The sequence below is a fragment of the Pantoea sp. SM3 genome, from assembly GCF_000963995.1.
Taxonomy (GTDB): Bacteria; Pseudomonadota; Gammaproteobacteria; order Enterobacterales; family Enterobacteriaceae; genus Pantoea; species Pantoea rwandensis_B.
Map to the genome: position 1 here is coordinate 1 of NZ_JZRD01000053.1, position 57,671 is coordinate 57,671.

Annotated in this window: 49 protein-coding genes (1 of these 49 running past the window's edge); 21 read left to right on the forward strand and 28 right to left on the reverse strand. The window is 55.0% G+C overall.

The window, feature by feature from the left end:
• Window positions 1-164: 164 nt before the first annotated feature.
• The 4 genes from hofC to nadC form a co-directional block, all read right to left on the reverse strand.
• The gene (gene hofC / locus VI01_RS23100; RefSeq protein ID WP_045816799.1) at window positions 165-1,364 is read right to left on the reverse strand and encodes a protein transport protein HofC; all 1,200 of its coding nucleotides are present in this window, start codon (window positions 1,362-1,364) and stop codon (window positions 165-167) included.
• On the reverse strand, window positions 1,357-2,745 hold the full coding sequence (gene gspE, locus VI01_RS23105; protein ID WP_038649051.1) for a type II secretion system protein GspE: 1,389 nt from the start codon (window positions 2,743-2,745) through the stop codon (window positions 1,357-1,359). The genes hofC and gspE overlap by 8 nt, the downstream gene beginning before the upstream one ends.
• Entirely contained in the window at window positions 2,745-3,188 is a 444-nt protein-coding gene (gene ppdD, locus VI01_RS23110; protein WP_045816800.1) for a prepilin peptidase-dependent pilin, read from the reverse strand. Before ppdD ends, gspE begins: the two co-directional genes overlap by 1 nt.
• Before the next feature lie 178 nt (window positions 3,189-3,366).
• A complete protein-coding gene (nadC, locus tag VI01_RS23115) occupies window positions 3,367-4,263 on the reverse strand; it encodes a carboxylating nicotinate-nucleotide diphosphorylase (protein WP_045816801.1) in 897 nt (298 codons plus the stop codon).
• Between the two features lie 181 nt (window positions 4,264-4,444).
• Here nadC and ampD point away from each other — a divergent pair, with 181 nt between their 5' ends.
• Window positions 4,445-4,996, forward strand: a complete 552-nt coding sequence (gene ampD / locus VI01_RS23120) for a 1,6-anhydro-N-acetylmuramyl-L-alanine amidase AmpD (RefSeq protein WP_045816802.1) — start codon at window positions 4,445-4,447, stop codon at window positions 4,994-4,996.
• Between the two features lie 16 nt (window positions 4,997-5,012).
• Window positions 5,013-5,867 carry a beta-lactamase regulator AmpE gene (gene ampE, locus VI01_RS23125; RefSeq protein ID WP_034829634.1) on the forward strand — a complete coding sequence of 285 codons (855 nt, stop codon included), beginning with the start codon at window positions 5,013-5,015 and terminating at the stop codon, window positions 5,865-5,867.
• Here ampE and VI01_RS23130 read toward each other — a convergent pair.
• The 3 genes from VI01_RS23130 to aroP all read right to left on the reverse strand — a co-directional run bounded on the left by VI01_RS23130 (window position 5,849) and on the right by aroP (window position 9,723).
• Window positions 5,849-6,802: a family 43 glycosylhydrolase gene (locus VI01_RS23130; RefSeq protein ID WP_045816803.1), complete on the reverse strand. Its 954-nt coding sequence runs from the start codon at window positions 6,800-6,802 to the stop codon at window positions 5,849-5,851. The genes ampE and VI01_RS23130 overlap by 19 nt on opposite strands.
• Window positions 6,799-8,205, reverse strand: a complete 1,407-nt coding sequence (locus tag VI01_RS23135; RefSeq protein WP_045816804.1) for a glycoside-pentoside-hexuronide (GPH):cation symporter — start codon at window positions 8,203-8,205, stop codon at window positions 6,799-6,801. Before VI01_RS23135 ends, VI01_RS23130 begins: the two co-directional genes overlap by 4 nt.
• Before the next feature lie 162 nt (window positions 8,206-8,367).
• Window positions 8,368-9,723, reverse strand: a complete 1,356-nt coding sequence (gene aroP / locus VI01_RS23140; protein ID WP_038649040.1) for an aromatic amino acid transporter AroP — start codon at window positions 9,721-9,723, stop codon at window positions 8,368-8,370.
• A 513-nt stretch (window positions 9,724-10,236) separates the two neighbouring features.
• Between aroP and pdhR the strand changes: the two genes are divergently transcribed.
• The 4 genes from pdhR to lpdA all read left to right on the forward strand — a co-directional run bounded on the left by pdhR (window position 10,237) and on the right by lpdA (window position 17,297).
• Window positions 10,237-11,001: a pyruvate dehydrogenase complex transcriptional repressor PdhR gene (gene pdhR, locus VI01_RS23145; protein ID WP_034829622.1), complete on the forward strand. Its 765-nt coding sequence runs from the start codon at window positions 10,237-10,239 to the stop codon at window positions 10,999-11,001.
• Window positions 11,002-11,129: 128 nt separating this feature from the next.
• The gene (aceE, locus tag VI01_RS23150; protein ID WP_034829620.1) at window positions 11,130-13,796 is read left to right on the forward strand and encodes a pyruvate dehydrogenase (acetyl-transferring), homodimeric type; all 2,667 of its coding nucleotides are present in this window, start codon (window positions 11,130-11,132) and stop codon (window positions 13,794-13,796) included.
• A gap of 14 nt (window positions 13,797-13,810) precedes the next feature.
• A complete protein-coding gene (aceF, locus tag VI01_RS23155; protein ID WP_045816805.1) occupies window positions 13,811-15,697 on the forward strand; it encodes a pyruvate dehydrogenase complex dihydrolipoyllysine-residue acetyltransferase in 1,887 nt (628 codons plus the stop codon).
• A gap of 175 nt (window positions 15,698-15,872) precedes the next feature.
• On the forward strand, window positions 15,873-17,297 hold the full coding sequence (gene lpdA, locus VI01_RS23160; RefSeq protein WP_038650261.1) for a dihydrolipoyl dehydrogenase: 1,425 nt from the start codon (window positions 15,873-15,875) through the stop codon (window positions 17,295-17,297).
• Between the two features lie 145 nt (window positions 17,298-17,442).
• Here lpdA and VI01_RS25980 read toward each other — a convergent pair whose 3' ends face one another.
• A complete protein-coding gene (locus tag VI01_RS25980) occupies window positions 17,443-17,589 on the reverse strand; it encodes a Hok/Gef family protein (RefSeq protein WP_156149394.1) in 147 nt (48 codons plus the stop codon).
• 281 nt (window positions 17,590-17,870) lie between these two features.
• Complete coding sequence (locus VI01_RS23165; RefSeq protein ID WP_045816806.1) at window positions 17,871-18,770, reverse strand: LysR family transcriptional regulator; 900 nt, start codon at window positions 18,768-18,770, stop codon at window positions 17,871-17,873.
• 98 nt (window positions 18,771-18,868) lie between these two features.
• On the opposite strand from VI01_RS23165, the gene VI01_RS23170 reads away from it, so the two are divergent.
• The 3 genes from VI01_RS23170 to yacL all read left to right on the forward strand — a co-directional run bounded on the left by VI01_RS23170 (window position 18,869) and on the right by yacL (window position 23,237).
• A complete protein-coding gene (locus tag VI01_RS23170) occupies window positions 18,869-19,864 on the forward strand; it encodes an aldo/keto reductase (protein WP_038649032.1) in 996 nt (331 codons plus the stop codon).
• A 237-nt stretch (window positions 19,865-20,101) separates the two neighbouring features.
• Window positions 20,102-22,699 (forward strand): bifunctional aconitate hydratase 2/2-methylisocitrate dehydratase, encoded by a 2,598-nt coding sequence (gene acnB, locus VI01_RS23175; protein ID WP_075564132.1) that lies wholly within the window; start codon window positions 20,102-20,104, stop codon window positions 22,697-22,699.
• A gap of 175 nt (window positions 22,700-22,874) precedes the next feature.
• Window positions 22,875-23,237 carry a protein YacL gene (gene yacL, locus VI01_RS23180; RefSeq protein WP_045816808.1) on the forward strand — a complete coding sequence of 121 codons (363 nt, stop codon included), beginning with the start codon at window positions 22,875-22,877 and terminating at the stop codon, window positions 23,235-23,237.
• Window positions 23,238-23,526: 289 nt separating this feature from the next.
• Here yacL and VI01_RS23185 read toward each other — a convergent pair whose 3' ends face one another.
• The 6 genes from VI01_RS23185 to VI01_RS23210 form a co-directional block, all read right to left on the reverse strand.
• Entirely contained in the window at window positions 23,527-24,570 is a 1,044-nt protein-coding gene (locus VI01_RS23185) for a cyclase family protein (RefSeq protein WP_045816809.1), read from the reverse strand.
• Window positions 24,567-25,904 carry an MFS transporter gene (locus tag VI01_RS23190; RefSeq protein ID WP_045816810.1) on the reverse strand — a complete coding sequence of 446 codons (1,338 nt, stop codon included), beginning with the start codon at window positions 25,902-25,904 and terminating at the stop codon, window positions 24,567-24,569. Before VI01_RS23190 ends, VI01_RS23185 begins: the two co-directional genes overlap by 4 nt.
• Window positions 25,905-25,974: 70 nt before the next feature.
• Window positions 25,975-27,294, reverse strand: a complete 1,320-nt coding sequence (locus VI01_RS23195; RefSeq protein ID WP_045816811.1) for an MFS transporter — start codon at window positions 27,292-27,294, stop codon at window positions 25,975-25,977.
• A gap of 151 nt (window positions 27,295-27,445) precedes the next feature.
• The gene (locus VI01_RS23200; RefSeq protein WP_038649018.1) at window positions 27,446-28,399 is read right to left on the reverse strand and encodes a phosphoglycerate dehydrogenase; all 954 of its coding nucleotides are present in this window, start codon (window positions 28,397-28,399) and stop codon (window positions 27,446-27,448) included.
• 54 nt (window positions 28,400-28,453) lie between these two features.
• Window positions 28,454-29,338, reverse strand: a complete 885-nt coding sequence (locus tag VI01_RS23205) for a dihydrodipicolinate synthase family protein (protein WP_045816812.1) — start codon at window positions 29,336-29,338, stop codon at window positions 28,454-28,456.
• A 17-nt stretch (window positions 29,339-29,355) separates the two neighbouring features.
• Window positions 29,356-30,504 (reverse strand): iron-containing alcohol dehydrogenase, encoded by a 1,149-nt coding sequence (locus VI01_RS23210; protein WP_038649013.1) that lies wholly within the window; start codon window positions 30,502-30,504, stop codon window positions 29,356-29,358.
• Between the two features lie 189 nt (window positions 30,505-30,693).
• On the opposite strand from VI01_RS23210, the gene VI01_RS23215 reads away from it, so the two are divergent.
• Genes VI01_RS23215 through VI01_RS23225 form a run of 3 tightly spaced genes read left to right on the forward strand, consistent with a single transcriptional unit; the run spans window position 30,694 to window position 33,706 of the window.
• Complete coding sequence (locus VI01_RS23215) at window positions 30,694-31,965, forward strand: four-carbon acid sugar kinase family protein (RefSeq protein ID WP_045816813.1); 1,272 nt, start codon at window positions 30,694-30,696, stop codon at window positions 31,963-31,965.
• A complete protein-coding gene (locus VI01_RS23220; RefSeq protein WP_045816814.1) occupies window positions 31,958-32,938 on the forward strand; it encodes a D-threonate 4-phosphate dehydrogenase in 981 nt (326 codons plus the stop codon). Before VI01_RS23215 ends, VI01_RS23220 begins: the two co-directional genes overlap by 8 nt.
• A 6-nt stretch (window positions 32,939-32,944) precedes the next feature.
• Window positions 32,945-33,706 (forward strand): DeoR/GlpR family DNA-binding transcription regulator, encoded by a 762-nt coding sequence (locus VI01_RS23225; protein ID WP_038649008.1) that lies wholly within the window; start codon window positions 32,945-32,947, stop codon window positions 33,704-33,706.
• Between the two features lie 112 nt (window positions 33,707-33,818).
• Here VI01_RS23225 and speD read toward each other — a convergent pair whose 3' ends face one another.
• The 3 genes from speD to VI01_RS23240 form a co-directional block, all read right to left on the reverse strand.
• Window positions 33,819-34,628, reverse strand: coding sequence for an adenosylmethionine decarboxylase (gene speD, locus VI01_RS23230; protein WP_045816815.1), 810 nt, complete (start codon window positions 34,626-34,628; stop codon window positions 33,819-33,821).
• Between the two features lie 5 nt (window positions 34,629-34,633).
• Window positions 34,634-35,497, reverse strand: a complete 864-nt coding sequence (gene speE, locus VI01_RS23235; protein ID WP_045816816.1) for a polyamine aminopropyltransferase — start codon at window positions 35,495-35,497, stop codon at window positions 34,634-34,636.
• Window positions 35,498-35,605: 108 nt separating this feature from the next.
• A complete protein-coding gene (locus tag VI01_RS23240; protein WP_007888732.1) occupies window positions 35,606-35,953 on the reverse strand; it encodes a YacC family pilotin-like protein in 348 nt (115 codons plus the stop codon).
• 177 nt (window positions 35,954-36,130) lie between these two features.
• On the opposite strand from VI01_RS23240, the gene cueO reads away from it, so the two are divergent.
• Window positions 36,131-37,753, forward strand: coding sequence for a multicopper oxidase CueO (gene cueO / locus VI01_RS23245; protein ID WP_045816817.1), 1,623 nt, complete (start codon window positions 36,131-36,133; stop codon window positions 37,751-37,753).
• 185 nt (window positions 37,754-37,938) lie between these two features.
• Here cueO and VI01_RS23250 read toward each other — a convergent pair whose 3' ends face one another.
• On the reverse strand, window positions 37,939-39,228 hold the full coding sequence (locus tag VI01_RS23250) for a cystathionine gamma-synthase family protein (RefSeq protein WP_045816818.1): 1,290 nt from the start codon (window positions 39,226-39,228) through the stop codon (window positions 37,939-37,941).
• A 166-nt stretch (window positions 39,229-39,394) separates the two neighbouring features.
• Here VI01_RS23250 and hpt point away from each other — a divergent pair, with 166 nt between their 5' ends.
• The 3 genes from hpt (at window position 39,395) to VI01_RS23265 (ending at window position 41,867) form a co-directional block, all read left to right on the forward strand.
• Entirely contained in the window at window positions 39,395-39,931 is a 537-nt protein-coding gene (gene hpt, locus VI01_RS23255) for a hypoxanthine phosphoribosyltransferase (protein ID WP_034829567.1), read from the forward strand.
• Window positions 39,932-40,176: 245 nt separating this feature from the next.
• The gene (locus tag VI01_RS23260) at window positions 40,177-41,100 is read left to right on the forward strand and encodes an ABC transporter ATP-binding protein (protein ID WP_034829565.1); all 924 of its coding nucleotides are present in this window, start codon (window positions 40,177-40,179) and stop codon (window positions 41,098-41,100) included.
• Window positions 41,097-41,867, forward strand: coding sequence for an ABC transporter permease (locus VI01_RS23265; RefSeq protein WP_034829563.1), 771 nt, complete (start codon window positions 41,097-41,099; stop codon window positions 41,865-41,867). The genes VI01_RS23260 and VI01_RS23265 overlap by 4 nt, the downstream gene beginning before the upstream one ends.
• A 38-nt stretch (window positions 41,868-41,905) precedes the next feature.
• Here the strand turns inward: VI01_RS23265 and panD are convergent, their stop codons facing one another.
• The 9 genes from panD to thpR all read right to left on the reverse strand — a co-directional run bounded on the left by panD (window position 41,906) and on the right by thpR (window position 48,983).
• The gene (gene panD, locus VI01_RS23270) at window positions 41,906-42,286 is read right to left on the reverse strand and encodes an aspartate 1-decarboxylase (RefSeq protein ID WP_038648996.1); all 381 of its coding nucleotides are present in this window, start codon (window positions 42,284-42,286) and stop codon (window positions 41,906-41,908) included.
• Window positions 42,287-42,325: 39 nt separating this feature from the next.
• Window positions 42,326-43,180 carry a pantoate--beta-alanine ligase gene (gene panC, locus VI01_RS23275; protein WP_038648994.1) on the reverse strand — a complete coding sequence of 285 codons (855 nt, stop codon included), beginning with the start codon at window positions 43,178-43,180 and terminating at the stop codon, window positions 42,326-42,328.
• Window positions 43,181-43,195: 15 nt separating this feature from the next.
• Entirely contained in the window at window positions 43,196-43,990 is a 795-nt protein-coding gene (gene panB / locus VI01_RS23280; RefSeq protein WP_045816819.1) for a 3-methyl-2-oxobutanoate hydroxymethyltransferase, read from the reverse strand.
• An 82-nt stretch (window positions 43,991-44,072) separates the two neighbouring features.
• Entirely contained in the window at window positions 44,073-44,558 is a 486-nt protein-coding gene (folK, locus tag VI01_RS23285; protein WP_038648988.1) for a 2-amino-4-hydroxy-6-hydroxymethyldihydropteridine diphosphokinase, read from the reverse strand.
• A complete protein-coding gene (pcnB, locus tag VI01_RS23290) occupies window positions 44,555-45,970 on the reverse strand; it encodes a polynucleotide adenylyltransferase PcnB (protein WP_205625007.1) in 1,416 nt (471 codons plus the stop codon). Before pcnB ends, folK begins: the two co-directional genes overlap by 4 nt.
• Before the next feature lie 37 nt (window positions 45,971-46,007).
• Complete coding sequence (gluQRS, locus tag VI01_RS23295) at window positions 46,008-46,943, reverse strand: tRNA glutamyl-Q(34) synthetase GluQRS (RefSeq protein ID WP_045816820.1); 936 nt, start codon at window positions 46,941-46,943, stop codon at window positions 46,008-46,010.
• A 70-nt stretch (window positions 46,944-47,013) separates the two neighbouring features.
• A complete protein-coding gene (dksA, locus tag VI01_RS23300; RefSeq protein ID WP_034829547.1) occupies window positions 47,014-47,469 on the reverse strand; it encodes an RNA polymerase-binding protein DksA in 456 nt (151 codons plus the stop codon).
• A gap of 257 nt (window positions 47,470-47,726) precedes the next feature.
• Window positions 47,727-48,443 carry a DNA/RNA nuclease SfsA gene (gene sfsA, locus VI01_RS23305; RefSeq protein WP_045816821.1) on the reverse strand — a complete coding sequence of 239 codons (717 nt, stop codon included), beginning with the start codon at window positions 48,441-48,443 and terminating at the stop codon, window positions 47,727-47,729.
• The gene (thpR, locus tag VI01_RS23310; RefSeq protein WP_045816822.1) at window positions 48,444-48,983 is read right to left on the reverse strand and encodes an RNA 2',3'-cyclic phosphodiesterase; all 540 of its coding nucleotides are present in this window, start codon (window positions 48,981-48,983) and stop codon (window positions 48,444-48,446) included. It lies immediately after the preceding gene.
• Between the two features lie 25 nt (window positions 48,984-49,008).
• On the opposite strand from thpR, the gene hrpB reads away from it, so the two are divergent.
• From hrpB to fhuD, 5 genes are all read left to right on the forward strand, one after another.
• Complete coding sequence (gene hrpB / locus VI01_RS23315; RefSeq protein WP_045816823.1) at window positions 49,009-51,480, forward strand: ATP-dependent helicase HrpB; 2,472 nt, start codon at window positions 49,009-49,011, stop codon at window positions 51,478-51,480.
• Window positions 51,481-51,578: 98 nt separating this feature from the next.
• A complete protein-coding gene (gene mrcB, locus VI01_RS23320) occupies window positions 51,579-54,107 on the forward strand; it encodes a bifunctional glycosyl transferase/transpeptidase (RefSeq protein ID WP_045816824.1) in 2,529 nt (842 codons plus the stop codon).
• Window positions 54,108-54,321: 214 nt separating this feature from the next.
• Window positions 54,322-56,535 carry a ferrichrome porin FhuA gene (gene fhuA / locus VI01_RS23325; protein WP_045816825.1) on the forward strand — a complete coding sequence of 738 codons (2,214 nt, stop codon included), beginning with the start codon at window positions 54,322-54,324 and terminating at the stop codon, window positions 56,533-56,535.
• A gap of 92 nt (window positions 56,536-56,627) precedes the next feature.
• Window positions 56,628-57,422, forward strand: coding sequence for a Fe3+-hydroxamate ABC transporter ATP-binding protein FhuC (gene fhuC / locus VI01_RS23330; protein ID WP_038648971.1), 795 nt, complete (start codon window positions 56,628-56,630; stop codon window positions 57,420-57,422).
• Window positions 57,423-57,431: 9 nt separating this feature from the next.
• On the forward strand, window positions 57,432-57,671 hold the 5' portion of the coding sequence (gene fhuD / locus VI01_RS23335; RefSeq protein WP_045816826.1) for a Fe(3+)-hydroxamate ABC transporter substrate-binding protein FhuD. Its footprint extends 639 nt past the window's final position; the window shows 240 of its 879 coding nt (coding positions 1-240); its start codon is at window positions 57,432-57,434; the stop codon falls past the right edge of the window.

Genomic DNA, 57,671 nt, shown 5'->3' on the forward strand with positions numbered 1-57,671 from the left:
GCTGATGGCTGATGGCTGATGGCTAAAGGCTAAAGGCTGATGGCTAAAGGCTGATGGCTAAAGGCTGATGGTCAATTATCGATGGTTGAAGGTTGAAGGTTGAAGGTTGAAGGTTGAAGGTTGAAGGTTGAAAGTTGAAGACAGGTGCGCACCGCGCGCATCTGTCAACGAATCGCATCGCCTAAGCCAAATACCGGCAGATACATGGCAATCACTAACGTCCCGACAATTCCACCGATCACAATCATCATCAAGGGCTCGAGCGAAGCCGCCAGTGCATCAGCCCTCATCAGCGTTTGTGCTTCATGCCACTCCGCTAATCGAGCCAGCATGACATCCAGCGCCCCCGCTTCCTCACCGACCCGGATCAGTTGTGCACAGAGTGCGGTGAAAAGCAGATGATGCTGCATAGCCTGATGCAATGGTGAGCCGCCAGCGATATGCCGCTGTAACGCGATAATCGCTTCACGCCACAGTGGCGATCCCAGCGTGACCTCAACGGCTTGCAGGCTTTGTAATAAAGTGAGTCCGGCCTGCTGCGTTAATTGCAGGACGGCGTAAATCTGGCTGAGCTGACCACCGCGCCAGAGTGTTGAAAGTAACGGCAGACGCAATAGCCAGCGATGAACACGTATTTGCCAGTGCACGGAACCACGGTAAAGCCACCTTGCGCCGAACAATATGCACATTATCGTTAGCGCCAGGGGGATCGCCGCCTGTTGTAAAAACGCTGACAGACTCATCACGGCGGCGGTGAAGGCGGGAAGGGGGGCATCAAAACTGGCATATACGGAGACAAATTCGGGCAGCACAAACAGCAACATACCCGCACTCACCGCCAGCGCTACCAGCAAGATAAACAGTGGATAGCGCAGAGCTTTAACCACTTTCTGTCTCAAATGCTGTTGCTTGCTTTGCTGTACCGCCAACTGGCGACAGCATTCATCGAGCTGACCGGTGAGTTCACCCACTTCCATTAATGCCGGAAAAAGCGCAGGGAAGATCTGCGGCCAGGCGCGAAGTGCAGATGAAAATGCCTCTCCGGCCATGACCCGACGTTGCAATTCATTAAGCAGTTCGCGCCAGCCAGCATGCGGGTGCCCCTCAGCCAGCAAGGTCAAACTCTCCGCCAGCGGCAATCCTGCCTTGAGCAAGGTAGCCAACTGACGAACAAGGTCAATTTTGTGCTGCCACTTCCAGTCACGCGTGCGCCAGCATTTTCCACGCTGCCAGCTAACCGGCAGCATACCGCGATCTGAGAGTTGCTGCAGGAGAACTTCCTGACTGGCAACTAATGCGGTTCCTTGCCGTAACGCACCCTGGGTGTCCAGCGCCTGCCAGCGATAATGGTAGAGATTAGCCATCCTCCAATCCCACAACCCGCTGAACTTCCTCAAAGGAGGTGTCACCGCGACTCACAGCCTCCAACCCGGCGGCGAGCAGGGTTTTCATCCCGCCTTCACTGGCCAGTGAGATAATGTGCTCCAGCGGCATATCGGCTGAAATCGCGTTCTGTAATTTGTTACTCATCGGCAGCACCTCAAATAACGCCAGACGCCCGTAATAGCCCGAGAAGCAGTGGTCACAGCCTGGGGCACGCCAGGTTTGTAAGGTGCCAGGCCAAATGTCGTGTGGCAGGTGTGCCAGGGCCTGTGCAGGCTGGCGGCAGTGCTCGCAGAGCCGTCGTACCAGACGCTGCGCGATGACTAACTGTAAGGCCGGGCCGAGCAAATAACCGGGAATATCCATCTGTCGCAGACGAGTGAGTGTTTCCGCCGTCGAATTGGTGTGCAATGTTGATAGCACCAGGTGCCCGGTCTGCGCTGCTTTAACGGCAATGCTGGCCGTTTCGGCATCGCGGATTTCACCCACCATAATCACATCCGGATCCTGTCGCAGCAGAGCCCGCAGTACACGGTTAAAATCGAGCCCGCTACGCGGTTGGATTTGCGTCTGGTTAATGCCCTCTAAAGGAATTTCAACGGGATCCTCTACACTGCAGACATTTTTATCCGGCACATTCAGAGCGCTTAATCCGCTGTAGAGAGTGAAGGTTTTACCGCTGCCGGTAGGCCCGGTGACCAGAATCAGTCCCTGAGGTTTAGCCAGCGCGTGCTTCAGTAACCGGAGTTGGGCAACCGGCATGCCGAGTTTATCCAGTGTGATCGCGCTGTTTTCACTTTGCAGCAGTCTCACCACGGCTTTCTCACCGTGACTAATGGGTAAAGTAGAGAGGCGAAATGCGGCCTGTTGATCGTCAAGGTTCAGTGTGAATTGCCCATCTTGTGGCAAGCGACGCTCGGCGATATCCAGCCCGCCGAGGATTTTCAGTCTGGCAAGCACCGCAGCCGTTGGTGCATCTGGCAAATGTGACAGCTTGTGCAAAACACCATCAATACGAAATCGGACGCGTAACCCGTGCTGCTGAGGTTCAAAATGCACGTCAGAAGCACGGCGTTGGATCGCCTGACGCAAAATCTGCTCAACGGCATTAATCGCTGTTTCGGTGGCGGCCGGTTCGTGTATCGTCGCCGAGTCATCAGGGTTGTGCAGGAGTTGCTCCAGTCGTGCCGCAGGCCAGCACTCGACTTCGACTTTGCACTGGCTGGCGAATTGCAGGGCTTCCAGCAGCAGCGGATCGGGCGTCTCGGCTACTGCGACGCGCAGTGATGTCGCGTCATGCTGAAGCATCACAGCCTGATAACGTGCACATAATATCTGTAGTGGGGTGTTGGGCTGTGGCATCAGCGCGTGTCCTTATCGGTGAAGCGGAACTGTTCAAGGCAGCTGTCACGCAGGCTGGTATTGGTACTGGTGCAACTGCGTTGCCAGTCCAGAGTGCCTTCCGTGGTGTTCCATATTGGTGTCATTTCCACATTTAACCCGGTAAGACTCTCCTGACCCGTTAAGGTGATTGCGCCATTCACGACGCTGAGCGAGGCCACATAGCGCGAACCTTTGGCAGCAGGAATCCCGCTCGTACCCGCCTGGCACTGAGTGGGGCCGCCACGTTCAATTGCGCAGAGTTCCACGGCGGTTTTATAAGGCACCATGGTTTGCAGCATGTCGGTCAGCGCGGCGCGTTGTAGATAATTTTGGTAGCTGGGCAGGCCAATAGCACTAAGAATGGCCACAATGCCAATCACTATCATCAATTCGATGAGGGTAAAACCTTGTTGTCTATCCATTATTCAGCTCCTGGTTGTGGAGCGGCTAAGGTAGAAAACGGCGTCAGAAAGCGATAGTGAGACTGTTTAACGCTGGAAGGCAGGAGGTAATGAATCGCAGCGTTTGCAGAAGAAGTAACAGTAAACGGGAAGATAACTCACAAACCGCCGCGCAGATGCGGCGGTAAGAGGAGGGAAATTAGTGTTCTCGAAAACGCATGGAGAGATCCATGGCGCGCACATGCTTGGTCAAAGCGCCCACCGAAACGAAGTCGACGCCCGTTTTAGCTATCTGCGGCAGTGTTGCCTCCGTGACGTTACCGGAAACTTCCAGCAGGGCACGTTTGTCGGTGAGAAGGACGGCATCATGCATCATCTCGAAGCTAAAGTTATCCAGCATGATAATGTCGGCACCGGCATCAATCGCATCCTGCAGTTCTTGCAGGCTCTCTACCTCAACTTCAACCGGTACATCGGGATCCAGCCACAGCGCTTTCTCAACGGCTTTGCGAACCGAACCGCTGGCGATAATATGGTTTTCTTTGATCAGGAAGGCATCGGAAAGACCTAGCCGATGGTTACTGCCGCCGCCGCACAATACGGCATATTTCAGCGCTGTACGCAGCCCTGGCAAGGTTTTGCGTGTATCCAGCAATTGCGTTTCGCTGCCATCAAGCAACTCGACATAATGACTGACTTCTGTGGCTACGCCGGAAAGCGTTTGTACGAAGTTCAATGCGGTCCGCTCAGCGGTTAAGAGCAGACGAGCCGGGCCTTTTAATTCGAACAGCAGCTGATCAGCCACCACGGGCTGGCCGTCTTCAACATGCCAGATAATCGCGACTTTGTTACCCAGTTGGATGAACACTTCTTGTACCCAGCGTTTACCACAAAAAACACCGGGTTCACGCGTGATGATCTGTGCTTCGGCCTGTTTATCTTCCGGCAAGAGTAGGGCGGTGATGTCACGGTTAGCATCCACCTCACCACCTAAATCCTCCTGAAGTGCGCGCGCAACGGCTTCGGGGATGTCCTGTTCAATACGCTTAATCAGTTCCTGACGACGATGATCGGGATCGTAACGACGCGATGCCATGCTTATGCCACTCCATTAATCGGATTTAACTGCGCTCACCTTAGCCTGATTTATGGCCTAATGCCAGTCGTGATAGCCGAAATGTTTAGTATCCTTAACACCTGTCGCCGTTCGCATTAAGTCACAAGCCGAAAAGGGGAAACATGTTATTCTCAGCCTGATTTTGCCTGGGATTTAGAGCATGAAACTGGAAGATGGCTGGATCACCAGCGCGCGCAAAGTGCCCTCGCCGCACTTTAATCAACGACCGGAAAATGAAATTCCCTCGTTGCTGATTATTCATAACATCAGTTTGCCTCCGGGTGAATTTGGTGGCCCGTGGATTGATCAATTGTTTACCGGGACCTTGCCGCCGGATGCCCACCCCTATTTTGCCGATATCGCGCAGCTGCGCGTGGCGGCACACTGCCTGATTCGTCGTGATGGTGAGTTGGTGCAGTATGTTTCGTTTGATCAGCGTGCATGGCATGCCGGTGTGTCGCAATTTGCCGGGCGAGAAAACTGTAATGATTTCTCGATGGGCATTGAGCTGGAAGGCACGGATACGTTGCCGTATACCGACGCGCAGTATAAGACCTTAAAAAAGGTCACGGCCTTGTTGCTTAAGCACTATCCGCTGACGCTGGAACGCATCACCGGACACAGCGATATCGCGCCACAGCGCAAAACCGATCCAGGCCCCGCATTTGACTGGATACGCTATAAAGAGTCTATCAGGCAGGAGAATCCCTGAAACAGCAGGAGCAGGTATGACGTTGTTTAGCTTGTTATTAGTGTTAGGTTGGGAACGCCTGTTTAAATTGGGTGAGCATTGGCAACTGGATCATCGTCTGGAGCCGCTGTTTCGCGGACGCCAGCGATTTTCACTGCTGCGCACGTTAGTGATGACCCTCATCGCGATGCTGATTGTCTGGCTGCTGGTGTGGAGCCTGAAAGGCATTCTGTTTGGCGTGGCACAACTGGCATTCTGGATTGTGGTGGGCTTGTTGTGTATCGGCGCAGGTTCTGTGCGTCTGCACTATCATCGCTACCTGAAAGCCGCCAGCCACGATGATGAAGCGGCGCATCAGGCCATGGCAGCGGAACTGACACTGATTCATGGTGTACCCGTTGAGTGCAGTGAGCGTGAGTTTTTGCGTGAGCTACAAAATGCGCTGATTTGGATTAACTTCCGCTTTTACCTCGCGCCACTGTTTTGGTTTGTGGTGGGAGGGCCTTATGGCCCTGTGCTGCTGGTGGGTTATGCCTTCCTGCGCGCCTGGCAGAGTTGGCTGGCAAAACACCATTCTCCACTGGAGCGCGCGCAGTCAGGTGTAGACAGCATACTGCACGTGCTGGACTGGATACCGGTGCGTCTGGCAGGTGTGGCTTATGCGCTGTTAGGCCATGGTGAGCGGGCATTGCCTGCGTGGTTTGCCTCGCTAAGCGATCGGCATCGTTCGCAATATCAGGTGCTGACCAGTCTGGCGCAGTTCTCGCTGGCGCGCGATCCGCATATGGATAAAGTGGAAACGCCACGGGTGGCCGTGGCGCTGGCGAAGCGGATATCGTTAGTGCTGGTGGTCGTGGTCGCGCTGCTGACCATTTACGGCACGCTGGTGTGATCGGCTGGCGGTACACCGAAATCCAGTGTGCCGTCTTCGCGCCATTCAATGTATTTCAGTCGTGTATGGCGGTTCGGATCCCATAACGGATCGCCTTCAATTTCAGTGTAATTCCGTGCGTGATACACCAGCACATCCCTGCCTTTTTCGTCCCGCGTAAAGCTGTTATGCCCCGGCCCATACTGTTGATTTTCCCAACTGGTGGTGAAGACTGGACGCGCAGATTTCTGCCAGGCAGTGCTGTCGAGGGGATCGGCCATCATGTCGATGCTGAGTATTCCCAGACAGTAATTCTCATCAGTTGCGCTGGCGGAATAGGTGACAAACAGCCGATCGCCGTGCTGAATAACCGCTGGGCCCTCATTGACGCTAAAGCCTGCGCATTCCCACTCATACTCCGGCCGGCTGAGCATCACTGGTGCGCTTTTCAGCGTCCAGGGATTCAGCAATTCCGCGAGATAGAGATTGGAATTGCCCGGAATAGCGGGATCCTTCTGTGCCCACAGATACCAGTTTTTGCCCTGATGCACGAAATGCGTCGCATCGAGCGAAAAAGAGTCGATTGGGGTAAACACACGGCGAACAGGTTGCCAGTGGCCGGAAAGCGGATCGTTGTCATCACACACCAGCGCATACATGCGATGCTGAAACAGACCATCTTTGATGTCGCGCGTTGGGGCAGCAGCAAAGTAAATCACCCATTGCCCATTGATATGATGCAGTTCGGGTGCCCAAATCAACGCACTGAACGGTCCGGTATCGGGTTTACGCCACACCGTCACCGCTTCGACCTCAATCAGGCCGTTCAGCGTGGCAGCGTGACGAATTTCGAGTCGGTCATACTCTGGCACCGATGCTACGAAGTAGTAGCCTGCGCCATGACGCAGGATAAATGGATCGGCGCGTTGGGTAATAAAGGGATTTGGCCAGCTCATTTGATCTCTCCAGGTTGCGGGGTGACAGTCAGTGAGGCAGGGGATAATTCACGTGCGTTGGCACGGCGTAGCGCAAGATCATCCTGAATGATGCGCATGAGTTTGCGATCCACCTTCAGCAAGCGCACCACACCGGCGGTGATCAGATAGCCGACACCGGGAATCACGGTAAACAGCAGCATGATGCCGTTGATGGCGGAAGGCTGTTGCTGTTGAGCGCTTGCGTCATATCCATAAATCGAGAGCAGGAAACCGACCATCGCACCAGCCACAGCCAGGCCGACTTTCAGGAAGAACAGATTGCCGGAAAAGCTCATGCCGGTGATACGTTTCCCCGTTTTCCATTCGCCATAATCATCGACATCCGCCATCAGCGACCAATGCAGTGGCGACGGGATTTGATGCAGGATATTAAGCAGGAAGTAAGCGACAACCACTGCCACAGTCGCGTGAGGATCAATCCAATAGAAACCGCAGGAGAAGAGTGCCAGCGCGATATTGGTCCAGAAAAACACCTTCAGCTTGCACCAGCGGTCGGTGAGGATTTTTGCCAGCGTACTGCCGAACATCATGCCAATCACACCCAGGCTAATAAACAGCGTGGCAAAATGCGTGGATTTCCCCATCACCCAGGTAACGTAATACATGGTGGCGGCCATGCGGATAAAGCCGGGACAAACATTGCAGAAGGTGAGGAGGAGAATGCGCACCCATTGATCGTTCTTCCAGACGTCACGCAGATCTTTCTTCAAATCATCATTACTGGGCGCGGCTGGACGAATACGTTCGCGTACCGTGGCAAAACAGAACAGGAACATCACCAGACCTATCAGCGCCAGCACGCTCATCGCCATCTGATACCCGCGCGCTTTATTGTCACCGCCAAACCACTCGGCCATCGGTAGCAGTGATAGCGACAGAATCAGTGTCGCCACGCCAACCATCACAAAGCGGTAAGATTGGCAGGACACACGCTCACCGGGATCGTTGGTTATCACACCGCCCAACGAGCAGTAAGGAATATTGATGGCGGTGTAGGTGAGCGACATCAGGAAGTAGGTGACAAAGGCCCAGATAACTTTGTTGTCATAACTCCACTCTGGGGTGGTGAACATCAACACGCTGAACAGCACATAGGGTACGGAAACCCACAGTAGCCACGGGCGGAATCGTCCCCAGCGGCTTTGAGTACGATCGGCGATGGCGCCCATAATCGGATCGGTGACCGCATCCAGCACGCGAACAGAAAGTAGCAGTGTACCGACCAGCGCAGGCGCAAGGCCAAACACATCGGTGTAAAAATAGTTAAGGAAAAGCATGATCGCGCCGCCGATCATATTACATCCGGCATCGCCCATGCCGTATCCCAGTTTCTCTCTGAATGAGAGTGCTGCGCCTTTCATTGTTCGTCTCCAGCGGCAAGGTGAGACGAAATTATCAGCGTTAAATCAGTAACCTGCTGGGGAACAATTGGTCACGTAGATGGACAAAACAGGTGGGCGCAGAAAAGTGTGAGGCAGATCAGAAGTGTTGCCCGGCGACGGCGCACCGGGCAAGGGCATACATTAGGCTTTTTGCACTTTATTTTTGATGGTGTAACCCACTGCCAGGATAATGATCCAGACAGGAATCAGCCACACAGAAATCGCCATACCTGGTGTGATCGCCATGATCACCAGTACTGCCGCCATGAAGGCCAGGCAGAGCCAGTTACCAAACGGATAGAGCACCGCTTTAAAGCGCGTAGTCACACCCTGCTGGTCTTTCTTCTTGCGGAATTTCATGTGTGCCAGGCTGATCATCGCCCAGTTGATCACCAGCGCAGAAACCACCAGTGACATCAGCAGGCCAAACGCTTCACCCGGCATCAGGTAGTTGATCAGGACGCACAGCGCTGTGGCTACCGCAGACACCAGAATCGTAGCAACTGGCACGCCGCGTTTATCAACATTGAGCAGCGCTTTTGGCGCATTGCCCTGCTGCGCTAAGCCGAACAGCATACGGCTGTTGCAATACACGCAACTGTTATAGACCGACAGCGCGGCTGTCAGGATCACCACGTTCAGGGCATTCGCCACCAGTGCATCACCCAATTCATGGAAGATTAGCACGAACGGGCTGGTCTCTTCGGTGACGCGCGTCCATGGCATCAATGACAGCAACACTGCCAGTGAACCAATATAGAAAATCAGGATACGCCACAGTACCTGATTAGTGGCTTTCGGGATGCTCTCTTGCGGATTGTCAGCCTCAGCCGCCGTGATACCCACCAGCTCAAGACCACCAAACGAGAACATAATGATCGCCATCATCATCACCAGGCCGGTCATACCGTGTGGCAGGAAACCACCCTGGCTCCATAGGTTGGTTACACTGGCCTGCGGGCCGGCGTTGCCGCTGAACAGCAGCCAGCCGCCGAACAGGATCATGCCGATAACCGCGACAACCTTGATGATCGCGAACCAGAACTCCATTTCCCCGAACACTTTAACGTTGGTCAGGTTGATGGCGTTAATGACGACGAAGAAGATCGCCGCACTGGCCCAGGTAGGGAATTCGGGATACCAGAATTGGATGTATTTACCGACAGCACTCAGTTCGGCCATCGCGACCAAAACGTACAGCACCCAGTAGTTCCAGCCTGAGGCAAAACCGGCAAAGTTGCCCCAGTATTTGTAAGCGAAGTGGCTGAAGCTGCCGGCGACCGGCTCTTCCACTACCATTTCACCTAACTGGCGCATAATCAGAAAGGCAATAAATCCTGCAATTGCATAACCGAGAATCACGGCCGGGCCGGCCGATTTAATCACTGATGCGCTGCCCAGAAACAGGCCAGTACCCACGGCACCGCCCAGCGCAATCAGCTGAATATGGCGATTTTTCAGGCCGCGGTGCAGCGATTCGCCATGCTGTTGTTCCATACAAACCTCGTGATGTTGTTATTGTGCACCTGCAGTGCGCGCACTGTAAGGCTGTTTTACGCAATGTATTCTTTTCTTTACGGTATTTGGCGTGCTGTGTGCATGCTGAAACTACCATGGCGACCAGAATAGTGATAAGCGCGCCGCTTTGCACCTGCTTTTGCTTTTTGTGCTGAGAGATGGCTGAAAAAGCAGCACTATCCACTGGGTATCGCTCGCGCTATTTCTGACATGAAAAATCAATAAACACGAATAGCTTTCCCTTATGGTTGCCTGTAAGGCTTAGGGCTAACTCAGTGTAAGGTTTGGTAAAAGTGAAATCTGTTAACAATTCACTTACGTAGCAAATATATGCCTTTATCACGGTAAGTTAGCGCGCTGTAACAGCGATATACCCCGGAAGTGTGATGCCTGCCATATAGACACAAGGTGAATACTTTGTTACTTTACGGGCACCATTTTTCAATTGGTATTACCAATTTACTCCGGGCGTTTTCACAATAAGAAGGGAAGATGGCTTACAGTAAAATTCGCCAACCCAAGCTCTCCGATGCGATCGAGCAACAGTTGGAGTCTCTCATTATGGAAGGGACGCTCCAGCCAGGTGAAAAGCTTCTCCCCGAGCGCGAACTGGCGAAACAGTTTGATGTCTCACGTCCATCCCTGCGCGAAGCGATTCAGAGCCTGGAAGCCAAAGGCCTGCTGCTACGCCGTCAGGGCGGTGGTACCTTCGTGCAAACAAATCTCTGGCAAAGCATGAGCGATCCCTTAGTCAGCCTGCTTGCCGAACATCCAGAATCCCAGTTTGACCTGCTGGAAACCCGTCACGCACTGGAAGGTGTTGCTGCCTATTATGCGGCGCTGCGTGGCACGGATGAAGACTTGCAGCGTATCCGCGACTGCCATGTTCACATCCAACAGGCGCAGGACAGCGGCGATCTGGATGCCGAAGCAGATGCAGTGATGAAGTATCAGATCGCTGTCACAGAAGCCGCCCATAATGTGGTGCTTTTACATTTGCTGCGTTCCATGGGCCCTATGCTGGAACAAAACGTCCGTCAGAATTTCGAATTGCTTTACGCTCGCCGGGAAATGCTGGCGAAAGTGAGCGGTCACCGCGCCAGTATCTTTGAGGCGATTGTGGCTCGTGAGCCAGAACAAGCACGCGAGGCATCCCATCGTCACCTGGCGTTTATTGAGGAAATCTTGCTGGATAGAAGTCGGGAGCAGAGCCGTCGTGAACGCTCCCTGCGTCGTTTACAGCAACGTAAGGAATAACGCACGGCAACGAACGTGCGGACATAAACGACGGGCCTGTCTTACTTGTGCTGTGAACCAGAAGCAAAGCACAAGCAGACAGGCTCCTGATAATTCAACGTATTAGACACAGATAAGGAACACACCCCATGTCAGAACGTTTACAGAATGACGTGGATCCGATCGAAACTCGTGACTGGCTACAGGCGATCGAATCGGTCATCCGTGAAGAAGGTGTTGAGCGCGCGCAGTATCTGCTTGATCAGGTATTGAACGCAGCACGCAAAGGTGGCGTGAAAGTGGCTGGCGGTGCGTCGGCTATCAGTAACTACATCAACTCTATTGCTGTTGAAGATGAACCGGACTATCCGGGCAACACCTCTCTTGAACGTCGTATCCGTTCCGCAATTCGCTGGAACGCCATTATGTCGGTCCTGCGTGCATCGAAGAAAGATCTGGAGCTGGGTGGTCACCTCTCATCTTTCCAGTCTTCTGCCACCATTTATGAAGTGTGCTTCAACCACTTCTTCCGTGCGCGCAGTGATAAAGACGGCGGCGATCTGGTTTACTTCCAGGGCCATATCTCTCCAGGCATCTACTCGCGTGCTTTCCTTGAAGGCCGTCTGACCGAAGAGCAGATGAACAACTTCCGTCAGGAAGTGCACGGTAAAGGTCTCTCGTCTTACCCGCACCCGAAACTGATGCCTGACTTCTGGCAGTTCCCAACCGTGTCTATGGGCCTGGGTCCACTGAACGCGATCTATCAGGCGAAGTTCCTGAAATATCTGGAACACCGTGGCCTGAAAGACACGTCTAACCAGACCGTTTACGCCTTCCTCGGTGATGGCGAGATGGATGAGCCAGAATCTAAAGGTGCGATCACCATCGCCACCCGTGAGAAGCTGGACAACCTGGTGTTCATCATTAACTGTAACCTGCAGCGCCTTGATGGCCCGGTTACCGGTAATGGCAAAATCATCAACGAGCTGGAAGGCATCTTTGCCGGTGCTGGCTGGAACGTGATCAAAGTGATCTGGGGCGCGCGTTGGGATGAACTGCTGAAGCAGGACACCAGCGGTAAACTGATCCAGCTGATGAACGAAACCGTGGATGGCGACTACCAGACCTTCAAATCCCGTGATGGCGCTTACGTGCGTGAGCACTTCTTCGGTAAATACCCGGAGACCGCAGCACTGGTGAAAGACTGGTCAGACGAAGAGATCTTCGCCCTGAACCGTGGTGGTCACGATCCGAAGAAAATCTACGCGGCACTGAAAAAAGCGCAGGACACTAAAGGTCAGCCGACCCTGATCCTGGCACATACCATCAAAGGTTATGGTATGGGTGACACTGCGGAAGGTAAAAACATCGCGCACCAGGTGAAGAAGATGAACATGGATGGCGTTCGCTACATCCGTGATCGCTTCAACGTGCCAGTGGCTGACGATCAGATCGAAAGCCTGCCGTACGTGACCTTCGAGAAAGGTTCTGACGAATATAACTACCTGCACGGTCAGCGTGAGAAACTGGGTGGCTACCTGCCAACCCGTCAGGCAGAGTTCAGCGAGAAGCTGGAAATGCCAACGCTGGAAGAGTTCAAACCGTTGCTGGAAGAGCAGAACAAAGAGATCTCGACCACCATCGCGTTTGTACGTGCCCTGAACGTGATGCTGAAGAACAAGTCGATCAAAGATCGTCTGGTGCCAATCCTTGCGGATGAAGCGCGTACCTTCGGTATGGAAGGTCTGTTCCGTCAGATCGGTATTTACAGCCCGAACGGCCAGCAATACACCCCGCAGGACCGTGAGCAGGTTGCTTATTATAAAGAAGACGAGAAAGGCCAGATTCTGCAGGAAGGGATCAACGAGCTGGGTGCAGGTTCATCCTGGCTGGCGGCGGCGACCTCTTACAGCACCAACAACCTGCCGATGATTCCGTTCTACATCTATTACTCAATGTTCGGTTTCCAGCGTATCGGCGATCTGATGTGGCTGGCGGGCGACCAACAGGCGCGCGGCTTCCTGGTCGGCGGTACCTCAGGTCGTACGACGCTGAACGGTGAAGGTCTGCAGCACGAAGATGGCCATAGCCACATTCAGTCACTGACTATCCCGAACTGTATCTCTTACGATCCGTCTTACGCGTACGAAGTTGCGGTCATCATGCAAGATGGTCTGGTGCGTATGTACGGCGAAGCGCAGGAAAACATCTACTACTACATCACCACGCTGAACGAAAACTACCACATGCCTGCGATGCCGCAGGGTGCGGAAGAGGGTATCCGTAAGGGTATCTACAAGCTGGAAACTGTAGACGGTAGCAAAGGCAAAGTGCAGCTGCTGGGTTCAGGTTCTATCCTGCGCCACGTGCGCGAAGCCGCACAGATCCTGGCGAAAGACTACGGCATCGGTTCTGACGTTTACAGCGTCACCTCGTTCACTGAACTGGCGCGTGATGGCCAGGATTGTGAGCGCTGGAACATGCTGCACCCAACTGAAGCGCCTCGCGTGCCGTACATCGCTCAGGTAATGAACGAAGCGCCAGCTGTTGCCTCAACGGACTACATGAAGTTGTTCGCAGAACAGGTTCGCAGCTACGTACCTTCAAGCGATTATCGCGTACTGGGTACCGATGGCTTCGGTCGTTCAGACAGCCGCGAAAACCTGCGTCACCACTTCGAAGTGGATGCATCGTATGTTGTGGTTGCAGCGCTGGGTGAGCTGGCTAAACGCGGCGAAATCGATAAGAAAGTGGTGGCAGAAGCGATCACCAAATTCAGCATCGATGCCGATAAAGTTAACCCGCGTCTGGCTTAAGAGGTAAGAGAGTAATGGCTATCGAAATTAACGTACCGGATATCGGGTCAGACGAAGTTGAAGTCACCGAAATCCTGGTGAAGGTGGGCGACAAAGTTGAAGCTGAACAGTCGCTGATCACCGTGGAAGGCGATAAAGCCTCAATGGAAGTGCCTTCGCCACAAGCGGGCGTCGTCAAAGAGATCAAGATCGCGACCGGTGACAAAGTGAATACCGGTTCACTGATCATGATCTTCGACGCTGAAGGCGCGGCCGCTGCCCCTGCAGCAGAAGAGAAAAAAGCCGAAGCCGCTCCGGCGCCTGCTGCTGCGGCAGTAAGCAAAGAAGTGAACGTGCCTGATATCGGCGGTGATGAAGTTGAAGTCACCGAGATTCTGGTGAAAGTCGGCGATAAAGTTGAAGCTGAACAATCTCTGCTTACCGTTGAAGGCGATAAGGCTTCAATGGAAGTGCCAGCACCGTTCGCGGGCGTGGTGAAAGAGATCAAAATCGCTACTGGCGATAAAGTGAATACCGGCTCGCTGATCATGATCTTCGAAGCCGAAGGTGCTGCACCGGCTGCGGCCCCAGCCGCGAAGCAGGAAGCGGCTCCCGCTGCGGCCCCGGCTGCTGCGGGTGGCGCGAAAGACGTCAACGTGCCAGACATTGGCGGCGATGAAGTTGAAGTCACCGAAGTGCTGGTCAAAGTGGGCGACAAAGTCACCGCTGAGCAGTCACTGATCGTGGTTGAAGGCGACAAAGCGTCAATGGAAGTGCCTGCACCATTCGCCGGTACCGTGAAAGAGCTGAAAGTGTCTACCGGCGATAAAGTCAGCACCGGTTCACTGATCATGGTGTTTGAAGTAGAAGGCGCTGCGCCTGCTGCTGCGGCACCTGCGGCGAAACAGGAAGCGGCTCCAGCGCCGGCGGCAGCGAAACCTGCCGCTGCACCAGCAGCAAAAGCTGATGCGAAAGGTGAGTTTGCTGAGAACGACGCTTACGTTCACGCGACCCCGGTGATCCGTCGCCTGGCGCGTGAGTTCGGTGTCAATCTGGCGAAAGTCAAAGGCACTGGCCGCAAAGGTCGCATCCTGAAAGAAGACGTGCAGTCTTACGTGAAAGATGCGGTGAAACGTGCGGAAGCCGCTCCGGCTGCTGCAGCAAGCGGCGGAAGCCTGCCGGGTCTGCTGCCTTGGCCGAAAGTGGACTTCAGCAAGTTTGGTGAAGTCGAAGAAGTGGAACTGGGTCGCATCCAGAAAATCTCGGGCGCTAACCTGAGCCGTAACTGGGTGGTTATCCCACACGTTACGCACTTCGATAAAACCGATATCACCGATCTGGAAGCGTTCCGTAAGCAGCAAAACGCCGAAGCGGAAAAACGTAAGCTGGATGTGAAGTTCACCCCTGTGGTGTTCATCATGAAAGCCGTTGCCGCTGCGCTGGAGCAGATGCCGCGTTTCAACAGTTCACTGTCTGAAGATGCACAACGACTGACGCTGAAGAAATACATCAACATCGGTGTGGCGGTTGATACGCCAAACGGTCTGGTGGTTCCAGTGTTCAAAGATGTGAACAAGAAAGGCATTACTGAACTGTCGCGTGAGCTGATGGCGATTTCTAAGAAAGCGCGTGATGGCAAGCTGACCGCTGGCGATATGCAGGGCGGTTGCTTCACCATCTCCAGCCTTGGTGGCCTGGGCACCACGCACTTCGCACCTATCGTGAATGCGCCAGAAGTGGCGATCCTCGGTGTGTCTAAGTCTGCGATGGAGCCGGTGTGGAACGGTAAAGAGTTTGAACCGCGTCTGATGATGCCAATCTCACTCTCCTTCGACCACCGCGTGATCGACGGTGCTGATGGTGCGCGCTTTATCACCATCATCAACAACACACTGTCCGACATTCGCCGTCTGGTGATGTGAAGTTAACCAAGGCCGGCAAATGCCGGCCTTGTTGTAAGCATTCGGAGTTGCCGCGGTTGGCAGTTTATTAACAATTCTGTAAACTCTTGCGGTGAAATGTCCCGGTGGATTTAGGGCATGCAGAGCCTGGGATAGGCTCTACGTCTGGCCGCCGGCAATCTAATAAGAGGTCATGATGAGTACAGAGATTAAAACTCAAGTCGTGGTACTTGGGGCAGGTCCTGCAGGTTACTCTGCAGCCTTCCGTTGCGCTGATTTAGGTCTGGAAACCGTAATCGTTGAGCGTTACAGCACCCTCGGTGGTGTTTGTCTGAACGTGGGCTGTATCCCGTCAAAAGCGCTGCTTCATGTTGCGAAAGTGATCGAAGAAGCCAAAGCACTGGAAGAGCACGGCATCGTGTTTGGCCAGCCGCAAACTGACATCAACAAGATTCGTACCTGGAAAGAGAAGGTCATCACTCAACTGACTGGCGGTCTGGCCGGTATGGCGAAAGGCCGTAAAGTGAAAGTGGTTACCGGTCTGGGTAAATTTACCGGCGCGAACACCCTGGTAGTGGAAGGTGAGGGTGGCGCAACCACCATCAACTTCGATAACGCGATCATCGCTGCGGGCTCTCGCCCAATCGAACTGCCTTTCATTCCACACAACGATCCACGCGTATGGGACTCTACAGACGCGCTGGAACTGAAAGAAGTGCCTAAGCGTTTGCTGGTTATGGGCGGCGGCATCATCGGTCTGGAAATGGCCACCGTGTATAACGCGCTGGGTTCAGAGATTGACGTGGTTGAGATGTTCGACCAGGTTATTCCTGCTGCCGATAAAGACGTGGTGAAAGTCTTCACCAAACGTATCAGCAAGAAATTCAACCTGATGCTGGAAACCAAAGTGACCGCTGTTGAAGCGAAAGACGATGGTATCTACGTATCAATGGAAGGTAAAAAAGCCCCTGCTGAAGCACAGCGTTATGACGCAGTGCTGGTAGCCATCGGCCGTGTGCCAAATGGTAAAGGTCTGGATGCGGGTAAAGCGGGCGTGGAAGTGGACGACCGTGGTTTCATCCGCGTCGACAAGCAACTGCGTACCAACGTGCCGCACATCTTCGCTATCGGCGATATCGTCGGTCAGCCAATGCTGGCGCACAAAGGTGTGCACGAAGGTCACGTAGCGGCAGAAGTGATTTCTGGTCTGAAGCACTACTTCGACCCGAAAGTGATCCCTTCTATTGCCTATACCGAGCCAGAAGTTGCCTGGGTTGGTCTGACCGAGAAAGAAGCCAAAGAGAAAGGCATCAGCTATGAAGTTTCCACCTTCCCGTGGGCCGCTTCTGGTCGTGCAATCGCTTCTGACTGCGCAGACGGCATGACTAAGCTGATCTTCGACAAAGAGACTCACCGTGTCATCGGTGGTGCGATTGTCGGTACCAACGGTGGCGAGCTGCTGGGTGAAATCGGTCTGGCGATCGAGATGGGCTGTGACGCAGAAGACATCGCACTGACCATTCACGCGCACCCAACCTTGCATGAGTCAGTGGGTCTGGCGGCTGAAGTGTTTGAAGGTAGCATCACTGATCTGCCAAACCCGAAAGCGAAAAAGAAATAATTTTTCGTGCTAAATAAAGAAACGGCTCCTTGATGGAGCCGTTTTTTATTACGGGTTCTATTTAATTAAATAGATAAATAAGGCGCTGGAGCTAACGCATAAGCCCTGCCGGAAATAGCAGGGGCGAACCCCTGCTATTGAAGTTTTACTGCTTAACTTCGTAAGCCATTACCGCAGATAATTCAGCAGTGAATATCTTAAATCGTAACTCACAAAGTGTATTACGATTCACCAGGCACAACACTAATAACATGAGCCCGCCGATAATCAGCTTGCTGAATGATAACTTCATAATCACTTACTCCTTGCATTAGCATGAGCAAGCAACTACCCTAACATTGCTTATGTGTATCTGGGTAGTTGCCTGCTCGTGCGGTTGATGAAAATTGACCGCATGAGTTTCTCCTTCCGCAACCCACCTCAATTGATAATGCTTGCGGCAGATTGCCTCAAGCGCCCGCAGGCAGTCTACGCGATTTCCTTTTTATTTCACGCTTAAATTATCTTTCATTTTAATTAAATTTATCGGTTTTATTATTCGCCCTTAGTTAAAGGTGTTAGGTGTTGCCTTAATTAATTTTCAATATTTTTAATCCAGTCAATAAAATGCCTGAGCGGTGCGGAAAGGTATTTCCTGCTGGGATAATAGAGCCAGAATCCTTCCTCAACCTGGGTATAATTAGCCAGTATTTCAACTAATTCCCCTTTGGCTAAAGCCGTGTGGACGGCATCCTGATGCAAAAAGGCGATACCTAATCCGGCGCGAGTCGCTTGCAGAATGCGCTCGTTATTATCCAGCACCAGTGAGCCTTTTACCGCCACTTCCTGTTTGCGCCCATCCTGCCAAAATTCCCAACGATAACGACGTCCGCTGGGAAAGCGTCTTTCAATGCAGGGAAACTGCAATAACTCTGCCGGGAACTGCGGAACGCCATGTTGCGCAAGAAAAGCCGGGCTGGCCACCGCCAGTGCCCGCATCGGCTTGCCAAAGGGCAGGGCGATCATATCCTGCGCCAGCACATCGCCATAGCGCACGCCCGCATCAAAACCGCTCTCAACGATATCGACCAGTGCATCATTGCTGTCGATCTCTAGCGTAATTTCCGGGTAGCGTTGCACAAACGGCAGTATCAGGGACTGAAAAAACAGCGCCTCCGCGGAACGCGGCATGCTGATGCGCAACAAACCACGAGGATCGCTACGCCAGTCATTCAGTTCATCCACCGCTTGTGAAAGATCGGCCAATGCAGGCTGGATGCGCAGCAAAAATCGCTCGCCGGCTTCAGTCAGTGCCACCTTGCGCGTGGTGCGATGTAACAGCCGTACTCCTAAACGCGCTTCAAAATTGCGCATGGCGTGGCTCAGGCTGGAGGGCGTCACGTTACGCTCCTCGGCGGCTTTGCGAAAACTCAGATGCTGCGCGATAGCGGCAAACATCTCCAGTTCCTGCATTGATGCACGGTAGTTGTTCATTGCTGAGTTCCATTCACTAAATCAACGAAAATCGCACAATTGTTGCTGCGATTGCTGAGGTTTATAACATTAACACCGTAAGCGAAGAGGATAAATCAATGCAACAGCGTCAATTAGGCAGTCAGGGATTACAGGTTTCAGCGTTAGGATTAGGCTGCATGGGCATGAGCTTTGCCTATGGTCAGAATGATGAGAAGCAGGCGTTGAATACGCTGGCACGTGCGTTTGATCTCGGTGTCAATTTCCTCGATACCGCTGAAGTTTATGGTCCCTTCACCAATGAAACGTTGCTGGCTAAAGCGATCAAAGGCCGCAGTGATATCAAGGTCGCCACCAAGTTTGGTTTCCGCATCACCGATCATGGGGAGGGCTGGGAGCGCATTACCGGTGCCAATAGCGAACCGGCGCATATCCGCCGCGCCGTGGAAGGTTCACTCCAGCGACTCGGTGTCGAAACCATTGAACTGCTGTATCAGCATCGTCTTGATCCGGCCGTGCCGATAGAGGATGTGGTAGGCGTGATGGCGGATCTGGTGCGTGAAGGGAAGGTGAAGTATCTCGGCTTATCCGAAGTTTCATCAGCCACTTTACGCCGCGCGCAGGCGGTGCATCCGATCTCCGCCCTGCAGAGTGAATACTCATTGTGGACGCGCGATCCAGAGCAAGAGCTTCTTGCGACCTGCCGTGAGCTAAATATCGGATTTGTCCCTTACAGTCCGTTAGGCCGAGGTTTCCTCACCGGCAAATTCCCGGCGGCGGCCACGCTGGCGGACGATGATTTTCGTCGCTCCCTGCCGCGTTTCCAGCAGGACGCACAGACGCATAACCAGAAGTTAGTGAATCAGCTCTCAGAGATGGCTGCAGGTTATGATGCGACGGCAGCACAACTGGCGCTGGCATGGGTGCTGGCGAAAGGTGAGGATATTGTGCCGATCCCTGGTGCCAGTAAAATTGCCAATCTGGAACAAAACTGTGCTGCGGCTGCTCTCACCATTCATTCGGCAGATATTCAGGCCCTGGATACGCTGTTCAATCCAGAAAACATTCAAGGTGAGCGCTACAACGAAAGCGAGTTCACCCTGGTCGATCGCTAATTTCTAGCTCTTAAAACACAAAAAAGCAGGCTCAGGTGGCCTGCTTTTTTGTGTGATCGCGCTCAATCTCCAGATAAATCTGCTAAATAACGCACGGATGTTGCTTTTTTGTAAACAGATTAACAATCAGCCGAAATGCTGCTATGCTGGCCGACGCGGAACCGGGCACCTCACCCTACTGTTTGACAGCTCAAGGGGTGTACCGGAAAGCTATACAATGAGAGCGAGGAGAACGTCGTGCTAGAAGAATACCGTAAGCACGTTGCCGAGCGTGCTGCCCAGGGAATCGTACCTAAGCCGTTAGATGCTTCCCAAATGGCCGCGCTGGTTGAACTGCTGAAAAACCCGCCAGCGGGTGAAGAAGAATTCCTGACCGATCTATTGGTCAACCGTGTACCCCCAGGTGTTGATGAAGCGGCTTATGTAAAAGCTGGTTTCCTGGCAGCTGTCACGAAGGGCGAAGCCCTCTCTCCTCTGGTTACTCGCGAAAAGGCAGTTGAACTGCTGGGCACCATGCAGGGTGGCTACAACATCCATGCCCTGATCGAAGCGCTTGACGATGAAGCACTGGCTCCCATTGCCGCTGAAGCCCTGTCCCACACGCTGCTGATGTTCGATAACTTCTACGATGTCGAAGAGAAAGCGAAAGCGGGTAACCCCCACGCGAAAAAAATTATCCAGTCCTGGGCCGATGCAGAGTGGTTCCTGAAGCGTCCTAAGCTGGCTGAAAAAATCACCACCACCGTGTTTAAAGTGACCGGCGAAACCAACACCGATGACCTCTCTCCGGCACCGGATGCATGGTCACGCCCGGATATTCCACTGCACGCACTGGCGATGTTGAAAAACCCACGTGATGGTATCGAACCCGACGATGCCGGTAACATTGGGCCGATCAAACAGATCGAAGCACTGCAGAAAAAAGGCTTCCCACTGACCTACGTCGGTGATGTTGTGGGTACAGGTTCTTCCCGTAAATCCGCCACCAACTCGGTGTTGTGGTTCATGGGCGATGACATTCCGTACGTGCCAAACAAAAAAGGCGGCGGTCTGTGCCTCGGCGGTAAAATCGCTCCTATCTTCTTCAACACCATGGAAGATGCGGGCGCACTGCCAATTGAAGTCGACGTTGACCGTCTGAACATGGGTGATGTGATTGATGTTTACCCATACAAGGGTGAAGTACGCAATCACGAAACCGACGAACTGCTGGCGACCTTCGAGCTGAAAACCGAAGTGCTGCTGGATGAAGTCCGTGCCGGTGGCCGTATTCCACTGATCATCGGTCGTGGCCTGACCACCAAAGCACGCGAATCTCTTGGTCTGCCGCACAGCGATGTGTTTGTGCAGGCGAAAGATGTGGCTGCCAGCACCCGTGGTTACTCACTGGCGCAGAAAATGGTTGGCCGTGCCTGTGGCGTTGAAGGTATCCGTCCGGGTGCCTACTGCGAACCGAAGATGACGTCTGTGGGTTCTCAGGATACCACCGGTCCAATGACCCGTGATGAACTGAAAGACCTGGCGTGCCTGGGCTTCTCATCCGATTTGGTGATGCAGTCATTCTGTCACACCGCGGCCTATCCTAAACCGGTTGACGTGACCACGCACCACACCCTGCCAGACTTCATCATGAACCGTGGCGGTGTTTCACTGCGTCCGGGCGATGGCGTTATCCACAGCTGGCTGAACCGTATGCTGCTGCCAGATACCGTGGGTACCGGCGGCGATTCGCACACCCGTTTCCCAATCGGTATCTCCTTCCCGGCAGGTTCTGGTCTGGTGGCGTTTGCTGCTGCGACCGGCGTGATGCCACTGGATATGCCTGAGTCAGTGCTGGTGCGTTTCAAAGGCGAAATGCAGCCGGGCATCACCCTGCGCGATCTGGTTCACGCTATTCCGCTGTACGCGATCAAAGCGGGCCTGCTGACCGTTGAGAAGAAAGGGAAGAAAAACATCTTCTCTGGTCGCGTGCTGGAAATCGAAGGTCTGCCGAAACTGAAAGTGGAGCAGGCATTTGAGCTGACGGATGCATCGGCTGAGCGTTCTGCGGCGGGTTGTACCATCAAACTGGATAAAGAGCCGATCATTGAGTATCTGAACTCAAACATCGTGCTGCTGAAGTGGATGATCTCCGAAGGTTACGGCGATCGTCGTACGCTGGAGCGCCGCGTTGAAGGCATGCAGAAATGGCTGGCGGATCCGCAACTGCTGGAAGGCGATGCGGATGCAGAATACGCTGCTGTGATCGACATCGATCTCGCCGAAATCAAAGAGCCAATCCTGTGTGCGCCAAACGATCCAGATGATGCACGCTGGTTGTCTGATGTGCAGGGCGAGAAGATCGATGAAGTGTTCATCGGCTCTTGCATGACCAACATCGGTCACTTCCGTGCAGCCGGTAAACTGCTGGATGCGCATAAAGGCCAGCTGCCAACCCGTCTGTGGGTTGCACCACCAACCAAGATGGATGCCGCACAGCTGACGGAAGAGGGCTACTACAGCGTCTTCGGTAAGAGCGGTGCGCGTATCGAGATCCCAGGCTGTTCACTCTGCATGGGTAACCAGGCGCGTGTGAAAGACGGTGCGACAGTGGTTTCCACGTCAACCCGTAACTTCCCGAACCGTCTGGGTACCGGCGCGAACGTGTTCCTGGCTTCGGCTGAGTTGGCTGCGGTGGCATCCCTGCTGGGTAAACTGCCAACGCCAGATGAGTATCAGCAGTTTATGGTTCAGGTTGATAAGACGGCGGCAGATACTTACCGCTATCTCAACTTTGACCAACTGGGTCAGTACACCGAGAAAGCTGATGGTGTGATCTTCCAGACCGCTGTTTAATCGGCGCGAAGAATGAGGAGGGGACGATGCGAATCGTCCCCTTTTTTTATGCACTTTTTTCCTCATGCATGACCTGGCATAATGCGAGCGCGATCCCACTTTATTCAGCGCGCTACGCACAAAATGCACCTAACCGGTGCTTCACGTCGCGCCATTAGCTACACGAGGCAAACCCATGGAGTATGAATTTCTGCGTGATTTGACCGGGCAGGTCAAAGTACGTATGTCGATGGACCACGAAGCGGTGGGGCACTGGTTCAATGAAGAGGTCAGCAATAATCTGGCCCTGCTGGATGAAGTGGAAGCGGCAGCGCGGGAAGTGAAGGGCACCATCAATCAGTGGCAGCGTGTCGGACATGAGTACACCATCTGGCTGGATGAAGAAGAGGTGATGATCCGTGCCAACCAGCTGGCGCTGGAAGATGATGGCATGGAAGAGGGCATGACCTATTACGACGAAGAGAGCCTGTCATTTTGCGGTGTGGAAGATTTTCTGGCGGTGATTGCGGCTTATCGGCAGTTTCTCGCCGGTAAGTAAGTTGGATACACGTACATGTCGTAGTCAAAGTCTGTGACGCCAAGCCTGGCATTGTTTTCGTCGGGTGCGCATTAATGCGCACTTGGTAAATTGTGTTGCTGTTTTTTTGCTGCCGGGCTTGGTGCTCGGTCCAGAAGATCCCCGCCCGATCGCAAACGAATCACGCATCCATGCTGATCGACCGCCACATCCATGTGGCGAACGCTTTGCTCTTCGGGCGAGGCTTCTCTGTCCTGTTGGATTGATCATCGCTTTATTTGGAGCGATCTGCCACAACTCTGCACACAACCTAAACCGTCGCCACTGGCGTGGCGGGCGATCCCACCGCGCCCGGTAAACGCAACGGTGGGGCGGTGAGCAGAAACGCATGGCGCCGGTGCTGCGCCAGCCAATCCGCCAGCGGACTGAGTAACATCAGCTCGCCGAGATACACCCCCAATCTGAACAGACATAAATCATGCAGCGGATGGGACGGATAAAAATCATCGTTCATTGGGCGTGCCGGTAAAATTTCCACCGCCGGATTATCGGCAATCAGCGCCACTACGCCGCTCTCGACGATCCAGTTGCGTAGCTGCTCATCACTGCCATCCAGACCCGCAAAGTGGCTGTTCAAAAACGTCATATCCGGCTCGCCCTGCATCGCCAGAATCGCTTCATCCATGCCGCTGCGGAAACACACCATGTCGCCCTGGCGCACCTCGATGCCATCTGCCTGGAGGATCTGCTGCAGATGCTGATAGCCAAAGGCAAACCGTTCAGTGCCGAAGTGACGTTTAATATCAATCATCACGGCGCGGCCTTGCATGCCGTGCTGCGCCACATTTTCGATGCCGAGTTTCTTCGCGCCCAAATGGCTGCCGTGATCGCAGCCGCAACCGCCGCGATAATCAGTTTCCCCAACGATATCCACATTGGCTTTATAGCCGTTGTAAAACACCATCTCTGGTTCGCCGTTGCCGTTGACGTCGAACCACTGCCCCATGTGTGCCAGGCTGTCCCACTGCGTCGAATATTGCAATGCCAGCGTCACAGTATCATCACCGATCACATCGGTGAGCAGCGGGTTATCACGCGACAGCGGATAGGTCATATTGGCATGCTCGCCACGGCGTGTCGCATTGAGCTGAGGCGGCGGCCGACGTGGATTCATCGCCGTGCCGCCCGGTAGATCGAGCGGTAAACTCAGGCAGAAAGTTTGCCCGGTTTTTACCTCGGCTACGCCTTCCAGCACCTTTTGCGCGGTTAAAAGATTCAATCGACCGAGCTGATCGTCGGGACCAAAATCCCCCCAGGTCGCCTGTGCCGGGCGTTGCTTCCAGCGAGCATTCATACTTCTCTCCTTAAGTTGCCTTCCAGTGCTGCGGCAGATTCGGTACCCATCGGCTGCACACGCGGCAGCCAGAAGGCGTAAATCAGCGCCCCCACAACACAGATCACCCCGGCGATTTCCAGTGGGATCACAAAGGAGTGCGTGTATTGCATGATCACCCCGATCAGGATAGGCGAAATAATCCCGGCCAGATTGGCCGCCATGTTCTGGATACCGCCGATGGTGGCAACGTTAGCGCGGTTTGGCGCGACATCTGACGGCAGCGCCCACAGCGCGGCAGACGCAAAGGTGGCGGCGAAGTTGGCAAAGCAGAGTGCTGCCAGCGCCAGGCCAACAGTGGGAGAAAACGCCGCGAGACCGATGGTAGCGCTACCGAGCATGCCGCCGACCAGCGGGATCTTGCGCGCCACGCTCAGCGAGTAACCTCGACGCACCAGTGAATCGGACAGCAACCCGCCACACCAGCCGCCCACAATCGCCGCCAGTCCAGGCAGCATGCCGAGCAGGCCGAATTTCATCAGTGACAAGTGAAAGGTTTCCACCAGATAAGTTGGGAACCAGGTAAAGAAGAAGTATGAAACGAAGTTAATGCAGAAGAAGCCGGCCATCATCGCCTGTACGGCACGTTGGCCCAACAATTGGCGCACGCTCATTGGATCGCCGGTTTGTGGATCCTGGTTGGCCTCAATGAACTCCACTTCCTCACGCGTCACCGTTTTGTGATCGCGCGGATCGCGATACCACAAATACCACGCCAGCGCCCACACTACCGCCACCACGCCGGAGATGACGAAAGTCATACGCCAGCCGACCAGCGCAATCAGGAAGGAGATAATCGGAATCGCCAGCGTGCCGCCGATTTTACTGCCGTTGTTGAAAGTGGCCGCCGCGAAGCTGCGCTCCTGACGTGGGAACCAGCGTGTTACCGTTGAAGAACTGGCGGGATAACTGGGGGCTTCTACCGCGCCGAGCACAAAGCGGAAGCCCACCAGTGCGGCAATAGAACTGGCCAGGCCACAGGCGGCGGTGGCTAAACCCCAGCCAAGGCTACTGACGGCAAAAGTGATGCGTGGACCGAGTTTATCGACCAGCCAGCCGCCGGGCAGCTGGAACAGTACATAGCTCCAGAAAAACGCCGAGAGCAATAAGCCGCTGTCTGTGGGCGAGAAGTGCAACTCCTGGCTCATAAACGGCATGGCGACACTCATGGCGGCGCGATCGATGTAGTTGATGGCGATGCCAACTGACAGCACCGTGAGAATGACGAAACGAAATTTCCCTTTCGCTTTACTTGCCTGAATTGCAGCAGGTGATCCATTGGAATTCAGCGACATGTCGCCTCCAATTGTTTTTTATTTTCTGTAGGGGAAACGCCGCATCTGGACGATGCGGCGAGTTTGGCACTTACGCGCCGCTTACCACGGAGTGTGGATGATGCGCCTGTTCCTCATCCACGATAGGTTCAACTTTACCCATCAGGAACAGGTAGTTAACAATACCGATAACCACTAATACAGCAGAGAACACCAGCGCCCAGGTGAAGTGGCCTGTCGCCCCGACGATAGCGCCGGTAATGATGGGACCCACGGCACCGCCCATGTTCGAAACGGTATTTTGCAGGCCCGCCACAATGGAGACGCTGTTCTGTGGTGCCACATCGCCTGGCAGCGCCCAGACCTGAGAAGCCGCAACGGTGGTACCCGATTTAGCGATACACAGCAGCAGCACGGTCATAAATACCGAGTCAGTGAACGGAGCAAAACCGATGCACAGTGCCATCAACAGACCAATCGTCAGGAACAGCTTGCGCGTAGCGGTCAGCGACAGCACCTTGTTGTGCACCATGCGATCCGATGCCCAACCCGCCAGTACTTCAATCACCATGCCGCAAATCAACGGCAGTGCAGCCACCATCCCCATTTTGAGGAAATCCATGCCTTTATCTTTCACCAGGTAGGTCGGCAGCCAGGTGATAAAGAAGTATGAGGTGTAGTTGATGGTGAAGAAGCCAATGCACATTGCCCAGATATTGCGGTAGCGCAGCAACTTGTACCACTTCATCGGACGGACGCTTTTGTCGCCGTGTTTCTGCGCCTGACCATCACGGATAAAGCGCACTTCTTGCTGGCTGATCGCTTTGTGATCTTCCGGGTTTTCCGAATAAATGAAGTACCAGGCAATGACCCAGAACACACCGAGTGAACCAATCACCAGGAAGGTGATGCGCCAGTCGAACATGGCGATCATAAACACGATCAGCGGCATGGCAACGGCACCGCCAAATTTCGATGCGCTGTCGAACAGGCCTGACACCGTGGCACGTTCGCGATCCGGGAACCAGCGCGCGGTGATACCCGCGTTGCTGGGGTACGCGGCGGCTTCACCGACGCCGAGCGCTAAACGCAGCGCCAGCAGTGATTTAAAGCCGGTTGCCAGCCCCATAGCCATGGTAGCAATTGACCACCAGGCCACCGCAATACCGAGACCTTTTTTCTGACCGAAGCGATCGGCGAACCAGCCCGCCGGGATCTGCAACAGCGCATAAGACCAGAAAAACGCTGCCATGATAAAGCCCATCATCTCGGGATTGATGTCGAGCTCTTTGATCAAATGCGGGGCAGCCGCAGAGAGTACGGTACGGTCAATATAGTTAATGGCGATTGCCAGCCACATCAGGCCAGCAATCCACCAGCGAATGCGGGTAGAGCGAGAGGTGTTGTTCATAATATTTTTTCACCTTCCCGGCGTCCTTCGTGCGATAGCGGCGTTGACGGCCATCATTTATCCCACTCGTCTGGGGGTAAATGACCTTATCACTGGCTACAGCATTCATGACTGGGGATTAAAATTTGGATTAAGTAGGGTTTTGAGAAAATTAATCCAGCCCGTTCATAACATTTGTCGGGCGCTCGCCCTGTTTAATGCACTGCACAATCTGCGCAACGCAGCGTTCACCAATCGCGCTGATGGCGCCGTCGGTGTAACCCGCGATATGCGAAGTAGGGATAAAGTTGCTGAGCGTGAACAGCGGATGTTCCGCCAGCGGTTCCTGCTCGAAGACATCGGCAGCGGCACCGGCGATGACGTTATCCAGCAGCGCCTGATACAAATCTTGTTCGTTGACGATGCCACCGCGTGAGGCATTGATCAGGAAAGCGCTCTTCTTCATGCGCTTGATGCGGGCAGCATCGAACAGATTCTGGGTTTTATCGGTGAGCGGCTTGTGCAAGGTGATGAAATCGCTGTTTTCGGTCAACTGATCGAGGCTGACGAATTCGATGCCATGCTCGGCAGCAAATTTTTCATCCGGATAAAAATCGAACGCAATCACGCGCATATTGAAGCCTTTGGCACGCAGCGCGACCTGTTTGCCGATATTCCCGAGGCCGATAATACCCAGCGTTTTGCCATACACGTCGGTGGCAAAGATGCGCGGCCAGTTGCCGGCACGGGTTTCAATGGCGGCCTGCGTGATCTGACGCGCGCTGTTGAGGATCAGGGCAAAGGCGAAATCGGCCACGGCATGTTTGTTGGCATCCGGCACATTGGTGACGTAAATGCCGCGTGCGCGGGTGGCATCCAGATTGATGTTGTCGACACCGACGCCATGCTTACACACGATCTTCAGCTGAGGCGCTTGCGCCAGCAGTGCTTCGTTCACATCGGTGAAGGCAACAATCATCGCCACGGTCTCGGCCAGATGCGGTTCCAGCGCGCTGAGCGGTGCATCGGCGGGCAGCGTGATCAGCTCAAAACCATGCTGTTGCAGGGTGTTGATAGGTGCAGCGTCGTATTTGGCGAAAGACGGTGAAGTACAGATAACTTTCATAGTGTTTCCCAATCCTGGTGTTGGAGCGGGCAGCAAAGGCTGCCCAATCGGTCTTTACTGCAGATACTGATTCACGATCTGGCGGATCTTCTGCTCTTCTTCGGCAGAGAAGCTCACCGCATAGCGGCTGTTACCCACATCTGAACCCAGCAGTGAAACGGCTTTCTTCACGGTAGCGGGCGGGAAACCGACGCTGTAGAGATCGGTACGCAGGCCAGTAATGTTTTCCTGCGCCTGACGCGAGCCTTCAATATCACCCGCGTGGAAACGTGCCCAAATGGCGTTGATTTCTTTCGGTGCCACGTTGGCGAGACCCGAAATACAGGCGGTGCAGCCTTCGACAAAACCACGATGGATCAGCGAATCTGGACCGGTCAGCACGTTGAAGTTCTCCATGCCTTCGGCAGCCTTAAGGAAACCGCTCAGACTTTCATAGCTGCCCGCGCTGTCTTTAATGCCGATGATGTTGGGATGCGAAGCCAACGCACGCACGGTTTCCGGCTGCAAAGTGTTGCCGGTGCGCGCAGGGATGTTGTACAGATACAGCGGCACTTCAATTGCATCCGCTACCGCGCGGTAGTGCGCAATCAACTCTTCCTGCTTCAGCGGCACGAAATACGGGGTGATCACTGAAACCGCATCCACGCCCAGTTTGGCGACTTGCTTGCCGAGACGGATGGTTTCACGGGTGGAGATTTCACCGATGTGTGCAACCACTGGCGCCGCGCCGTTCACTTCGTCCACGCAGGTTTCAGTGACCGCTAATTTCTCCTGCTCGTTGAGCACAAAGAACTCACCGTTGGTGCCGCCGCAGAAGATGCCGTTGCCGGCGCTAAGCTGACGTTGTACCTGCAGGCGCTGAGCCGCGGGATTAAATGCACCTTCACTGTCAAAGGTGGTGACGATGGCGGTTAATACGCCCTGAATTTTCTTGCTCATGATGCCCTCATTAATCCTTAGTGATTCAAAGCCGGAAAGAGTGTCAGGTAGACGTTTCGTACGTCATCGGCGCTCACTTTCATCGGTACATTCTTCATCAGGCGCTGCACGTCGAGCGCGGCTTCAACCAGATACGGCAGATGATCCGGGCCGATGCCCAGTTCTTCGAGGCTGGCAGGCAGTTTGAGACGTTTCACCAGCGCGGCGAAATACTCCACCAGCGCGTGTGATTTCGCCTCTTCATCCAGTGAGGCATCGGCGTCCGGCAGCAGATCGTAGGCCTGCGCGAATTTGCTCACGGCAGCGGGGCGCACAAAGCGCATGCACGGTGCCAGCAAAATGGCGTTCGCCACACCGTGCGGCAGGTGATATTTGCCGCCCAGCGGATAGGACATCGCATGCACCAGATGGGTGCCTGCGTGGGCAATCGATGCGCCACCGTAATAAGAGGCCCACAGCATGTTGAGGCGCGCTTCGAGGTTGCCTGGTTCGGCAATCGTGGTCTCAAGGCTGGCAAACAGCTTTTTCATGCCGATCAGCGCATAGTTATCACTCACCGGATTGGACACGGTGGCGGTAAAGCACTCGATCAGATGACACAGTGCATCAATACCCGTCGAAGAGGCGATATGCGGCGGCATGCTGGTGGTCAGTTCGGGCACCAGTGCGACATAATCGGGCAGCATCACCGGAGTAATGATGCCGACTTTGGTCTCTTTCTCTGGGATCGCCAGGATCGCGTTCGGTGTGGCTTCGGAACCCGTACCGGCAGTCGTCGGAATCAACAGTGACGTGGTGCGGGTCAGGGGTTTCTCACCGGCCAGCAGGGCATCCAGTGTCGGCGCACCGTCAACGCACAGAATGGACAGCAGTTTGGCGACATCCAACACGCTGCCACCGCCCACGCCAATCACCAGATCAATGTCGGTTGAGGGTAACGCGGCCACAATGGCGGCGACATCGTGCTGGCTCGGCTCGGGTGGCACGCTGTTCACAATGCTCAAACTGCTGATCTGCTGCTTCAGCTGCGCGATCAGCGACTGAACCGCTGGAATGCCTTCGATATTTTTATCGGTTACCAGAAGCGCTTTTTCTTTACCCTGCAGCAAATAGCTGAGGTCATTAAGCGCCTGAAAGCCACTGATCACGGTGCTGTTGATATTCATTTCATACCCTTATCGCGTTTTTTTCGTACTAAATGATTAACTTTGCTCATTCAGTGCGGGTTCTGTCACTACAGTGCCTAAATTTATAGGACAAATTGATTTCAAATAATTTGATCTTGCTCACATATAATCAATAGTGATTGAATATAATCAATCTCAACACGGCGAGCTGCCGGCAGAGGAAAGAGAATGACTTCACAGCCATGGAAAACACCCGTCTTAGTGATTGCGGATGATTTTACCGGTGCCAATGACGCTGGTAGCGGGTTGGCACGTGCGGGTGCAAAGGTGCATGTGTTGTTTGATAGCCGCACGCCACACGATGCTAACAGCGCCGATGTGCTGGTTATCAGCACCGACAGCCGAGCAGTCAGCGCGTCAGAAGCCGCGCATCGTACAACGCTAGCATTACAGCAGCATCAGGCGATTGCCCAGGATGGCTGGCTGTTTAAAAAGATTGATTCCACGCTACGTGGCAATCCGGGCGCGGAGATAGAAGCGGCGTTATACGCCAGCGGAAAAACCCTAGCGCTGGTGGTGCCCGCAGTGCCGAAACTGGGCCGCACCACGCGTGAAGGTGAAGTATGGATCAATATGCAGCGTCTGACGGACACCGAATTTGCCAGCGACCCGAAAACCCCGGTGACCAGTAGCCATGTGTTAACCCGCCTGCATATGCAGAGTGATCTGGCCGGTGAAACCCTGGATTTGGCGACGGTGCGCAGTGGCAAGCTGGCACAAGTGCTCGCCAGTAAGCAGGGCCTGGTGGTGCTGGATGCCGAACAGGATGCTGACATTGCGCTGATCGTGGCGGCGGCGGCGAGTTTATCCACACGGCCTCTGCTGGCCGGCGCTTCCGGATTGGGTGATGCCCTGGGCGAATATCTGGCGGCGCGTCCGGCCAGGCCGGTGTTGGCAGTGGTGGGTTCCATGAGCGCCATCGCGCAGCAGCAAATCGCCCACCTTGCGAACCAACGTGACATTCGCATTATCGATATTGATATCCGTCAGCTGTTTGCTCAGCCCGCGTGGCCGCAGGCTGTCGAGTGGCAGCAGGCGATGCAACAGGCCCTACGCGACGGCGCACACTGCGTGGTGCGCACCACACAGCATGCAGAGCAACGCCATGAGATTGAACAGCTGTGTCAGCAACATCAGGTGTCACGCCAGGAGCTGGGAGAACGCATCTGCCACTTCCTCGCCCAATTGACCCAGAACGTTTGCCGCCAGGCTTTGCCTGCCGGGTTGTATCTTTCGGGCGGCGACGTGGCGATTGCCGTCGCACAGGCGCTCGGTGCCAGTGGTTTTCAGATTCAGGGCCTGGTGGCGGGCTGTGTGCCGCACGGGGTTCTGCTAAATAGCGAATTACACCTGCCGGTGATGACCAAAGCGGGTGGCTTTGGTGACGAAAACACCCTGGTAGAAGCCATCCGTTTCATTGAGGAGAAGTCGAGTGAATAAAATTATTGCGGTGACCATGGGCGATCCGGCGGGCATCAGCCCGGAGATTATCATTAAAGCGTTAGCGGAAGGCGACCTGGCGGGGATCCCAGCGGTGGTGGTCGGCTGTTCCAGCACGCTGCGTCGGGTGATGGGATTGAACATTACGCCGCAGGCAGAATTACGCGTGCTGGATAACGTCAAAGACGCGCATTTCGCACCGGGCATCATCAACGTTATCGATGAACCGCTGGCCAATCCTGAAGCGTTAAAACCAGGCGTGGTGCAGAAAGAAGCCGGTGATTTGGCCTGGCGCTGTGTGAAACGCGCCACCGAACTGGCACTGGCCGGTGAAGTGCACGCGATCGCGACAGCTCCACTCAATAAAGAAGCACTGCACTCAGCAGGGCACATTTATCCGGGACACACCGAACTGCTGGCGCAACTGACCAACACGAAAAACTACGCCATGGTGCTGTACACCGATCATTTGAAGGTGATCCACGTCACGACGCACATCGCGCTGCGTAAGTTCCTCGACACCCTGAATGGCGATCGTATCCAGACGGTGATCGGCATGGCGGATACCTTCCTGCGCCGCGTCGGTTTCGACAAGCCGCGCATTGCCGTAGCCGGGGTGAATCCGCATGCGGGCGAAAATGGCCTGTTTGGTGACGAAGAGATCACTACCGTGGCACCGGCGATCAAAGTGATGAAAGAGCAGGGTATCGATGTTTATGGCCCGTGCCCGCCGGATACGGTGTTCCTGCAGTGTCAGCAAGGTCAGTACGATATGGTGGTGGCGATGTATCACGACCAGGGACACATCCCTCTGAAATTGTTAGGCTTTTATGATGGCGTCAATATCACCGCTGGCCTGCCGTTTATCCGTACTTCCGCGGACCACGGTACGGCGTTTGATATCGCCTGGACAGGTAAAGCGAACTCTGCGAGCATGGCGATCTCCATTAAACTCGCGATGCAGCTAGCATAGGGAAATATGAAGGGACAAAGCCGTCTCGACCAGATTATGGACTATCTGAAAAGTCATAATCTGGTCACTGTAGAACAGCTTGTGAGTGCGATCTCGGCTTCACCGGCGACGATCCGCCGCGATCTGATCAAGCTCGACAAGGAAGGCGTCATTAGCCGCAGCCATGGCGGCGTGACGCTCAATCGTTTTATTCCTGCGCAGCCGACCACGCTGGAAAAAATGCAGCGTAATCTGGCAGAGAAGCAGGCCATCGCGCAGTTTGCCGCCAGCTATGTGCAGTCGGGTGATTCCGTCGTGCTGGATGCTGGCACCACCATGCTGGAACTGGCGCGCCAGCTCACGCATCTGCAACTGCGAGTCATCACCGCCGACCTGCATATCGCGCTGTTCCTGTCTGAATTCAAGCAGATTGAAACCACCATTATTGGTGGCCGTATCGATGACTCCAGTCAGTCTTGTATTGGCGAGCATGGCCGACGCCTGCTGCGCGGCATCAATCCGGATATCGCGTTTGTCAGCTGTAACTCGTGGAGTATCGAACGCGGGATTACTACGCCGACGGAAGATAAAGCCGGTCTGAAGATGGATCTGCTGGCGAATGCACGCCGCCGCATCCTGCTGGCTGACAGCAGTAAGTACGGTTCCTGGTCGCTCTACTGCGCCGCGCCGATTGATAGTTTGACCGATGTGGTGACGGATGCGCGTCTCGACGACGCAGTTTGTCGCGCTTTGCGTGAGCGTGGCATTGGTTTGCAGCTGACAGCCTGATGCAACAAGGTCGCCATCAATGGCGACCCTTCAGCAAGAGATATAACCCAGTGCTAGCCCTGCAACGACACTTGCTTGCGCAGGCTGCGCATCGGGCGTTAATCGCCGCCCACTACGATAGCTTCAATCCCGTCGCCGGAATATTGCGGCCGTAGTAGATTTCACGCATCTCTTTCCACAGCAGATTGGTGATGCGCTTGTGCTCCTGCGGGCTGAGCTCTTCAGGCTTGGTATTGAACAGGTAATATTTCAGGTCAAATTCCTTCAGTAACATCTTGGTGTGGAAGATATTTTCCTGATAGACGTTCACATCCACCATGTCGTACATCGACTTCATATCCTCGGACATAAAGTTCTGAATCGAATTGATCTCGTGATCGATAAAGTGCTTTAGGCCATTCACATCGCGGGTAAAACCACGCACACGATAATCAATGGTAACGATGTCAGATTCCAGTTGGTGAATCAGGTAATTCAGTGCCTTAAGCGGCGAAATCACTCCACAGGTGGAGACTTCGATATCGGCGCGGAAGGTGCACAATCCCCCCTCAGGATGGCTTTCTGGATAGGTGTGCACGCAAATATGGCTTTTATCCAGATGCGCCACCACCGAATTGGGCAGCGGACCCGGATGCTCAGATTTGTCGATATCCTGCGGGTTGATCGGCTCTTCGCTGACCAGAATCGTGACGCTGGCACCCTGCGGTTCATAATCCTGACGCGCGATGTTCAGCACGTTGGCACCAATGATAGAGCAGGTTTCAGTCAGGATTTCGGTGAGGCGATTCGCATTATATTGCTCATCAATATAGGCGATGTAGCCATCACGTTCGGCTTCGCTGTTGGCGTAGCAAATATCGTAAATACAAAAACTCAGGCTCTTCGTCAGATTATTGAAGCCGTGTAGTTTCAGCTTTTGCAATTTCGTCACTCCTCACACGACAAGGCATTCAGCAGATATTGCGGTAAGGCAAAGCTACCGACATGAATCGCGGGATTGTAGTAGCGGCAGCGCAGGCCAGCGTCGTCAAAGCGTGATTGCAGGGTGGCTGCATCCCACTGGCGTAGTGTCTCGTTGTCGCTTGCCCAGGCAAACGTCATGATACCGCCGTAATAGGTGGGGACCGCCGCCTGATAAAAGCTGACGTCAGAGAAGTAGTGGCTGAGTTTGCGATGGCTGTTGATCGCTTCTTCCTGCTGCAGGAAACAGACGCCGTTCTGTGCCACAAAGATTCCGCCGGGATTTAGCGCCTGTTTACAGCCCGCATAGAATTCGGAGGTAAACAGACTTTCGCCGGGACCGATGGGATCGGTGCAATCGGAAATAATGACGTCGAACTTCTCTTGCGTCTGGGTGACGTAATTCACACCATCATCAATCACCAGGTTCAGACGCGGATCGTCATAGGCACCGGCGCTGTGATTGGGCAGATACGTCTTGCAAAAACTCACCACGCCGGCGTCGATCTCAACCATGGTGATCTGTTCAATCGTTTGGTGACGTGAGACCTCGCGCAGCATGGCGCCATCGCCACCGCCAATGATCAGCACGCGTTTCGCCTTGCCGTGCGCCAGGATTGGCACGTGGGTCATCATTTCGTGGTAGATGAACTCATCGCGCTCGGTGGTTTGCACTACACCGTCAAGCGCCATGACACGACCAAAAGCGGCATTTTCAAAGATCACCAGATCCTGATGCGCCGTTTTGTCGCGATAGAGCAGTTTATCTACCGTGAAATACTGTCCAAATCCGGCATGAAGCGTCTCATACCACATTTCATTCTGGGCCATGATGGGGCTCTCCTCGAATGTCATCGCCATGAAATTAGGGGAAAAAGCATAGCGAAATATGACCGTGGTTGCACGGTCAAATCTTCAGCAGCAGAGCGGGATGGCGGGCTATTTGACGTAAGCGAGCAGACTCAGCGAGTCACGTGCCAGCGACTTACACTTCTTGTCATTGGTAATGGCGATACCGCTCAAATCTTTGTAACTCTCTTCGCCGAGCGACTTCATGTTGTAGTTGCTGTAATTACTCAGATCCCAGCGGTTCTGCTGGGCAAAAAACACCAGCGCTTTGCGAATTTGCGCATCGGGCAGATCCTGATAGCCACAATCGTTCTTCAGGTAAACAAACACCGCGGTCAGATCGGCCAGATCTTCTGCTTCGGATTCGCTCAGGGCAAAACTGGTGGAGGAGAAGCCAAGGAGTCCCGCCAGCAGCAGGATCTTGATGCTTTTCGTCATAATCATTCTCAACAAGGGGCAATGAATTGACGTTAGCACAGTTATTGCAGGGATTCCGCTAAATTTGCCTAAATGGGGCATTCCCACGGTTTTTATCAGCGCATTCTGTTAAGGGGCTTGACCCTCCCGCAGGGTAAAGGTTTACGCTGTGCCCTTATTCACGACAAGGATAAGAATATGCAACGTCGTCATTTTCTAAAGTTGACCGCCGCACTCAGCGCGGCAGGTGCGCTGCCGTTGTGGAGCCGTTCATTAATGGCGGCTACGCGCCCGCTGTTACCGATCCCCTCTATTTTGCAGCCCGATGCACGCGGAGCGTACACGCTGACCGCGATGAGTGGCACCAGCCAATGGAACGGCAAATCCGTCCCGACGTGGGGCTATAACGGCAGTCTGCTCGGCCCGGCGCTGCGGTTGCCGCGCGAGAAAGCCGTGACGGTGAATATTCATAATCGGCTGGCGGAAGCAACGACACTGCACTGGCACGGTCTGGAAATTCCCGGCGATGTCGATGGTGGGCCGCAAGCACTGATTGCGCCCGGTGCTTCACGTCAGGTGACCTTTACGCCCGATCAACCGGCTGCCACCTGTTGGTTCCATCCGCATCAGCATGGCAAAACCGGCTATCAGGTGGCGCAGGGGCTGGCGGGATTGGTGCTGTTAGAGGACGAGGATTCCGGCAAATTGCGTCTGCCGATGCAGTGGGGCGAAGATGACGTGCCGCTGATTTTCCAGGATAAACAGCTGACCCAGGACGGCACAAAAATCGATTACCAACTCGACATCATGCGCGCGGCGGTGGGCTGGTTTGGTGACATGATGTTAACCAACGGCGTGCAGTATCCGCAGCAAGCGGTGCCACGCGGCTGGCTGCGACTGCGTCTGTTGAACGGCTGCAATGCCCGCTCGCTGGATATCGCCACCAGTGATAAGCGCCCGATGTACGTGATTGCCAGCGATGGCGGTTTACTGGCCGAGCCGGTAAAAGTGGATAGCCTGCCGCTGCTGCCTGGCGAGCGTTTCGAAGTGATGATTGATACTTCAGACGGCAAAACCTTCGACATGGTGACGCTGCCGGTGACGCAGATGGGCATGACGCTGGCCCCCTTTGATCAACCCTTGCCGCTGGTGCAAATTCTGCCACTGCGCGTGATGGCAAGTGGTTCTATGCCGGATAAGCTGGTGGATCTGCCGCCGCTGCCGTCAGTGGAAGGCGTGCAAAGCCGCTGGCTACAACTGATGATGGATCCGCAGCTGGATCAACAAGGCATGCAGGCGCTGATGGATCGTTACGGTCATCAAGCCATGGCCGGGATGAAAATGGATCACGGCAGCATGGACTCGAAGGGCGGGGCGATGCAGATGGATCATGGCAGCATGAAAATGAGCGGCGGCGCCATGACGATGGACCATGGCAGCATGCCGATGGATCACGGAAAAACGGCGGCTTATGATTTCCATAACGGCAATAAAATCAACGGCCAGGCGTTTAATATGACCAAGCCAATGTTCAATGCCGAACTGGGTAAGCTGGAAAAATGGACCATTTCTGGTGAGGGTGACGCCATGCTGCATCCGTTCCACATTCATGGCACCCAGTTCCGCATCCTGTCAGAAAACGGCAAGCCACCAGCGCCGCATCGTGCAGGCTGGAAAGATATGGTGAGCGTGAACGGCTGGCGCAGTGAAGTGCTGGTGCGCTTTAACTACGTTGCCAATGCGGAGAACGCCTATATGGCGCATTGTCATCTGCTGGAGCATGAAGATACCGGCATGATGCTGGGCTTTACCGTCAGCTAAGTGATTGCCGTACTGCAGCGAAGCTAAAACAGCTTCGCTGCAGGGTATTGAGCAACACAAGGGCATAAGCGGCGTATTTTAATGCTCAGCATCAGGGTGCAAGCGTGGACATCGGGCAGCCTTATCCTGCTGTCCGATGCGTGGTCAACGCCGCCATTCACTCAATGAGCGTGCCGGGCAAGGGATTAGGCCTGAGCCGCTTCCAGTGCCAGCCGGATATCCTCAATCAAATCATCAGCATGTTCGATACCAATCGATAAACGTACCGTGGCATCGGTAATGCCAATACGCTGGCGTACCTCCTGCGGCACGCCGGAATGGGTAGTGCTGCCCGGATGGCTGGCGAGTGATTCGGTACCGCCCAGGCTCACGGCCAGTTTAAACAACGCAAGGGCATTGAGAAAACGAAACGCTGCCGGCTGACCACCTTTAATATCAAAAGAGAACGTGGAACCTGCGCCGCTGCATTGTCGCTGGAAGGTTTCTCCCGCGGAGCTGTCCGCATCAAGATAGGGCAGCCAGTGCAGTTTTTCCACCTGCGGGTTATCACGTAAAAACGCGGCGACTTTTTCTGCATTGCTGGCGGCTTTCTCCATCCTCAACGACAGCGTTTCCAGCGATCGTCCAATCATCCAACTGGAGTGCGGATCAAGCTGGGTGCCGATGGCACTGCGCAGCGATCGCACCTTGCTCACCAGCGCTTTGCTGCCCAGCACCGCACCGGCAATCAGATCCGAATGGCCGCCGACATATTTGGTGAGCGAGTAGAGCGACAAGTCTGCACCGTGCTGCAAAGGGCGTTGAAACAGCGGGCCGAGCAAGGTGTTATCGCAGGCGAGAATCGGGCGCGAGCCTTGCTGCTGGGTGATCACATCTGCCACCTGCTTCATCAGCTGAATATCCACCAGGCTGTTGGTCGGGTTGGCCGGCGTCTCAATCAGAATCAGGGCTACACGACCGCGCTGCCACGCCAGTTTGGCTGCTTCATACACTTTGTCTTCATCGGTGCCATCGCTGAAGCCCACGGCTTTAATCTCTAAATCGTGCAGCGTTTTGCTTAGCAACGTTTCAGTGCCGCCGTACAGTGGTTGTGAATGCAAAATCACTTCACCTGGCCGCGCAAACGCCAGCAGCGTGGTCGCAATGGCCGACATTCCGGAGGAGAACAGCGCGGCACTTTCTGCCTGTTCATAGATGGCCAACCGATCTTCCACAATCTCGCTGTTGGGATGGTTAAAGCGTGAGTAAACCAGCCCACCGCTCTTGCCCTCCGGCGGCTGCTTGCGTCCGGCGACGAAATCAAAAAAGTCCTGTCCCTCTTCGGCGCTGTTGAACACAAAAGTCGAAGTCAGGAATACAGGAGGTTTGACTGCGCCCTCCGATAGCCGCGGATCGTAACCGTAATTAAGCATCTGCGTTTCCGGATGCAGATCGTGGGTGCCAATCTGTGTTTTTTTACTGGATGAAGCGGCCATAGGATCTCCAGAGATTACCGGTGAGAGTGCGGGTGGCTTTTCTGTAGTTAAGGTCAGCGCAATAAATTTTGCCACGGTATCGTTTGCGTTCTGTGCGCGGCGTTAGAGGCTGGTTCGACTATGATAGACTTCGTGGCTTTCTGAAAACCTTAACCAGGCGAATGCAATGAAACACACCGTCGACGTGATGATCTCTGAGCAGGAGATTGCAACCCGTATTGCCGAACTGGGCAAGCAGATTAGCGAACACTACCGCAGCAGCGGCAGCGAAATGGTGTTGGTGGGTCTGCTGCGTGGCTCCTTTATGTTTATGGCCGATCTCTGCCGTGCCATCGATGTCCCGCATGAAGTCGACTTTATGACCGCCTCCAGCTATGGCAGCGGTATGTCATCGACCCGCGACGTGAAAATCCTGAAAGATCTGGATGAGGACATTCGCGGCAAAGATGTGCTGATCGTGGAAGACATCATCGATTCCGGCAATACGCTGAGCAAAGTGCGCGAGATCCTGCGCCTGCGCGAGCCAAAATCACTGGCCATCTGCACCTTGCTGGATAAGCCAGAGCGCCGTGAAGTGGACGTCACCGTGGAATACGTTGGCTTCACCATTCCCGATGAGTTCGTGGTCGGCTTTGGTATCGACTACGCGCAGCGCTATCGTCATCTGCCGTATATTGGCAAAGTTATCCCGACCGGTGAATAACCGCACAATCTTCCAAGGCTAATCCCGCCAGCCTGCGATAAGATGCGCAGCCCGCGAGTCATTGACTAACGGGCTGCGCTTGCGTTCCCCTGCCGCATGCAGAGTGGTAAAGTGTCGCGGGTTATCGCTCAGCGCTTCATCTTTGATTTTTCACTCGTTATCTCTGAATAACCCCGCATGCTCGGCGTGAGCGCACTATCATTTCATAGGGCTTTGATGTCACTACAACAGGGTATGGATTCGCAATGACTTATGCACTGGAACTTTCCGGGCTCACCAAAACCTATCCCGGCGGCGTTCAGGCGCTGAAGAAGCTTGATCTCAACGTTGAGGCAGGCGATTTTTACGCACTGCTCGGGCCAAACGGCGCGGGTAAATCGACCACTATCGGCATCATCAGTTCGCTGGTGAATAAATCCGGCGGCAGCGTGCGGGTGTTTGGCTATGACCTGGAAAAAGACGTGGTCAATGCGAAACGCCAGCTGGGTCTGGTTCCGCAAGAGTTCAACTTTAACCCGTTTGAAACCGTGATGCAGATTGTGGTCAATCAGGCAGGTTATTACGGCGTGGAGCGAGCTGAAGCCAACAAGCGCGCGGAAAAATACCTTAACCAGCTCGACCTATGGGGCAAACGCAACGAGCGTGCACGCATGCTGTCGGGCGGGATGAAACGCCGTTTGATGATCGCCCGTGCGCTGATGCACGAGCCAAAACTGCTGATTCTGGATGAACCGACCGCAGGCGTCGATATCGAACTGCGTCGTTCAATGTGGACCTTCCTGAAAGATCTCAACATCAAAGGCACCACCATTATTCTCACCACGCACTACCTGGAAGAGGCAGAAATGCTGTGCCGCAATATCGGCATTATTCAGAGCGGTGAGCTGGTGGAAAACACCTCGATGAAAGGCCTGCTGTCGAAGCTGCAATCGGAAACCTTCATCCTCGATCTGGCGCCGCGCAGCCCGCTGCCGCAGCTGGAAGGCTTCCAGTATCGTCTGGTGGATACCTCTACGCTGGAAGTGGAAGTGATGCGTGAGCAGGGGCTCAACAGCGTGTTCAGCCAGCTGAGTGCGCAGGGTGTGCAGGTGCTGAGTATGCGTAACAAAGCGAACCGCCTTGAAGAACTGTTCGTCAGCCTGACCCAGGGTAAAGGAGTGAAAGCATGACACATTTATACTGGGTGGCGCTTAAGAGTATCTGGGCCAAGGAGATCAACCGTTTTGCCCGCATCTGGATTCAGACGCTGGTGCCACCGGTGATCACCATGACGCTCTATTTCATCATCTTCGGTAATCTGATTGGTTCACGCATCGGCGATATGCATGGCTTCAGCTATATGCAGTTCATCGTGCCGGGCCTGATCATGATGGCGGTGATTACTAACGCTTACGCCAACGTGGCCTCTTCGTTCTTCAGCGCTAAATTCCAGCGTAATATTGAAGAGCTGCTGGTGGCGCCGGTGCCCACGCACATCATTATCGCTGGTTATGTCGGTGGTGGTGTGGCGCGTGGTGTGTGCGTCGGCATTCTGGTGACAGCAATTTCACTGTTCTTTGTGCCGTTCCACGTGCATTCCTGGTCAATGGTGGCCCTGACGCTGTTGCTGACTGCGATTCTGTTCTCGCTGGCTGGCCTGCTGAATGCGGTGTTTGCGCGTACCTTTGACGATATCAGCTTGATCCCCACCTTCGTGCTGACGCCGTTAACCTATCTCGGAGGCGTGTTCTATTCGCTGACGCTGCTGCCGCCGTTCTGGCAGGCGGTGTCGAAACTGAACCCGGTGGTATATATGATCAGTGGATTCCGCTACGGTTTCCTCGGCATCAATGATGTGCCGCTGGTGTTTACCCTGTCAGTGCTGATTGCCTTTATCGTGGTGTTTTACGTACTGGTGTATGCGTTGATTCAGCGCGGTCGCGGATTGCGTACTTAAGTTTTACGGGGGGCGGCCTAATGGCCGCCCCCGTTGTATCAAGCCACCTGAACCGGCAACGCTTTGGCGATGCGTTTCATGTCGTTGTCGCCTTCGAAATAGGCGACTTTGGGCTGCCAGCTACGGGCGACTTCATCTTCCACCTGCACATACGAGCAGATGATCATGATGTCACCTTCACAGGCACAACGGGCGGCGGCACCGTTGACGGAGATGATCTTCGATCCACGCTCAGCGGCAATCGCGTAGGTCGAGAAGCGCTGACCGTTGGTGACGTTATAAATGTCGATGGCTTCGTATTGCAGAATGCCGGACGCATCAAGAAAATCCTGGTCGATGGCGCAGGAGCCTTCGTAGTGCAAATCTGCCTGAGTGACTTTCACGCGGTGCAGTTTGCCCTGTAACACGGTACGAATCATAACGAATAACCTTGTTAAGCTGCGATTAAACGACGGAGATTACTCCGTCAGATCCACTTGCTGATTATCGATCAGGCGCGCATTGCCCAGCCAGGCGGCCATCAGAATGACGGCGCGCTGGCTATCTACCGTCAGCGGCTGCAGATTGTCGGCATCGCAAATGGCCAGGCCATCAGGGCGGAAACCTTTCTCACGCAATGCGGCCTCGGCCGTTTCGATAATCTCTTCGACATGGCGCTCGCCGTTATTCAGACGCTCGGCCATGCTGTTCATCACCTGGCTCAGACCGGCGGCGATCGCGCGCTCTTCGCTGGTGAGGTAGCCGTTACGTGAACTCAATGCCAAACCATCTTGCGCGCGCACGGTCGGTACACCAACAATCTCGATATCGAAGCCCATATCAGCCACCATCTTGCGAATAATGGCTAGCTGCTGGAAATCCTTCTCGCCAAAACAGGCGATATCGGGCTGCACCAGATTGAACAGTTTACTCACGATGGTGGAAACACCGCGGAAGTGACCAGGGCGGCTGGCACCTTCCAGCAGTGATGATAACCCGGGGACTTCAACGAAGGTTTGGCTATCCAGCCCTTTGGGATAAACATCCGCTGGCGCAGGGGCAAATACCAAATCGACGCTGTGGCGATTAAGCTTTTCGCAATCATCCTGTAAGGTGCGAGGATAGCGCGCCAGGTCATCGGCGCGTTCAAACTGCATCGGGTTGACGAAAATCGAGACCACCACGATATCGGCTCGCTCGCGCGCTTCATCCACCAACGTCAGGTGGCCGTCATGCAGGTTACCCATGGTGGGCACCAGCGCGATACGTTTGCCTTCCTGCCGCCAGCGACGAATTTCTCGGCGCAGCATCGGCAGCGATTCAATAATCAGCACTGCAAATCTCCTGATTTACTGGAAACTGTGTTCGGCGGCAGGGTAGATGCCTGCCTCAACGTCGGCAATATACTGGCGAATTGCCGCGCGAATGTCGCCGGTTTCCGCGAGGAAATTTTTGGCAAATTTTGGAATATGACCGCCGGTAATACCAAAGGCATCGTGCATCACCAGAATCTGTCCATCGGTGACGTTACCCGCACCAATACCGATGACCGGAATGCTCAACGCTTTGGTGATGCGATCTGCCAGCGCCACCGGCACACACTCCAGCACCATCAATTGTGCTCCAGCGGCTTCCAGCGCCAGTGCATCGGCCAGCAAACGCTCAGCGCCCGCTTCATCACGGCCCTGCACCTTGTAGCCGCCAAAGATGTTCACTGACTGCGGCGTCAGGCCCAGATGACCACAGACCGGCACGGCGCGCTCGGTGAGCATACGAACGGTGTCTGCCAGCCATTCACCGCCTTCCAGCTTCACCATGTTGGCACCGGCACGCATCAGTTGAGCGGCGTTATCGAAGGTTTGCTGCGGTGTGGCGTAACTCATAAACGGCAGGTCGGCCATCACCAGCGCATTCGGCGCGCCACGGCGCACGGCAGCGGTGTGATAAGCGATATCCGCCACGGTGACAGGTAATGTGGATTCATGGCCTTGCACGGTCATGCCAAGGGAGTCGCCAATCAGCATCACCTGAATGCCTTCATCGGCAAACAGGCGGGCAAAGCTAAAATCGTAGGCCGTCAGGGTGGCAAATTTGCGGCCACTGGCTTTGAGCTGGCGTAGATGGGTGATGGTTGTCGGTTTCATCGCACACTCCAGAGTTTTCTGATGCGCGCAGTGTACTGGATTGATTGAAAAGGCGATACGACCGTAGTGCGATTATTGCCGCCTACTCAGACCACAAGCGGATGGTGCTGCGATCCAGCGTGGCGAGGATGCCGGTCAGTGGCTGACCGTTGGGCAAGCGCAGGCCTGGCGCGATTTCCAGCAGCGGTACCAGCATAAACGCGCGGTTGTGCATGTCGTAGTGCGGCACGGTGAGGCGTGGGGTGTGAATCGTCTGCTGACCAAACAGCATGATGTCGATATCGAGGGTGCGTGGTCCCCAGCGCTCCGCTTTGCGCACGCGCCCATGCTCCAGCTCGATACGTTGCGTATGATCGAGCAAGGCTTCAGCTTCCAGCGTGGTGTCCAGTGCGACCACCGCATTCAGGTAATCAGGCTGGTCTGGCGGGCCATACGGTGGCGTGCGGTACAGTGAAGACGTTGCAACGCGCGAGGTGTGTGGTATCGCATCAAGTGCGGCCAGCGCTGCATCAACTTGATGCAGCGGATCGGCCAGATTACTGCCTAATGCGAGGTAAACACGAATCATGATGCGCTATTGGTATCGCGGCGTGGGCCGGTTGGACGACGGCGCGGGCGACGCGGTTTGCGACGCGGTGCCACCGGATCATCGCCCAGCGTGTTCATCATGGTTTTCTGCTCGACTGGAGCCGCCGCCTGGAACTCGCCCCACCAATGGGTCAGGCTTTGCAGTTCGCGGTTGTTTTCCACATCGGCTCGCAGCGCCAGCAGATCATAAGCGGCACGGAATTTAGGATGCTCCATCAGCTTCCAGGCGCGTTTGCCATGACGACGCGACATGCGCAGCTGCAGCTGCCAGATATCGCGAATCAGGGTAGTGATACGCTTAGGAATCGCCAGCGCACGGCAGGCTTCATCCAGCGTTTCATTCATCGAGAGCGCAAAGGCGTCGTAATAGGTCAGTCCGCTTTCCTGCGCAATGCGTTGGGCCGATTCCAGCTGCGGATACCAGAACATCGCGGCAAACAGGAAGGCCGGATTGACGCGCATATCGTTCTGAATGCGGTTGTCGGTGTTCTTCAGCACCTGCGCCAGCATTTTCTCCATCAGGCTGTCGCTCTCGGCAGTGAAGCCACGCGTCAGGGTAGGGAACAGCGGCTGGAACAGATGGTACTCGCGCATCATCTGATAGGTACGGAATCCGTAACCGGCTTGCAGTAGTTTGAGGGATTCTTCGAACAGACGCGCAGGCGGGATGTCATTAAGCAGCGTCGCCAGGCGCGGAATCGGCTCGGCAGTTTCCGCGGCAATGCGCATCTCCAGCTTGGCGGCAAAACGCACCACGCGCAGCATACGTACCGGATCTTCGCGGTAACGCGTTTCCGGATCGCCAATCAGTCGGATCACGCCGTCTTCCAGATCCTGCAACCCACCCACGTAATCACGTACGGAGAAATCCGCCACGCTGTAATACAGACTATTGATGGTGAGATCGCGGCGCTGCGCATCATCTTCGATGCTGCCAAAAATGTTATCACGCAGCAGCATGCCGTTCTGGCCGCGCTGTGAATTGTTGCGATCGTCTTCCGCTTCTTCCTGGTGATGACCACGGAAGGTCGCGACTTCGATCACTTCAGGACCGAACATCACATGCGCCAGGCGGAAACGACGGCCCACGAGGCGGCAGTTGCGGAATAGTTTACGCATCTGCTCAGGCGTGGCGTTAGTGGTGATATCAAAGTCTTTTGGCTTCTTACCCAGCAGCAAATCGCGCACGCCGCCGCCTACCAGGTAAGCTTCGAAACCGGCTTTATTCAGGCGATACAGCACTTTAAGGGCGTTTTCGCTGATATCTTTGCGTGAGATGTTATGGCTTTCACGGGGAATGACGGTCATCAGACTTTCAGTTTCCACCTCTTCAGGCGCTTCCTCGTCACGCTTGAGGACTCTCCGGCAAAAATTTGCGACTCGGGTAAAAATGGGACACCTCGACAGTGATAAAAAGGGTGTTAATAAATCAGCGGCTAATCATAGCCTGTTGCGAACCATTTAGGAATGGCGATGTCGCCTCATCCGCTATTCGCGCGTTCTGTTGTGGGATCAGTTGGATACTCCACCGGGTCACTGCGTGCTTCAGTAATTGCTCCGTGGTGGCATCTTGCCAACCCTCCAGTACCGGTTGACCTAACAAACGCAACGCGTGCACCAGCAATGGACGCGCATCCCCCGCGGGTAAAGCGGGCGCATGATTCTGTTTCGAGAGCTTATTACCATCATCATTGATGGCCAGCGGCAGGTGCAGATAAGCCGGCACCGGCCAGCCGAACTGCTGGTAGAGCGCGATTTGACGCACCGTGGGTTCGATCAAATCTGCCCCACGAACGATTTCCGTTACACCCTGAAAATGGTCATCCACCACCACCGCCAGGTTGTAAGCAAACAGCCCATCCCGACGATGGATAATAAAGTCCTCTTCCGCCAGCGAGGGTTCGGCGACTAAGTGACCTCGCAAGCGATCGTCAAAGCCATACACCGGCCGATGCTGACGCAAACGCAGCGCGGCGTTTTCTGCAGGGAGATGCAATTCCCGGCAGTGGCCGTCATAGAACCCCCCGAGCTGCTGAATACGATTGCGCGTGCAGGTGCAGAAGTAGCTTTGACGATGCTGTTGCAGCCAGCTCAGCGCTTCCCGGTAGGCATCATGGCGCTGCGACTGCCATAACACGTCGCCATCCCAATGCAGGCCATAGTGTTCCAGCTGTTGCAGGATGCGCGTGGCTGCGCCTGCCACTTCCCGTGGTGGATCGATGTCTTCAATGCGCACCAGCCAGCGGCCTTGTTGCGCACGTGCGCTCAGATAGCTGCCTAATGCGGCTATCAGCGAACCAAAATGCAGATCACCAGAAGGAGAGGGGGCGAAGCGCCCAACGCAGGAGGAGAGGAGTGCGGTCATTTTGAGGTGCACCGCACGTCGGGAAAACAGTGGTTTTCCCGGCAGTGCGGCGACAGTCTGCTCACGGCCATTAGCCTGCCATCTGCTTCTCGCGGATTTCAGCCAGCGTTTTGCAGTCGATGCAGAGATCGGCGGTCGGACGCGCTTCAAGGCGACGAATACCAATTTCTACACCACAAGAATCACAGTAGCCGAAATCGTCGTCATCCACTTTCTTCAGCGTTTTTTCGATCTTTTTGATCAGTTTACGCTCACGATCGCGGTTACGTAATTCCAGACTGAACTCTTCTTCCTGTGCGGCACGGTCTACCGGATCCGGGAAGTTAGCAGCTTCGTCCTGCATATGCGACACAGTGCGGTCTACTTCATCCCGAAGTTGGTTGCGCCAGGCTTCCAGAATCTTGCGGAAATGGCTCAGTTGGGCGTCGTTCATATACTCTTCGCCCGGTTTCACCTGATACGGCTCCACACCAGCGATGGCGAGGATACTCAGGGACGATGTTTTACGGTTTTGCCCTTCTTGCATGTTGTTTCTCCTGGATAACACGCCCTTCCCGTCATACTTCAGGTTGCATGTGCATTGGCTAAATGACCACCGACTGCCTGCAACGCGAATTATTAAGGGGTATATCGATTCCCATCAGGGAAAAAACAGGCCGCTATAAATAGCAGAAGCAGTCAAGGTTGGCAATTATTCATATTCGCACCTTGACAAGCCTGTGAGGAACAGCGTATTTAGCGCACCGCTCAGAACATTCCTATCACAGCAAATTGCTATAAATATTACAACTCTGCGTTAATCGTCACGGCGACGGGCTGAGTGAGTAACATTTGAGCAGGTGAAATCTGAGCCTGATACGCTAACACTTCCACTCCACAGCGTTGAGCCTGTCCCAGTAGTTCTGCGTAGTGTGCGTCGATATGGCGCGCCGGGGAGACGTCCTCAATCCCCGTATGCAGAACGGCGAACAACAAAACAGCTCGATGACCCTCTGCCGCGATAGCACTGAGTTCGCGCAGATGCTTCTGTCCCCGAGCCGTCACCGCATCCGGAAAAAAGCCTTTACCCTGCTGTAAAAGGGTGACGGACTTGACTTCAATATAGCAGTTTGATCTGCCCTCCGCTTGCAGCAGGAAGTCAATTCGGCTTTTTTCCGTACCGTATTTCACTTCAGGTTGGCAGTGGCTGTAAGCGGACAATTCTGGAATCGCGTCAAGGGTTAAGGCTTCACGCACCAGTTGATTGGCTCTGAGGGTGTTCACACAGATCCAGTGGCCTTGTTGTGTCTCGGTCAGTTCCCAGCTGTGCGGATACTTGCGCGTGGTGATGTCTGAAGTGGAATACCACACGGTATCACCCGGTGTGGCGCAGCCGGTCATCGCGCCGGTGTTGGCGCAGTGAATGGTCAGTGTCTCACCCTCAGGTGTCACGACATCGGCAAGAAAGCGCTTATAGCGCGCGATAAGACGAGCGGGTTTTAGCGGTGGATCAAACTGCATTCAGGCTCCTGACGAAGAAGGCAATGGCCAGCGCGCCAGCCGCCGATAGCGGGTGCGTCCCTGACTAAAAGTCGATGAGAACAGCGCAAAGTCACTGACATCGTAGCGCCAGTGAAAGCCGCGCGGTGGTAAGGCCACTTTTTGTGTGGCGTGGCGCAACAGGGTGATATGCGGATGAAAAGGCTGCGCACTCTGCGCGCAGCCGTGTCGTGCTGCCTGAGCACGCAGCAAGCTGGCTAACTGCAACAAGCCGCGCGGCGCACGTTGGCAGCCAAGCCACACGACGCCGGGTCGCGGCCAGTGCCCCGCATCATCCAAATCCAGGCTAAAACCGGGCTGGACAATGCGCGAAGCTAACTGCTGTAACTGCTGCGAGGTCTCAGCACTGACATCCCCCAGAAACGCCAGCGTCAGATGCAGATTGGCGGCGGCCACCGGTTTTCCTGCCTCTTCTGCAAAGTGATCTGCACGCCACTGTACCAGCTGTTGCTGGAGTTGCGCGGGCAGTTCGAGGGCAAAAAACAGACGTTGTATCGACATGGTGACGTGGCCGTTGAGTGCTACAATGCGCGCCATGTTAGCACAGGCAGAGTGGGAGTTAAGTGTGAGTGAATTACCGGTAAGTGAGGTGCTGCCTGCATTGCTCGATGCATTGTCTCAGTCATCACAAGTTTTACTGGCGGCACCCACCGGCGCGGGAAAATCGACCTGGCTGCCGCTGCAATTGCTACAGCAGTCGGTGCTGCCGGGGCGCATCATTATGCTTGAGCCGCGTCGTCTGGCGGCGCGTAATGTGGCGCAGCGCCTGGCGGATCAGTTGGGTGAACAGCCCGGAGCCACAGTGGGATACCGTATGCGCGGCGAAAACTGCTGCGGCCCCCATACGCGACTGGAAGTGGTGACCGAAGGCATTCTGACACGCATGCTGCAACGCGATCCCATGCTTGAAGGCGTGTCGCTGGTGATCCTCGATGAGTTTCATGAGCGTAGCCTGCAGGCCGATTTAGCACTGGCGCTGCTGCTGGATGTCCAACAGGGGCTGCGCGATGACCTGAAAATTCTGCTGATGTCCGCAACGCTGGATAACGATCGGTTGCGTCAGCTGCTGCCTGCTGCGCCTTTTATTGTCTCTGAAGGACGCAGCTTTCCGGTGACACGCCGTTATGCCTCTCTCAACCCACAACAGCGTTTTGACGAAGCGGTGGCGCGAGAAGTGGCGCAGTTGCTGCGTGAGGAGTCGGGCTCGCTGCTGTTGTTCCTGCCTGGCGTGGCAGAGATTGAGCGCGTGAAGCGCGAGCTGGAATCCCGCGTCGGTGAAGACGTGGATCTCTCTCCTTTATATGGTGCGCTCTCATTGGATGCGCAGCGTCGCGCGATTCTGCCTGCGCCCGCCGGTCGTCGCAAAGTGGTGCTCGCCACTAACATTGCCGAAACCAGTCTCACCATTGAGGGTATCCGCTTAGTGGTGGATAGTGCACTGGAGCGTTCGGCACAGTTTGATGTGCGTAGCGGCGTAACGCGCCTGCAAACGCAACGCATCAGCCAGGCTTCCATGACCCAGCGTGCGGGGCGAGCCGGGCGTCTTGAACCCGGCATTTGCCTGCATTTGCTGCCGCAGGAGCAGGCGATGCGTGCAGCGGCGCAAAGTGAACCCGAAATCCTCAATAGCGATTTGGCCGCGCTGCAGATCGATTTGCTGCAATGGGGTTGCCAGGATGCGTCACAGCTCTGCTGGCTGGACGCGCCACCGCCACGCAGCATGCGAGCGGCACAGGCTTTGCTCACGCGCTTAGGCGCATTAGAAAACGGCAGGCTTAACGCGCGCGGCCGAAAAATGGCGACGCTTGGCAGCGATCCGCGTTTGACGGCGATTCTGTGTGCGGCAGAGGGCCACGATGCCATCGCCAGTGCCGCTCTGCTGGTGGCGATACTGGAAGATCCACCGCGCAACGGTAGTGCAGATTTGCGCGATGCCCTTAATCGACCACAGCCGCATTGGCAAAGGCGCGCGCGTCAATGGCAGCAACGGTTGAATGCCAGCGATGGCCGCCTCAATCCCGATCTCTTCCCCGCATTATTGGTGGCAGGCTTTGCCGATCGTCTGGCGCAGCGGCGAGGCGACAGCGCGCGCTATCAGCTGGCTAACGGTATGGGCGCCATGCTGGATGAACAGGATGGCCTGAGCCGCTATGAGTGGTTAATCGCGCCGACCCTGTTACAGGGCGCCAGTGCCGCCGAAGCCCGCATGTTACTGGCGCTGCCGGTAGAGATAAGTGCGTTACGCCAGCAATGTCCTGAGCTGGTGTCGCAGCGCATTGATGTGGAATGGGATGAAGAGAAAGGGACATTGCGCGCCTGGAAACGGGAACTCGTGGGTGCGCTGGTCCTAAAAGCACAGCCGCAGGCGCGACCGGCACCGGAGATTTTACACCCGGCGATGTTGCGCTGGATCCGCGAAAAAGGGCTCTCGGTACTCAGCTGGGCCCCCGAAGCCGAACAGCTGCGCTTGCGCTTGCACTGTGCCGCGGCCTGGCTGCCGGAAGAGGCGTGGCCAGCGCTGGATGATGAGAGTTTGCTCGATTCGCTTGAACGCTGGCTGTTACCCGAGATGGGATCCGTGCGCGATCTCAGGAGTCTGCAGGGCGTCAATCTTGTCAGCGCATTATTACATTTGCTGACATGGTCACAACGTCAGCGGCTGGATACTGTGCTGCCAACTCATTACACTGTGCCGACCGGAAGTCGCCTGCCTATTCGTTACGATGCTGAAAAGCCTCCGGCGTTGGCAGTGCGTATGCAGGAGATGTTTGGAGAAGCGCAAAACCCCGCGGTGGCCGAAGGCCGCATTCCGCTGGTGCTGGAGTTGCTCTCACCCGCACACCGGCCGTTGCAGATCACTCGTGACCTTGCAGCGTTCTGGCGGGGAGCGTATCCAGAAGTGCAAAAAGAGATGAAAGGACGCTATCCCAAACATCCCTGGCCCGACGATCCGGCCAGCGCCTTACCGACAAGGCGCACCAAGAAATTTTCATCGTGACACGCTGTGGATCGAATTCAGAGGGTTCTGCCATGCGCAGCACGAGAAAGCAGTTAGAGTAACGGCCGCAGCCGTAGCTATGCCTGGAGAATAAAAGCATGTCTGGGAACGATCGCGAACCTATTGGGCGTAAAGGAAAAGCGCCAAAGCCGCCGCGCACCACTGCGCGCCGGGGTCGCCGCAGGGAGCTTGATGATGATATCGATCAGGACGATTTTGACGAAGATGATGAGGAGAGCACACCGGTGCCACCAAAAGGTAAAGGGAAAGGAAAACGTCCGCCACGCGGCAAACGTCGTTGGTTAGGCTGGTTAATTAAGCTTTTCCTGATCTTTGTGGTAGTGATGGTTGCCTGGGGCATCTATCTCGACTCAGAAATCCGCAGCCGCATCGACGGTAAAGTGTGGCAGTTGCCTGCCGCTGTTTACGGCCGCATGGTGAGCCTTGAGCCGGGGATGTCGTACGACAAAAAAGAGATGATTGCGCTGCTGGAAGGCACGCAGTATCGCGAAGTGTCGCGCATTACCCGCCCGGGCGAATTTAGCGTCAAAGGCAACACCATCGATCTGCTGCGTCGTCCGTTTGATTTCCCGGACAGCAAAGAGGGGCAGATCAACGCCCGTCTGACGTTTAGCAACAACGAACTGAGCGAGATCAAAAACCTCGATACCGGGCGTGACTTTGGCTTCTTCCGCCTCGATCCACGCTTGATCACCATGCTGCAATCGCCGAACGGTGAGCAGCGTCTGTTCGTGCCGCGCGCAGGCTTCCCGGATCTGCTGGTCAGCACGCTGATCGCGACCGAAGACCGCCATTTCTACGAACACGACGGCATTAGCCCGTACTCGATTGGTCGTGCATTCCTTGCCAACATCACTGCCGGTAAAGCGGTGCAGGGCGGCAGTACCTTGACCCAGCAGCTGGTGAAAAACCTGTTCCTGACCAACGAGCGTTCGCTATGGCGTAAAGCGCGTGAAGCTTACATGGCGGTGATCATGGATGCGCGCTACAGCAAAGATCGTATCCTTGAGCTGTATCTCAACGAGGTGTACCTCGGTCAGGCAGGAAACGATCAGATCCGTGGCTTCCCGCTGGCGAGTTTGTATTACTTCGGTCGTCCCGTCGATGAGCTGAGCCTCGATCAGCAGGCGATGCTGGTCGGCATGGTGAAAGGGGCGTCGCTGTATAACCCATGGCGCAACCCGAAACTGGCGCTGGAGCGTCGTAACCTGGTCCTGCGTCTGCTGCAACAGCAGAATGTCATCGATCAGGAGCTGTACGACATGCTGTCAGCGCGTCCGCTGGGCGTGCAGCCTAAAGGCGGGGTGATTACGCCTCAGCCTGCGTTTATGCAGATGGTGCGTAACGAATTGCAGGCCAAACTGGGCGACAAGGTGAAAGATCTCTCTGGCGTGAAGATCTTCACCACGCTGGATCCGATTTCGCAGGATGCCGCAGAAAAAGCGGTGGAAGATGGCATTCCGGCACTGAAGAAACAGCGCGGTCTGAAGGATTTGGAAACCGCGATGGTGGTGGTTGACCGCTTCAGCGGCGAAGTGCGTGCGATGGTGGGCGGTGCCGATCCGCAATTTGCCGGTTACAACCGTGCGCTGCAGGCGCGACGTTCTATCGGTTCACTGGCTAAACCGGCGACTTATCTCACGGCCTTAGGCCAACCCAATACCTATCGTCTGAACAGTTGGATTGCCGACGAACCGATTGCGCTGAAACAGCCTAATGGATCGATCTGGAAACCGATGAATGACGACAAGCGATTCAGTGGCAAAGTGATGTTAGTGGATGCGCTGACCAACTCAATGAACGTGCCAACGGTTAATCTGGGTATGACGTTAGGGCTGAATTCCGTGGTTGATACCTGGACGAAGCTCGGCGTACCGAAGGATCAGCTGAATCCGGTGCCAGCGATGCTGCTGGGTGCCCTGAACCTGACACCGATTGAAGTCGCTCAGGCATTCCAGTCGATTGCCAGTGGCGGTAACCGCGCAGATCTCTCTGCGGTGCGCTCGGTGATTGCGGAAGATGGGACTGTGCTGTATCAGAGCTTCCCGCAGGCGCAGCGTGTCGAACCGGCACAGGCGGCTTATCTGACGTTGTACAGCATGCAGCAGGTCGCCGATCACGGTACGGCGCGCGCGCTGGGCGCGCGTTATCCTAATGCCCATCTGGCAGGTAAAACGGGTACCACCAATGACCTGATCGACAGCTGGTTTGCGGGCGTTGATGGCAAAGAAGTGGCCATCACCTGGGTGGGCCGCGACAATAACCAAACCTCGAAGCTGTATGGTGCGAGCGGAGCGATGCAAATTTATCGTCGCTATCTCGATAACCAGGCCCCGATGCCGCTGCAGTTGACACCGCCGGAAGATATTACGCAGATGAATGTCGATTCTGCCGGTAACTTCGTCTGTGGTTCGGGCAGCAGCACCTGGCGTTCGCTGCCGGTGTGGACGTTGGATCCAGCCTCGCTGTGTCAGCAACAGCAGCAACAGATCCAACAGCAGCAGGAGTCGCAACCGCAGCAGCAGTCACCTCAGCAGCCGCAGGACGAGCAAAAAGATGCTGATGGCGTAGCTGGCTGGATCAAAGATATGTTCGGCAGCAAATAGTTAGCTGCAGAAAGCACAGGGCGCTTCGGCGCCCTTTTTTACGTCTGCACGATTGTTAATCGCGATCATGGATATGCACGATCTGGTCGCAAACGCACCGCCATCAGCCATTACATCTTGCGGATCTTGCAGGAATTCGCCTAAAATTCGTGCGTCTAATAATCATTCTCGTTTTCATTCGCCTGCATCGTTTCCTTTTTCGAGAGATCCTTTTATGAATGCGCGAAATTTCAATCCTTGGTCTGCGCGTGCTGCGACCTCCCGTCGTCCGCTCGCTTTATTGATTTCTTTAACACTGGGTACGCTAAGCGCGCAGGCGCTGGCAGAAGATACCGTGGTGGTGACCGCCAATGGCGGTAACACCATTGCGCAGGAAAGCGCCTGGGGCCCGGCTCCTACCATTGCCGCCAGGCACAGTGCCACCGGCACGAAAACGGATACGCCCATTGAGAAAAACCCGCAGTCGGTTTCGGTGGTGACGCAGGAAGAGATGGCGATGCACGCGGTGACCAGCGTGAAAGGGGCGTTCAATTACACGGCGGGTGTGCTGACCGGTAACCGCGGTAGCTCCAGTGTGATCGATGCGCTGTCGATTCGTGGCTTTAGTGAAACCAACACCAACCAGTATCTCGATGGTTTGAAACTGCAGGGTGACAACTACTCCGAGTTCGCCATCGATCCTTACTTCCTTGAGCGTGCAGAACTGCTGCGTGGCCCGGTTTCAGTGTTGTACGGCAAGAGCAACCCTGGCGGCGTGGTGTCACTGGTCAGCAAGCGCCCGACGCAGGAAACACTGCGTGAAGTGCAGTTCCAGATGGGCACCGATAACCTGTTCTCTACCGGCTTCGATTTCGGCGGATCGCTCGATGATGACGGCGTGTACAGCTATCGCCTGACCGGTCTGGCTCGCAGTGCAGACGCGCAGCAGGATATGAACAAAGAGAAGCGTTATACCATCGCGCCTTCGTTCAGCTGGCGTCCGGATGCCAATACCCGCTTTGATTTGCTGACCTATTTCCAGAACGAGCCGGAAACCGGTTATTACGGCTGGTTGCCGCGTCAGGGCACCGTGGTCGGCATTACCCGCCCGGACGGCAGCAGCTACAAACTGCCCACCAACTTTGATGAAGGCGAAGACAGCAATAAGATTTCGCGTAACACCAAAATGGTGGGCTACAACTTCGAACACAGCTTCAACGATACCTGGACGGTGCGCCAGAATCTGCGTTATGCGGATTTGAGAACCAATTACCGCAGTATTTATGGCAGCAGTTTCAATGCCGATACACTTGAGATAAATCGTGGTTCAGCCGTTTCCGACGAAAAGCTTAATCAATTTGCTGTCGATACTCAGGCACAGGCGAAATTCGCAACTGGCGCATTGGACCATACATTACTCATGGGCGTCGATTATCAGCGTACGCGTAATGACATTGATGCGGCGTTTGGCTCAGCATTTCCTATTAGTGCGACCAATCCTCAATACGGTAACGATGCACTAGATGGTGCTGCGTTCCCTTATCAATATCTGAATCGCCAGGAGCAAACCGGCCTATATACTCAAGATCAGATGGAATGGAATCGCTGGGTTCTGACCTTAGGCGGCCGCTACGATTATGCGATGACTTCAGCACTAAATCGTAATGGCAATACCGAAGTAAAAAATCACGATCAGGCTTTCACCTGGCGTGGTGGTTTGAACTATGTGTTTGATAACGGTATTGCGCCGTACTTTAGCTACAGCGAGTCCTTTATTCCTAACTCAGGTACCACGGTATCTGGCCAGCCGTTTGATCCATCGCGTGCTAAGCAGTATGAAGCCGGTGTGAAGTACGTTCCAAAAGATCGTCCGGTTGTTGTGACAGCAGCAGTGTATGAGCTGACTAAAACCAAGAACCTCACCGCCGATCCAAACAACCTTAACTTTAGCGTACAGAGCGGTGAAATCCGTTCACGCGGTGTTGAATTGGAAGCCAAGGCAGCATTGAACGCCAACATCAACATGACGGCGTCTTACACCTATACCGATGCCGAATACACTGAAGACACATTGCTGAAAGGTAGAACACCAGTGCAAGTGCCGAAGCATATGGCATCGCTGTGGGGGGATTACACTTTCCACGAAACGGCATTGTCAGGTGTGACACTGGGTGCGGGTGTGCGTTATGTAGGTGAAAGCAAAGGGTTATATGCAGAGAACACGCAGAATGGCAGTAACTCAAACCAAAACTTCGACGTAGCGGGTTACACCACCGTCGACGCAGCGCTGAAATATGACCTCGGCCGTTTCGGTCTGCCAGGCTCTTCTGTGGGTGTTAATATCAACAACCTGTTCGATCGTGAATACGTGGCCAGCTGCTACCGTGATTACGCTTGCTACTGGGGCGCTGAACGTCAAATCGTTGGTACTGCCACCTTCCGCTTCTGATTCGTCAGGACGAAGATGTTGTGATTTTGGGCGGCCTCAGGGCCGCCCCTTCAGAATCAAATCGGTTTTGTGCTTATTAACCAGGAATCACCATGCAGCATCCGCACCACGAAGAAACCACCTTCACGCTGGATAATGTCAGCTTTCGCGTGCCTGGGCGCACGTTGCTGCATCCACTTTCACTCACCTTTGCGCCGGGTAAAGTGACGGCGCTGATTGGCCACAACGGCTCGGGTAAATCCACCTTGCTGAAAATGCTGGGGCGTCACCATGCGGCGAGTGAAGGCCAGGTGCTGTTGAACCGCGATGCGGTGGAGAACTGGGGCAGCAAAGATTTTGCGCGCCAGGTGGCATATTTGCCGCAGCAGTTACCGGCGGCAGAAGGGATGACGGTGCGTGAGCTGGTGGCGATTGGTCGTTATCCCTGGCACGGTGCGCTAGGGCGCTATGGCCAGGAAGATCGCGACCGCGTAGAGGAAGCGATTACGCTGGTGGGACTGAAACCGTTTGCCGGGCGTCTGGTCGATAGCCTGTCCGGCGGCGAACGTCAGCGAGCGTGGTTGGCGATGCTGGTGGCGCAAAATAGCCGCTGCCTGCTGCTGGATGAACCCACTTCAGCGCTGGATATCGCCCATCAGGTTGATGTGCTGGCACTGATTCAACGTCTCAGCCGTGAGCGCGGGTTAACGGTGATTGCCGTGCTGCATGACATCAACATGGCGGCGCGTTATTGCGACCGTCTGGTGGCGCTGCGAGGCGGCGAAATGATTGCGGAAGGCGGGCCTGACGTCATCATGCAGGCCGATGTGCTGGGCAATATCTACGGTATTCCGATGGGCATCTTACCCCATCCACAAGGCGGTGCTCCCGTCAGTTTTGTTTACTGAGGCCTCGCCATGTTCGACATTTCACGCCGTCGCTTGCTGACGGCGCTGGCACTGACGCCACTGATGAACGTTGCCCCATTGCGTGCGGCAACGCCCGATCTGCAGCGCATCCTGGCGCTGGAATGGCTACCCGTTGAGCTACTGATGGCGCTCGGTGTATCGCCGCTCGGTGTGGCTGATTTGCGCAACTACAACATCTGGGTTGGCGAGCCGATGCTATCCGCCAGCACCATCGATCTCGGCCTGCGC

What these genes read in the sequence shown, in the direction of transcription:
- hofC (WP_045816799.1), bottom strand. Translation starts at nt 1,364, where the DNA reads ATGGCTAATCTCTACCATTATCGCTGGCAGGCGCTGGACACCCAGGGT.
- gspE (WP_038649051.1), bottom strand. Translation starts at nt 2,745, where the DNA reads ATGCCACAGCCCAACACCCCACTACAGATATTATGTGCACGTTATCAG.
- ppdD (WP_045816800.1), bottom strand. Translation starts at nt 3,188, where the DNA reads ATGGATAGACAACAAGGTTTTACCCTCATCGAATTGATGATAGTGATT.
- nadC (WP_045816801.1), bottom strand. Translation starts at nt 4,263, where the DNA reads ATGGCATCGCGTCGTTACGATCCCGATCATCGTCGTCAGGAACTGATT.
- ampD (WP_045816802.1), top strand. Translation starts at nt 4,445, where the DNA reads ATGAAACTGGAAGATGGCTGGATCACCAGCGCGCGCAAAGTGCCCTCG.
- ampE (WP_034829634.1), top strand. Translation starts at nt 5,013, where the DNA reads ATGACGTTGTTTAGCTTGTTATTAGTGTTAGGTTGGGAACGCCTGTTT.
- VI01_RS23130 (WP_045816803.1), bottom strand. Translation starts at nt 6,802, where the DNA reads ATGAGCTGGCCAAATCCCTTTATTACCCAACGCGCCGATCCATTTATC.
- VI01_RS23135 (WP_045816804.1), bottom strand. Translation starts at nt 8,205, where the DNA reads ATGAAAGGCGCAGCACTCTCATTCAGAGAGAAACTGGGATACGGCATG.
- aroP (WP_038649040.1), bottom strand. Translation starts at nt 9,723, where the DNA reads ATGGAACAACAGCATGGCGAATCGCTGCACCGCGGCCTGAAAAATCGC.
- pdhR (WP_034829622.1), top strand. Translation starts at nt 10,237, where the DNA reads ATGGCTTACAGTAAAATTCGCCAACCCAAGCTCTCCGATGCGATCGAG.
- aceE (WP_034829620.1), top strand. Translation starts at nt 11,130, where the DNA reads ATGTCAGAACGTTTACAGAATGACGTGGATCCGATCGAAACTCGTGAC.
- aceF (WP_045816805.1), top strand. Translation starts at nt 13,811, where the DNA reads ATGGCTATCGAAATTAACGTACCGGATATCGGGTCAGACGAAGTTGAA.
- lpdA (WP_038650261.1), top strand. Translation starts at nt 15,873, where the DNA reads ATGAGTACAGAGATTAAAACTCAAGTCGTGGTACTTGGGGCAGGTCCT.
- VI01_RS25980 (WP_156149394.1), bottom strand. Translation starts at nt 17,589, where the DNA reads ATGAAGTTATCATTCAGCAAGCTGATTATCGGCGGGCTCATGTTATTA.
- VI01_RS23165 (WP_045816806.1), bottom strand. Translation starts at nt 18,770, where the DNA reads ATGAACAACTACCGTGCATCAATGCAGGAACTGGAGATGTTTGCCGCT.
- VI01_RS23170 (WP_038649032.1), top strand. Translation starts at nt 18,869, where the DNA reads ATGCAACAGCGTCAATTAGGCAGTCAGGGATTACAGGTTTCAGCGTTA.
- yacL (WP_045816808.1), top strand. Translation starts at nt 22,875, where the DNA reads ATGGAGTATGAATTTCTGCGTGATTTGACCGGGCAGGTCAAAGTACGT.
- VI01_RS23185 (WP_045816809.1), bottom strand. Translation starts at nt 24,570, where the DNA reads ATGAATGCTCGCTGGAAGCAACGCCCGGCACAGGCGACCTGGGGGGAT.
- VI01_RS23190 (WP_045816810.1), bottom strand. Translation starts at nt 25,904, where the DNA reads ATGTCGCTGAATTCCAATGGATCACCTGCTGCAATTCAGGCAAGTAAA.
- VI01_RS23195 (WP_045816811.1), bottom strand. Translation starts at nt 27,294, where the DNA reads ATGAACAACACCTCTCGCTCTACCCGCATTCGCTGGTGGATTGCTGGC.
- VI01_RS23200 (WP_038649018.1), bottom strand. Translation starts at nt 28,399, where the DNA reads ATGAAAGTTATCTGTACTTCACCGTCTTTCGCCAAATACGACGCTGCA.
- VI01_RS23205 (WP_045816812.1), bottom strand. Translation starts at nt 29,338, where the DNA reads ATGAGCAAGAAAATTCAGGGCGTATTAACCGCCATCGTCACCACCTTT.
- VI01_RS23210 (WP_038649013.1), bottom strand. Translation starts at nt 30,504, where the DNA reads ATGAATATCAACAGCACCGTGATCAGTGGCTTTCAGGCGCTTAATGAC.
- VI01_RS23215 (WP_045816813.1), top strand. Translation starts at nt 30,694, where the DNA reads ATGACTTCACAGCCATGGAAAACACCCGTCTTAGTGATTGCGGATGAT.
- VI01_RS23225 (WP_038649008.1), top strand. Translation starts at nt 32,945, where the DNA reads ATGAAGGGACAAAGCCGTCTCGACCAGATTATGGACTATCTGAAAAGT.
- speE (WP_045816816.1), bottom strand. Translation starts at nt 35,497, where the DNA reads ATGGCCCAGAATGAAATGTGGTATGAGACGCTTCATGCCGGATTTGGA.
- VI01_RS23240 (WP_007888732.1), bottom strand. Translation starts at nt 35,953, where the DNA reads ATGACGAAAAGCATCAAGATCCTGCTGCTGGCGGGACTCCTTGGCTTC.
- cueO (WP_045816817.1), top strand. Translation starts at nt 36,131, where the DNA reads ATGCAACGTCGTCATTTTCTAAAGTTGACCGCCGCACTCAGCGCGGCA.
- VI01_RS23250 (WP_045816818.1), bottom strand. Translation starts at nt 39,228, where the DNA reads ATGGCCGCTTCATCCAGTAAAAAAACACAGATTGGCACCCACGATCTG.
- hpt (WP_034829567.1), top strand. Translation starts at nt 39,395, where the DNA reads ATGAAACACACCGTCGACGTGATGATCTCTGAGCAGGAGATTGCAACC.
- VI01_RS23260 (WP_034829565.1), top strand. Translation starts at nt 40,177, where the DNA reads ATGACTTATGCACTGGAACTTTCCGGGCTCACCAAAACCTATCCCGGC.
- VI01_RS23265 (WP_034829563.1), top strand. Translation starts at nt 41,097, where the DNA reads ATGACACATTTATACTGGGTGGCGCTTAAGAGTATCTGGGCCAAGGAG.
- panD (WP_038648996.1), bottom strand. Translation starts at nt 42,286, where the DNA reads ATGATTCGTACCGTGTTACAGGGCAAACTGCACCGCGTGAAAGTCACT.
- panB (WP_045816819.1), bottom strand. Translation starts at nt 43,990, where the DNA reads ATGAAACCGACAACCATCACCCATCTACGCCAGCTCAAAGCCAGTGGC.
- folK (WP_038648988.1), bottom strand. Translation starts at nt 44,558, where the DNA reads ATGATTCGTGTTTACCTCGCATTAGGCAGTAATCTGGCCGATCCGCTG.
- gluQRS (WP_045816820.1), bottom strand. Translation starts at nt 46,943, where the DNA reads ATGACCGCACTCCTCTCCTCCTGCGTTGGGCGCTTCGCCCCCTCTCCT.
- dksA (WP_034829547.1), bottom strand. Translation starts at nt 47,469, where the DNA reads ATGCAAGAAGGGCAAAACCGTAAAACATCGTCCCTGAGTATCCTCGCC.
- sfsA (WP_045816821.1), bottom strand. Translation starts at nt 48,443, where the DNA reads ATGCAGTTTGATCCACCGCTAAAACCCGCTCGTCTTATCGCGCGCTAT.
- thpR (WP_045816822.1), bottom strand. Translation starts at nt 48,983, where the DNA reads ATGTCGATACAACGTCTGTTTTTTGCCCTCGAACTGCCCGCGCAACTC.
- hrpB (WP_045816823.1), top strand. Translation starts at nt 49,009, where the DNA reads ATGCGCGCCATGTTAGCACAGGCAGAGTGGGAGTTAAGTGTGAGTGAA.
- mrcB (WP_045816824.1), top strand. Translation starts at nt 51,579, where the DNA reads ATGTCTGGGAACGATCGCGAACCTATTGGGCGTAAAGGAAAAGCGCCA.
- fhuA (WP_045816825.1), top strand. Translation starts at nt 54,322, where the DNA reads ATGAATGCGCGAAATTTCAATCCTTGGTCTGCGCGTGCTGCGACCTCC.
- fhuC (WP_038648971.1), top strand. Translation starts at nt 56,628, where the DNA reads ATGCAGCATCCGCACCACGAAGAAACCACCTTCACGCTGGATAATGTC.